The sequence below is a fragment of the Geobacillus zalihae NBRC 101842 genome, from assembly GCF_001544135.1.
Classification (GTDB): Bacteria; Bacillota; Bacilli; order Bacillales; family Anoxybacillaceae; genus Geobacillus; species Geobacillus zalihae.
Map to the genome: position 1 here is coordinate 1 of NZ_BCPV01000007.1, position 42,910 is coordinate 42,910.

30 protein-coding genes and 5 pseudogenes are annotated in these 42,910 nt (G+C 52.0%); 10 read left to right on the top strand and 25 right to left on the bottom strand.

What is annotated here, in order from left to right; genetic code table 11:
* Positions 1 to 292: 5-bromo-4-chloroindolyl phosphate hydrolysis family protein (locus GZ1_RS04150; RefSeq protein WP_174520668.1), on the bottom strand; the 292-nt coding region annotated here is incomplete at its 3' end.
* Positions 293 to 452: 160 nt separating this feature from the next.
* Between GZ1_RS04150 and GZ1_RS19530 the strand changes: the two genes are divergently transcribed.
* Together GZ1_RS19530 and GZ1_RS04155 are read left to right on the top strand one after the other, a co-directional pair.
* Entirely contained in the window at positions 453 to 581 is a 129-nt protein-coding gene (locus GZ1_RS19530) for a hypothetical protein (RefSeq protein ID WP_013145587.1), read from the top strand.
* Between the two features lie 20 nt (positions 582 to 601).
* The gene (locus tag GZ1_RS04155; protein ID WP_015374632.1) at positions 602 to 1,264 is read left to right on the top strand and encodes an SIMPL domain-containing protein; all 663 of its coding nucleotides are present in this window, start codon (positions 602 to 604) and stop codon (positions 1,262 to 1,264) included.
* Here GZ1_RS04155 and GZ1_RS04160 read toward each other — a convergent pair.
* The 9 genes and pseudogenes from GZ1_RS04160 to GZ1_RS04195 all read right to left on the bottom strand — a co-directional run bounded on the left by GZ1_RS04160 (position 1,254) and on the right by GZ1_RS04195 (position 8,843).
* The gene (locus tag GZ1_RS04160) at positions 1,254 to 2,003 is read right to left on the bottom strand and encodes a zinc ribbon domain-containing protein (RefSeq protein WP_020755553.1); all 750 of its coding nucleotides are present in this window, start codon (positions 2,001 to 2,003) and stop codon (positions 1,254 to 1,256) included. The genes GZ1_RS04155 and GZ1_RS04160 overlap by 11 nt on opposite strands.
* Before the next feature lie 134 nt (positions 2,004 to 2,137).
* Positions 2,138 to 2,692 (bottom strand): annotated as a pseudogene (locus GZ1_RS04165) (MFS transporter); the annotation flags it as partial.
* A gap of 159 nt (positions 2,693 to 2,851) precedes the next feature.
* Positions 2,852 to 3,907 (bottom strand): RNA-guided endonuclease TnpB family protein, encoded by a 1,056-nt coding sequence (locus tag GZ1_RS04170; RefSeq protein ID WP_033005928.1) that lies wholly within the window; start codon positions 3,905 to 3,907, stop codon positions 2,852 to 2,854.
* A gap of 4 nt (positions 3,908 to 3,911) precedes the next feature.
* Positions 3,912 to 4,318, bottom strand: a pseudogene (gene tnpA / locus GZ1_RS18030) (IS200/IS605 family transposase).
* Between the two features lie 144 nt (positions 4,319 to 4,462).
* Positions 4,463 to 4,786: pseudogene (locus GZ1_RS04175) on the bottom strand (MFS transporter); the annotation flags it as partial.
* A gap of 210 nt (positions 4,787 to 4,996) precedes the next feature.
* Positions 4,997 to 5,731 (bottom strand): CAP domain-containing protein, encoded by a 735-nt coding sequence (locus GZ1_RS04180; RefSeq protein ID WP_015374629.1) that lies wholly within the window; start codon positions 5,729 to 5,731, stop codon positions 4,997 to 4,999.
* 459 nt (positions 5,732 to 6,190) lie between these two features.
* Complete coding sequence (locus GZ1_RS04185; RefSeq protein ID WP_060787949.1) at positions 6,191 to 6,427, bottom strand: hypothetical protein; 237 nt, start codon at positions 6,425 to 6,427, stop codon at positions 6,191 to 6,193.
* Positions 6,428 to 6,506: 79 nt separating this feature from the next.
* Positions 6,507 to 7,260, bottom strand: a pseudogene (locus tag GZ1_RS04190) (SIS domain-containing protein).
* Between the two features lie 146 nt (positions 7,261 to 7,406).
* Positions 7,407 to 8,843, bottom strand: a complete 1,437-nt coding sequence (locus tag GZ1_RS04195; RefSeq protein ID WP_060787950.1) for an NAD-dependent malic enzyme — start codon at positions 8,841 to 8,843, stop codon at positions 7,407 to 7,409.
* Here GZ1_RS04195 and GZ1_RS19190 point away from each other — a divergent pair.
* Positions 8,812 to 9,234 (top strand): hypothetical protein, encoded by a 423-nt coding sequence (locus GZ1_RS19190; RefSeq protein WP_164834591.1) that lies wholly within the window; start codon positions 8,812 to 8,814, stop codon positions 9,232 to 9,234. The two genes, GZ1_RS04195 and GZ1_RS19190, sit on opposite strands and share 32 nt — an antisense overlap.
* Here the strand turns inward: GZ1_RS19190 and GZ1_RS04200 are convergent.
* Positions 9,203 to 9,754, bottom strand: coding sequence for a DJ-1/PfpI family protein (locus tag GZ1_RS04200; protein ID WP_015374626.1), 552 nt, complete (start codon positions 9,752 to 9,754; stop codon positions 9,203 to 9,205). The two genes, GZ1_RS19190 and GZ1_RS04200, sit on opposite strands and share 32 nt — an antisense overlap.
* Before the next feature lie 145 nt (positions 9,755 to 9,899).
* Here GZ1_RS04200 and GZ1_RS04205 point away from each other — a divergent pair, with 145 nt between their 5' ends.
* Complete coding sequence (locus GZ1_RS04205; RefSeq protein ID WP_060787951.1) at positions 9,900 to 10,628, top strand: NAD-dependent deacylase; 729 nt, start codon at positions 9,900 to 9,902, stop codon at positions 10,626 to 10,628.
* Positions 10,625 to 11,497 carry a fructosamine kinase family protein gene (locus GZ1_RS04210; RefSeq protein WP_020755542.1) on the top strand — a complete coding sequence of 291 codons (873 nt, stop codon included), beginning with the start codon at positions 10,625 to 10,627 and terminating at the stop codon, positions 11,495 to 11,497. Before GZ1_RS04205 ends, GZ1_RS04210 begins: the two co-directional genes overlap by 4 nt.
* Positions 11,498 to 11,521: 24 nt before the next feature.
* On the opposite strand, the gene GZ1_RS04215 is transcribed toward GZ1_RS04210, so the two are convergent.
* From GZ1_RS04215 to gltB, 5 genes are all read right to left on the bottom strand, one after another.
* Complete coding sequence (locus GZ1_RS04215) at positions 11,522 to 13,615, bottom strand: GDYXXLXY domain-containing protein (RefSeq protein ID WP_060787952.1); 2,094 nt, start codon at positions 13,613 to 13,615, stop codon at positions 11,522 to 11,524.
* A 147-nt stretch (positions 13,616 to 13,762) separates the two neighbouring features.
* On the bottom strand, positions 13,763 to 14,635 hold the full coding sequence (locus GZ1_RS04220) for a coiled-coil domain-containing protein (protein ID WP_060787953.1): 873 nt from the start codon (positions 14,633 to 14,635) through the stop codon (positions 13,763 to 13,765).
* 176 nt (positions 14,636 to 14,811) lie between these two features.
* A complete protein-coding gene (locus tag GZ1_RS04225) occupies positions 14,812 to 15,408 on the bottom strand; it encodes a phosphatase PAP2 family protein (protein ID WP_060787954.1) in 597 nt (198 codons plus the stop codon).
* Positions 15,409 to 15,487: 79 nt separating this feature from the next.
* Positions 15,488 to 16,972: a glutamate synthase subunit beta gene (locus GZ1_RS04230; RefSeq protein WP_060787955.1), complete on the bottom strand. Its 1,485-nt coding sequence runs from the start codon at positions 16,970 to 16,972 to the stop codon at positions 15,488 to 15,490.
* Positions 16,973 to 17,115: 143 nt separating this feature from the next.
* Positions 17,116 to 21,675, bottom strand: a complete 4,560-nt coding sequence (gene gltB / locus GZ1_RS04235; RefSeq protein ID WP_060787956.1) for a glutamate synthase large subunit — start codon at positions 21,673 to 21,675, stop codon at positions 17,116 to 17,118.
* Positions 21,676 to 21,800: 125 nt separating this feature from the next.
* Between gltB and gltC the strand changes: the two genes are divergently transcribed.
* Positions 21,801 to 22,712 carry a glutamate biosynthesis transcriptional regulator GltC gene (gene gltC, locus GZ1_RS04240; RefSeq protein ID WP_020755536.1) on the top strand — a complete coding sequence of 304 codons (912 nt, stop codon included), beginning with the start codon at positions 21,801 to 21,803 and terminating at the stop codon, positions 22,710 to 22,712.
* Between the two features lie 199 nt (positions 22,713 to 22,911).
* On the opposite strand, the gene GZ1_RS04245 is transcribed toward gltC, so the two are convergent.
* A complete protein-coding gene (locus tag GZ1_RS04245) occupies positions 22,912 to 23,898 on the bottom strand; it encodes an NADPH:quinone oxidoreductase family protein (RefSeq protein ID WP_060787957.1) in 987 nt (328 codons plus the stop codon).
* 191 nt (positions 23,899 to 24,089) lie between these two features.
* Here GZ1_RS04245 and GZ1_RS04250 point away from each other — a divergent pair, with 191 nt between their 5' ends.
* The gene (locus GZ1_RS04250; protein ID WP_060787958.1) at positions 24,090 to 24,677 is read left to right on the top strand and encodes a Uma2 family endonuclease; all 588 of its coding nucleotides are present in this window, start codon (positions 24,090 to 24,092) and stop codon (positions 24,675 to 24,677) included.
* Between the two features lie 228 nt (positions 24,678 to 24,905).
* Here GZ1_RS04250 and GZ1_RS04255 read toward each other — a convergent pair whose 3' ends face one another.
* The gene (locus tag GZ1_RS04255; RefSeq protein WP_060787959.1) at positions 24,906 to 26,258 is read right to left on the bottom strand and encodes an aspartate aminotransferase family protein; all 1,353 of its coding nucleotides are present in this window, start codon (positions 26,256 to 26,258) and stop codon (positions 24,906 to 24,908) included.
* Positions 26,259 to 26,462: 204 nt separating this feature from the next.
* Positions 26,463 to 28,085, bottom strand: a complete 1,623-nt coding sequence (locus tag GZ1_RS04260; protein WP_060787960.1) for a PucR family transcriptional regulator — start codon at positions 28,083 to 28,085, stop codon at positions 26,463 to 26,465.
* Positions 28,086 to 28,313: 228 nt separating this feature from the next.
* Between GZ1_RS04260 and gabP the strand changes: the two genes are divergently transcribed.
* Both gabP and GZ1_RS04270 read left to right on the top strand, forming a co-directional pair.
* On the top strand, positions 28,314 to 29,705 hold the full coding sequence (gene gabP / locus GZ1_RS04265) for a GABA permease (protein WP_033005920.1): 1,392 nt from the start codon (positions 28,314 to 28,316) through the stop codon (positions 29,703 to 29,705).
* Between the two features lie 183 nt (positions 29,706 to 29,888).
* Positions 29,889 to 30,200: a hypothetical protein gene (locus GZ1_RS04270; protein ID WP_020755528.1), complete on the top strand. Its 312-nt coding sequence runs from the start codon at positions 29,889 to 29,891 to the stop codon at positions 30,198 to 30,200.
* A gap of 101 nt (positions 30,201 to 30,301) precedes the next feature.
* Here GZ1_RS04270 and GZ1_RS04275 read toward each other — a convergent pair whose 3' ends face one another.
* From GZ1_RS04275 to GZ1_RS04300, 6 genes are all read right to left on the bottom strand, one after another.
* The gene (locus tag GZ1_RS04275) at positions 30,302 to 31,738 is read right to left on the bottom strand and encodes a site-specific DNA-methyltransferase (protein WP_060787961.1); all 1,437 of its coding nucleotides are present in this window, start codon (positions 31,736 to 31,738) and stop codon (positions 30,302 to 30,304) included.
* A gap of 226 nt (positions 31,739 to 31,964) precedes the next feature.
* The gene (locus GZ1_RS04280) at positions 31,965 to 34,589 is read right to left on the bottom strand and encodes a DEAD/DEAH box helicase (RefSeq protein ID WP_060787962.1); all 2,625 of its coding nucleotides are present in this window, start codon (positions 34,587 to 34,589) and stop codon (positions 31,965 to 31,967) included.
* The gene (locus tag GZ1_RS04285; protein WP_020755523.1) at positions 34,534 to 35,814 is read right to left on the bottom strand and encodes a hypothetical protein; all 1,281 of its coding nucleotides are present in this window, start codon (positions 35,812 to 35,814) and stop codon (positions 34,534 to 34,536) included. Before GZ1_RS04285 ends, GZ1_RS04280 begins: the two co-directional genes overlap by 56 nt.
* Positions 35,811 to 36,482, bottom strand: coding sequence for an OmpA/MotB family protein (locus tag GZ1_RS04290; RefSeq protein WP_033005917.1), 672 nt, complete (start codon positions 36,480 to 36,482; stop codon positions 35,811 to 35,813). The genes GZ1_RS04285 and GZ1_RS04290 overlap by 4 nt, the downstream gene beginning before the upstream one ends.
* Entirely contained in the window at positions 36,479 to 38,425 is a 1,947-nt protein-coding gene (locus tag GZ1_RS04295) for a MotA/TolQ/ExbB proton channel family protein (protein WP_020755521.1), read from the bottom strand. The genes GZ1_RS04290 and GZ1_RS04295 overlap by 4 nt, the downstream gene beginning before the upstream one ends.
* A gap of 407 nt (positions 38,426 to 38,832) precedes the next feature.
* Complete coding sequence (locus GZ1_RS04300) at positions 38,833 to 42,594, bottom strand: bifunctional RecB family nuclease/DEAD/DEAH box helicase (RefSeq protein WP_060787963.1); 3,762 nt, start codon at positions 42,592 to 42,594, stop codon at positions 38,833 to 38,835.
* Between the two features lie 171 nt (positions 42,595 to 42,765).
* Between GZ1_RS04300 and GZ1_RS19535 the strand changes: the two are divergent.
* Positions 42,766 to 42,910 (top strand): annotated as a pseudogene (locus GZ1_RS19535) (coiled-coil domain-containing protein); the annotation flags it as partial.

Sequence of the window (42,910 nt, forward strand, 5' to 3'; positions counted from 1 at the left end):
GCCACATCACCACAGAACGAAGCCGATAGCGAGCGCGACGCAGCCGCTTCCATAACGCGCGCGCTTCGCCAAGCTGGCTGCGAACGTAGACAAGCTCCTCAGCGGACACATCAGCCGGCAGGCGATGATGCCGCCTTTTCATGATGGCGGACACCCCCCACATCGCCCCCATTCCGGATAAAATCGAAGGCCAAAAGCGAAAATCAGCAGCGATGAATACGATCACCGCGACGATGACCCCTGCGTTCCATGAGACAAACCAACGCCATATCGTACGAAGCAGCTGCTTCATGGTCCCTCTCCTTCTTTAATCTTTTCTTTCATTATAGCATGTCCATTCCATGATACGTACAAGCGCCCAAAGAAGTTTCATCGCCAACTGGACGGCGCGCATAGGACAATGGCCGCTTCGAATAGGCTATAGTAACAGGGCCATCGAAAGGGGAATCGGGATGAAAGCGATCAATTGGCAGCTTGTCTCCTTTGTCGCGATCTCGCTGTTGAAAGAATATTGGTGCTATGCCGGACTGCCGCGCGTCTACTATTGGCAGGCGGCGGATGATGACAAAAAAACTGCCTAACAGCAGAAGGAGGGAACACGATGCAGCCTTGGCACCGCCCCACACCGCCAACCGCCTCCCGCGCCGCACTGACCGTCACCGGCCAAGGGACAGTCAGCGCCAAGCCAGACACCGTCCTCATTGCGATCGGGGTGCGCACCGAACACGTCCATATTCAAGAAGCGCTTGCTGACAACGCGAAACGCACCGACGCAGTCATTGGAGCACTCAAAGCGCTTGGCGTGCAAACAGAAGATTTGGAGACGACGGCGTTTTCCATCTATCCCCAATACGAACATCACAATGGAGCCGACGTATTATCCAGCTATAGAGTCGAACATTGGCTTGAAATCACCGTCCGCGACCCTAAAAAAGCCGGCGCCATTTACGAGGCGGCCGTTGCCCATGGAGCAAACCTCGCCCGCGGCTTGGAATTCCGTCTAGCAAACGAACAAGCCCATTACCAGCAGGCATTGGCGTTGGCCGTGAAAAACGCCAAAGAAAAAGCGCTGGCCATCGCCCGCGCTCTCAGCTTGCCTCTTTATGACACGCCGATTGAACTGAAAGAACAGTCATCGATCCGGCCGTCGCCATACGGTCCGGCTGTTCTCAGCGTTTCCTCATCAGCGCCGCCTGTGCAGACGCAAGATGTTGTCATTACCGCCGTCGTGGAAGCGGTATTTGCTTATTCGTTCATTTCGTGATATCGACTTCATGGACGCGGGCGCCGCCAAACAGCTCGACGCGGACGGTTTTCTTTTTCCCATTCGAATGGACGACGGTTACAGCGTACGCGCCCGGCAAATACGGGCCGATTTTTTTGACAAATGGGTCTTTCGTCGCCTCCTCTTCCGTTTTCACCCCATTGACGACAAGCAACGCCTCCGGATCATCGACGCGCACATGGAGAAAATAGAGGGCTGGCTCAAACACATACCGGTCCTCAAACACATGAATCGTAAACACCGGCGGGTAAGATGTCAATCCTTTAATATACACGTGGCCGCTCTTGCGCTGGCGGGCAAACTCCCGATCTAGCTGTTTATACGCTTCTGGGTGCCGTTCCACATACGCGAACAACGGCGCCAACGTTTTCTCGTTGATCGGCACGCTTTCCTCCGTCACCCGCAGCATCGCCTGCAAAGCGGCCACATCGCGGTCTTCGATCGCATCTTTTAAACGCATAATGGCCATTTCTCGGCTCGCGGCCGTCTTCAACGCCCCATACCCGCTCCAAAGAAGCGTGCTCGCCCCCCACAGAACGACGATGGCGACAAGCAGCCAGCCGATGAGACGGTATTGCTTTTTTCTCCTCTTTTCCCGAGACAAAACGCGCGCCTGCTGCCTCTTTTCGCTGCGCGCCAACGCCGCGGCGCCGTTCTGACCGCCGCGGCTTCCCGTTTCCCCCTCAATGGCATCCGGTTCGAACACGCGCGGTTTCATGAGCGCTTCCCCTCTCCTTCTCGCTGCCTAGTTCCACTTTATGTCAGAGACAGGGAATATATGTTACACGAACAACGGTGCGCTTTTTATTATACCCGCCTGAGCGAAAAACGGATAGCCGTTTGCACCGCCCATTATCGCGAAAACGAAGCGTTCGGTTGCTCCATTCGCCGCCCGACTTGTTGAAACATCCAGGCGTATAAGGCCGCGCTTCCTAGCGCCAGCATCCCAAGGACAACAAACGTCCATGCATAGCCGATCCATTCCGCCGCGGCGAGCGACAGCGGCGCCAACATCCGCCCAATCGTAAAACGGAGACTGGCGGCGGCAAAATATTGGCCGCGCATCGCCTCCGGAGCCAAGCGGGAAATGAACGACTGCTGCAAGCCAGCTGTCATCAACTCAGCCAGCGTAAACAGCGCCATGACCGCGATCAATCCGAGCAGCGAAGACGTTTGACTAAACAGCCACATCGAGATGCCGTATAAGACGGATGAACCGACAAACGCCTGCCGCTCCGAGTAGCGAGACATCCAACGCGTCACAGCCACCGTGCATAGTGCGACCAACAGACCGTTTTCGGCAATGAGCCAACTAAAGGCGCTCGCGCCGTCAATCGTCCATCCTGCCAATGTTTCGGCTTCGACCGTTTCTTTTGTATATACCGGGATCAGCAAGTCAAGCTGTTTGACACTCCGCACGGCTAAAGCCGTGGGATTCTTGGGTCATTCGCGTCCTCATCCATTTCTGGTTCGGACCACGCCCAAGATCAGGGGTGTGTCATCACCCCGTCCCATCGGGTTAGAATGTACCCCGATGGGCGGCGCACCTGTGACCAGTGCGCTAGGTTAGGCGGCGAAGCCCGAAATTGCTTTGGCGATGTTGATGGCGCCATTTAAGTCGGCGTGGAGGGTGTATCCGCATTTTTTACACTGAAAGTGGATGCCATTGCGATTTCCCTTTTCCCGATGTCCACATTTACACGTTTGGCTCGTGTAGGTCGGCTTCACCCACTCGACCCGAATGCCTGCCATTTCCGCCTTATAGGCAATCATCGTTTGCAGTTGATGAAACGCCCAAGCATGAAGGCTTCGTCCTGCTTCTTTGGCCGATGTTGCCCGTTTCCGAATGCCCGTCAACTCTTCCATTCGAATCACGCCAACACCGTTGGCGAGCGCAAAATTCACGATTTGACGGCTGATTTTGTGATTTTGATCCTTCATCCAGCGGGACTCTTTACGGCCGATTTTGCGAATCATATGGAGCTTCTTGGCTTTTCCTAATCTCCTTCGCAAAGCCGCATATCGTCGGCGTACAAAGGCGCATTGGTTCCCTTTGAAAAACCACGATTTCGTTCCCACGCTGGCAACAGCGAGATAGCGAAGTCCAAGGTCAACCCCCATCACCTTTGTTTCGTGTCGCGGCTTGACTTCAAAGGTGATCGCGATCGCCAAGCACCATTTCTTTCTCTTTTTGTAGAGCTTGGCCGCCCCTTGTTTGGCGGTTCCGTTCAACAATCGATTCAGCCATGCTTCTTGATAGGGACGCGTGACCACCGGCACACCGACTCGCTTCTCTAATGTTGGGAATGAAACGGTGTAGAACTCTCCTTTCTTTTCCACCTTCACGTTTTGATTGTTAAAGCAACACCATAATGTTCGAAACCTCTTTGTTTTCTGGTTTTTCTTTTGGGACTTCACTTCTCGAATCGTTTGATTCACGACGGCGGAAGGAAATCGTTGTGACGAAAACGCTTTAAAAATTTTACTCGTCGCTTGATTCAGTTCTGGATGATCCAACAGCCAATTCGCAAACTCTGTGTTCACTTCTGTCATCCGTTCATACATTTCCTGTTTGACTTTCGTTGGGTTGTGCAGTTCCAGCCTTAGCGTGATCGTCGGCATGGATTCACCCCCTTTTCTTTTGAGATTCCACATAGCGTTTGATGATTTCACTTGATCCATTCCCTGCTGTACTCACGAAGAAAGAGCGTGTCCAAAGACTTGGCAGATGAGACAAGTGTTGAAATTCTTCCCTTCATCGTCGGGAAGTCACTCCTTTCACTTTTGTCATCATATCTGATGGAGAATCAGAAGGGAGGCCATTCAAGAACAAATGACAATGATCAGGCATCACTTCCATAGCAAGAAAGCAAGAATAATCCAATCATTCTCTTGGCAAATTTCTTCTACTAACTGCCTGAATCGCTCTTCCACTTTGTTCACTAACACTTTTCTTCGATAACGCGGGCAAAAAACAAAATGGTAGTTAATTAAAGATACAGTTGTTTTCGTTCTTCGATATTTTTGTTCCATATTATTAATTGTATCAGTTTAATGGTCATACTCAAACAATTAAAGATAAAAAATGGTTGCTCTAAGCAATCCCATGAAGAGATTACCGAGCAACGCCGTCTTTCATCCCACGATTCAAACCGTGGGCTTTCAGACGGCATTTTCTGTAAAACTAAGAAATCCAACAAACGGCGACGACCACCACGGGGAGCTGGCCAAGGCGAAAACGAAAAACGCCGCCCCCTGTCCGTAGGCGGATAACACCATCATCCGCTTGCGTCCGAATACATCAGCACAATAGCCGCCCATTAAATTGGTGATGACCGAGAACAACTGCGAAACAATCAACAACAACCCCGCTGTCTCTTTGCCAAAGGCATCGGCAAAATAAATCGATATAAACGGAAAAAACATCCAAAAGGTCGTATTCATGAGCGCCTCGCCAAACAGGCGCACTTTTAGGTTGCGGTCCCAATCGCGTATTCGCATCCGCTGTCCCCCTAATCTTTCGTCTTTCGAATTTCTTTGGAAATTATATCATATTTTTATAGGGGATCGGAGAAATATTTTTCAAATAAAAAAGGGCTGACCCAAAAGGGTGTTTTTCCTTAAACGAAACACAACATATTGTTTCATGACTATATAAAAAAGGTGTCCCGATCCTGTTGGGACACCCTCGACTTGCATTTCGTTTGTCTCTTACTTGCGGATGAATTGCTGTGTCCAAATATATCCATTTTCTTCAAAACCAACGCCGATATGCGTAAAGTTTTTGTTCAAAATGTTTGCCCGATGGCCTTCACTGTTCATCCACGCATTGACCACTTCTTGCGGGGTGCGTTGGCCTTTGGCAATGTTTTCCCCGGCAGCCGTGTACGAGATGCCGAATTTTTTCATCATCTCAAATGGAGAACCGTACGTCGGGCTGTTGTGCGAGAAGTAGTGGTTCACCGCCATATCGCGCGATTTTTCGCGGGCGACTTTGCTGAGGGCCAAGTCAACTTGAAGCGGCGGCAAGCCGTATTTTGCCCGCTCTTTATTCGTCAGTTCAACGACTTGTTGCTCATAGGCGTTTAAGCCAGTTGCTTTTTGCGGCGCTGCTGTTGGGGCCGTCGCTGGCGTTTTTGCCGATGCTTGCGTATTCGCAGCCGGTTTCGTCGCTGGCTGTTTGACCGTTGCCGGCGCCTGCGGTTTTGTCGTTGGCTGTTTTGCCGCCGGTTGTTGGGTTGCCGGTTTTACCGGTTGGAACGACACGAACGGGAAGTATTGTTGCAGCCATTTCTCAAAATCTTGAACGTTTGTGCTGACATATTTTACTTGATACGCATTCGCTGTCGGACACGTCGTCCCAGCTGCTTCCGTTTTCGTTGCCGCGAACGAAGCGCCGGCGAGCGCGACCGAAGCGGCGATGGTTGCTAACGTTTTTTTCTTCATCGGAATTCCTCCTTGTATCCTCTATTTGAAAGTTTCAGAGATCTTGCGTCCGTCAGTCATGCCTACACGATGAGATTTGAAGAGGAACGGTTTCGTTGTTCCCTTGCCTTCGCCCTCATTATAACACGGGTTTTTTGTAATATTTTTGGGCTAAAATGGAAAAACACGCAGGCTGGCAACACCTGAAAAACAAAGCGCTAGTTTTCATTGCCAGTTCGCTTCCCATCACGGCGGCCGCAACGATTGGAAGCGGCATCCTTTCACTAATTGCCGTTCCTTTTTCCCCTCTATTATTCTAGCCGCCCACATTTTTCTAGGAAAAAGGGAGTTGACAGCCTCTTTTTTGAACCATTTCATTTAACAATTGTTACAGCTGTGTTACAAAACAGATGATCATGTTTCTCCTGTTGTGTCAAACAGAAAAAGCCGGGGTTGCAAGCCCCAGCTTTGATGACCATTTTATTCTTTATCAACGACAAGCACGGTTTGCACTTCGTTCGGCTTCACCTCGACCACAAACGTTCCGCATTCGTCCGCCGCGAGCGAGTCAAGCAGCTCCTCGTTGAGATTCGTGCGAAAAACGCCCGAAAACGGCTTGTTCCATTGGAACGCCGCCGTCGTTGTCGTTATCGTTGGCGTTGAATTGTAAAAGAGGAGCTTATCGGCATACAGCCACACCCGTTCGTCAAAGCGCATCGATCTCCATCCCCCACCGTCTCATCGTTTGCTACTATTTTAACAAGAACGGATGGCGATTGGCTATAGAGCGCCTCTTCTATTGCGATAGTTGATGCCCCTCAACCAACACCGGAATGCGCGCTTTATACTTCTCCACCCATCGGCGGTTATGTTCATCCGCCCCCTCAATGTTGCCGCTTAAAAAGACGGGCGGCTCAAATCCATTTTCCACCATGAGGACAATCGCCTCGGCGAAAACGGCGTTTAAAATCGCGCTGCCGATCACGGTCGAAGTAGGGGCAAATGACGGAAACATTCGGATGAGCTAAAATCGCGTCTCCTCTCACACAATGATTGTCAATCACCAAGTCCACCACTTCATACAATAACCGACCGCTCTTATGCCGCGACGGTTGACTCTTCGAATATTCCAAAGATGTAATCGCGATCGTATACGCTCCTTTCTCTTTTGCCGCCAACGCCACATCAATCGGAACCGGATTGCGCCCCGATGTGGACAACACAAAAAACACATCTTCAGGACGGATATCCTCATGATTGATAAAATGTTGTGCGAAATCATTCATTCTCTCCAACATGGACGACCGCACCGCCCCTTCGTGAAGCATCAGCGGCTCGACAAAGATCGGTTTCACCGGAACAAGCCCTCCCGCCCGGTAAAACACTTCCTCTGCTAAAATATGAGAATGGCCGCATCCGAATAACTGAACGATTCCGCCGTTTTGAATCGCTTCGCTTACCATATGGGCGGCCTTTTTTAGATTGTCCTTTTCATGGCTTAAAACGAGTTCCAGACGTTCATTGATTTTTTGGAAATATTGATCGATCATCGGCCATTCGCCCCTTAAGCGCTTGGTTTCCTATCCCTAAACTAGATTTAGCCCGCCGCAGCCACGGTTAGACCCGCTCCTGCAGCCAAAAAAACGGCTTCCCCTATATAAGGAAGCCGTCCGTCGGTTCCATCGCATTCCTTGCTTTACTGCCCTGTATATCCGCCAACCGGGATATTGTCCTTCCGCGCCACCCCAGTGCGGTAAGCGGCTTCGATGACCGCTTGTCTGACGCGTTCAACGACTTTGCTGTTGAAGACGCTCGGGATGATGTATGTTTCGTTCAATTCATCCTCCGTCACGACAGAGGCAATCGCCTTCGCGGCAGCGAGCTTCATTTCCTCGTTAATTTCTCTCGCCCGGCAGTCGAGCGCCCCGCGGAAAATGCCCGGGAAGCAAAGGACGTTGTTGATTTGGTTCGGATAGTCGGAACGCCCGGTCGCCATGACGCGCACGTACGGTTCGGCCAGCTCCGGATCAATTTCCGGAATCGGGTTGGCCATCGCAAACACGATCGGATCGCGCGCCATTTTTTTCACATCTTCCACTTTTAAAATGCCGGGAGCTGAGACGCCAATAAACACATCTGCGCCGGCGATGACATCGGACAAGCTTCCTTTCAGATTATCCGGGTTCGTGATTTGCGCATATTCTTGCCAATACGGATTTTCATACGTTTCATCGCGATGGATGGCGCCATGGCGGTCGACCCCGATAATGTTGCGCACGCCGGCCGCAAGCAAAATTTTCGTGCAGGCGATGCCAGCGGCGCCAATGCCGGTGAGAACCACTTTAATGTCCTCGAGCTTTTTGTCGACGATTTTCAACGCATTAAGCAACCCGGCCAAGAGCACGACCGCCGTGCCGTGTTGGTCGTCATGGAACACCGGGATGTCAAGCTCTTCCTTCAACCGCTTTTCAATCTCAAAGCAGCGCGGAGCGGAAATGTCTTCGAGATTAATGCCGCCAAACGCCGGGGCGATCGCTTTCACAATTTGAATGATTTCTTCCGTGTCTTTCGTATCCAAACAAATCGGGAACGCGTCCACTCCGGCAAATTCCTTAAACAGCATCGCTTTCCCTTCCATGACCGGCATCGCCGCATACGGGCCGATGTCGCCAAGCCCGAGCACCGCCGTGCCATCCGAGACGACGGCGACCGTATTCCGTTTAATCGTCAGCGAATACGCCTTGCGCGGATCCTCAGCGATGGCCGTGCAGACGCGCGCCACGCCCGGCGTGTACACCCGCGACAAGTCATCACGCGTTTTCACTGGGATTTTTGAATTTGTTTCAATTTTCCCCCCGATGTGCATCAAAAACGTGCGGTCGGAAACGTTGATGATTTTGACGCCTTGAATTTTTTTCAGCGCCTCAATGATCAAATCGCACTGCTTCGTGTCGAGCGCGCTGACGGTGATGTCGCGCACCGTATGGACTTTGCTTGATGAAATGACGTCAATCCCGACAATGTCCCCGCCCGCTTTGCCAATCGCGGCGGCGATATCGCTGAACGAGACGATATCTTTTTCGAACTGGAGACGAATCGTAATGTTCATGGCTGCCCCGCCTGGTAATGCCATAGATAACCGCCTTCCTTTTCTCTATTTCATGGTAAGACACTCTATGGTACAAATGTTATCTCATGAATGGGAAAAAGACAACCCTTATCCTCCATCAACCTCTTTTCCGCGGCCGCTTCTTGCTTACCGCCGCATTGCGTTTAGGCTTGGGGCTATGCGGTCCATTTTCGAATTCGCCACCGGTGCGGCCATCCCATTCGGCATCTATTGGGCAATCAAAGCACGGAACAAAATGGAGGTCGCCAAGCAACCATCTGTCCTGCCGCCCCACACGGTTGGTCTGAACGGCAAACGGTCGGGAACACAACAAAACAACGGCCTCCCTTCCTTTCACCCAAAGGGAGGCCATTCTCTTCCACTTATTGAAGCAAGCGGAGAAATTCACGCATAAACGCCGGCAAATCCGGCCACGCATGAGCGGAGACAAGGTTGCCGTCAACATGGACCGTATTGTCAGACACATACGTTGCTCCGAGCGCTTCGACACCGGGTTTGCAGGCAATATACGCTGTCAAGCTCCGTCCTTTCAACAAATCCGGCATCGTTTCAAAAATGAGCGAGGCGTGGCAAATTGCGGCAATCGGCTTATTCGCTTCAAAGAAATGGCGAACGATTCGTTGCACGTTCTCATCAAGGCGAATGTATTCCGGAGCGCGCCCGCCCGGAATGACCAATCCGTCGTATTGCGCCGGGTCAACCTCGGGGAACGACGCATGAGCGTCGATCAAATAGCCTTGTTTTTCTACATACGTATCCCAATCGGCAAAATCATGAACGACCGTGTGCAGTTTCTTTTTCTTCGGCGCGGCAATCGTCGCTTCATAACCTTCTTCAAGCAAACGGTAATACGGATAGTATACTTCAAGCGCCTCAACAGCATCACCCGCGATGATCAGCACTTTTTTGCTCATGGATTCCCGCCTCCTTGTCCATTTTTTTCTTTCATTTCTATCATACTGGAAACGAGTGAAAAGGAAAAGTAAAATGATTGGTGGAAAGGGATGAAGCAGCAGAAACGAGAGTCGCTATGGTTGCGACAGTAAGGAGGGAAACGGAATGACCATCACCTCATGGCTGGCCGCCTCGCGCCGCACCGTTGTGCTGACCGGCGCCGGCATGTCAACCGAAAGCGGGCTGCCCGATTTCCGCTCGCCGCGCACCGGGCTGTGGGCGCGTTTTAACCCGAGCGAACTCGCTACCATCGATGCGCTGTACCATCGCCGTGAATCGTTCGTCGAGTTTTACCAATATCGCATTCGCACATTGCAACAGTGCCAACCGCATGACGGACACCGCTTGTTGGCCGATTGGGAGCGGCGCGGGATCGTGCAGACGATTGTGACGCAAAATGTCGATGGCTTTCACCAAGAAGCAGGAAGCCGACGCGTCATCGAACTTCACGGCTCGCTCCGCACCGTCCATTGTCAGCGGTGCGGGGAGTCAAAACCCAGCTTTGTCTATTTGCACGGTGTGTTGACGTGCGAATGCGGCGGAGTTTTGCGCCCGTCGGTCGTGTTGTTTGGCGAGCCGTTGCCGGAGAAAGCCATCACGGAAGCATGGAAGGTTGCCCAACAGGCTGATCTATTCCTCGTGCTCGGCTCCTCCCTGCAAGTGTCGCCGGCCAATCAACTGCCGCTTGTCGCCAAACGAAACGGTGCGAAGCTTGTCATCATCAATTGGGAGCCAACTGACTTGGACGATCTCGCCGACGCTGTCATTCACGGCCGGAAAATCGGCGAAGTGCTGAACGAGCTCAATGAGCAATTGGCGGAGGTGAATCCATGACTAAAGAAATCATGTTGCAAATGGCGCTCGAATCGATCGGCGACCACTCCCCCATCCGCCATTGGCGCCGCGTCTCGGGCGGCGACATCAATGACGTCTATCGCGTCCAAAGCGGCAAACAAACGTACTTTATCAAAATGCAACGTTTCCCGCCGAGTGGATTTTTCGCTGCCGAACAGATGGGCCTCGAGCTGATCAGGCAAGCACGCGCCATCAACGTTCCGCATACCTTCGGCTTCGGGGAAGCGGACGATTGGGGCTGGCTCGTCTTGGAGTGGATCGAAGGAGCAGAAACGGAACAGACGGCCGAACAGCTCGGCCGCGGCCTTGCCCGCCTCCATCAATGCCGCGGACCGGCGTTTGGCCTTGACCGCGATACCTATATCGGCATGCTGCCGCAGCGCAACGGCTGGTACGGCCGCTGGCCCGACTATTACCGCGACGCCCGCCTTAGACCACAAATGACGCGAGCGGCGGCAAGAGGCCTCCTGCCCGCCAAGCGGCGCAAACGTCTCGAATGGCTGCTCGAGCGGCTTGACCAATGGCTCCCAGATGACTGTTTTCCGTCGCTTTTGCATGGCGATTTATGGAGCGGCAACTGGATTCCAGGGCCAGACGGAGTGCCGTATTTGACCGATCCGTCTGTTTTATATGGCCATCATGAGTTTGAGATCGCGTTTACCGAGCTGTTTGGCGGCTTCCCATCCCGATTTTACGACAGCTATCGCGAGCTTATGCCGCTCTCGGCTGATTATCATGACCGAAAACCACTCTACCAGCTGTTTTACTTGCTCGTTCATCTCAATTTATTTGGCGAAACATACGGCAACGCTGTTGACCGCGTGCTGGATCGTTACGCGGGGGAGTAGTTTTTCCTGCTTCCCCCGCCATCCTTATTCAGCACGGATCGCTTCGAGCAGCGCATCACCGTTTTCGCTCACGCGCACATAGGCAAACCGAACATTCTCTTGCCGTTTCATCCCCGTTTTTTCCGGAATGAAATACGATTCAATGCCATACACGACTTGCGGGCCGTGAAACGTACCGGTGATGATCACGTCCCCCGGTTGCGGCGTGTATCCCGGCCTTTTTTCCCCATTGACCATATATACGCCAGCCAAACGGTGCACCCCGTCCTCTCCTTTTCGCAGCCCGACTTGCACCCGTCCGCTTCCGTCAAGCGACGGAATGGTGGAAATATCGTACCGAAGCTGAATATAATCCCCTTGCAGCATGGAACGTGGATCGATCGGCTCAAGCTCCAGCTTTACGACGTCACCATATCGCAGCAATCGCTCTTTTTGCCACACGGTATAGCCTAAAAATGAAAATTGAGCGATCACGACTATGAGCGTCAACAACGAAACGCGCCGCCCCCAGCGCACGCCCCGCCCCCATGTGAAGCCATTTCGTTTCTCAAGCCATACCGCCCATGCGAGCAACACCGCTCCCGCCGCCAGCAAACTGACCGATTTATGAAGCAAATTCCATGCGAGTTCATAATATTTCAGCACGAGATAAAGCGCTGTGTACACCCAAGCGGTCTTCCGCTCCAGTTGCCGACCGCGGAAAAGAAAGAAGGCAAGCGCCAAAATCATGGCGATATTCAACGTCACGTACAGTCCATCAGCCGCAAACACATCAACGCTTGTCGCGATCCCAAGCGCGCCGAACGCCAAGACAAGCGGAGTGAGAAACGGCGTTCCGCGAAAGCGGCCATACGCATACAACCCGCCGCTGACCAAAGCCAAGGTGAGCAACACCTTCCGGCCGTCATCCATCACCGAACTTAAGGCGATCCCGAAATAGACCGTCAGCGCCACCGTCGTCAACCGGCGCACTCCGCTGTCTGATGATCCGATGACGCCAATCGCGAGCCCAATGGCATAGAGGAACAGAGCCGACCGCGAGACCTCCCACGCCATCGCCACCCCGAGCCCATAGCCAACAGCCAGCAGTGTATAACGAACGACCGGATTCCAACGCCGACCAAATGAGGCAGGAACGACAAACCCAAAGATGGAAATGAAAAAGAGCACGTAAGGAGACCATGACTCTGTCCAAAGGAAATACAAGCCAAGCAGGCTTTGTATGGCCAACGCCGAAGCCGCGAGCGTGACAATCGCTTGAAACACCGCCAAAAACCGCCTTCCAGCTTTCGTCTCCGCTGAAAACAGCCCAGCCCGCCGCAATAGCACAACGCCGCCGTATAGCACTGCAGCGGCTGCCATAAGCCCAATAAGAAGCAACCACGTTTCAAAATGATCAGCGAGCAGGCGAATGTATTGAATGAACAAAAACAGTCCAGCAAACAAACTCGTCAACAACACGTACGGCCGCTGCTTGGCGATGACAAGAAAATAATAAAGCAACACGGCGAGCAACACGGTATACACGTATGGCCACCATGCGTCGCGCCCATAGGAAAAACCGGTTACATCAATCACAAGCAGCCAACCTTGCATGGCCATGTAAGCCAAGCAAGCCATGAGCGGTGTCCGAACGAAAATAAAAAGAACACCGTTTACGATCACGAATAACGATAGCACGCCAAACGAAGACCATTCCGTCCACTCAATCCGATAAGCGGACGGAAAATAATAAAACCAGCACGCAAGCTGCAGCAACCCAATCGCGATCACAGACAGCACCTGTTCTTTTGTCAGTGACGCCAGCACAGCAGTCGGCGCAAGCCAGGCAAGAAACAGCCAATAACTGTCAGCATGCGAATTGTAAATTTGTCCAAGCAACGCCAACGCAATGCCAAATGACAACACCCCGCCGATCAGCATCCAGCGCCCTAAGAAACGATGGCGGCCCCAAAGCGCCGCGCTTGCGATGTAAAATGCCGCCATCACGCCGATGCTGATCCCGACTTTCACCTCTCGCCCCATCTCCGGCCAGTTGGCGGCAAAAAAATACACAATGCCGGCAATGATGCACAAAAACGCCAACGCATACCCCGTTTTTACGATACGGGCCGCCATATCGCTTCCCCCTTGTGACTTGATCTTTTCTATAACATATGCTGAAAAAGCTGTCTAGAAGACCAGTGAAAACACGCCTTATTCCATCGCATTTTCCTAGTTACCACCGGCCTTTTAGACTTTTTTTCTTTGTTGCGGTGAAGAACATTATGGTTGGAGATAATTTTTTAAGTGGAAAATTTCCATATCATGCTCTGCGACTTTTTTCATCAAATAATCGATGGATGCCTGTTTAGAAGAGAACTCGCGCGAAGCCATATCAAGAGCGGCCTGATGCTTATGAAGCATGTTCTCGATGTGGCGAAAATGGCTCCGCATTTCTGTTGTGAGGTTGTCAACTTTTTCTTCGACCCGTTCAACTTTCGCTTCAAGCCGTTGTTGCCCTTCTTTGAGCGTTTGCACGTCGCCCTTGATCATGTCCATGTCCGCTTTCAACGTTTGCACGTCGCCTTTGACCGCGTCCATGTCCGCTTTCAACGTTTGCACGTCGCCTTTGACCGCGTCCATGTCCGCTTTCAACGTTTGCACGTCACCTTTGACCGCGTCCATGTCCGCTTTCAACGTTTGCACGTCGCCTTTGACCATGTCCATGTCCGCTTTTAATGTGCGCACATCCTCTTCCACCCGGTGAAGCCGCTGTTCCAAGCGGGCTTGTCCCTTCTGTAACAACTGCACTTCATCTTCCAGCCGCGCCTGTCCTTCCTTGAGCGCTTGCACCTCGCCTTCCAAGCGCGCCTGTCCTTCCTTGAGCACCTGCACTTCTCCTTCGAGGCGTGCTTGCCCTTCTTTGAGCGCCCGCACCTCGCCTTCGAGGCGCGCCTGCCCTTCTTTGAGCGCCTGCACCTCGCCTTCGAGGCGTGTCTGCCCTTCTTTGAGCGCCTGCACCTCGCCTTCGAGGCGCGCCTGTCCTTCTTGAAGCGCTCGGACATTTCCTTCGATCCGATCGAGCCGCACGTGGATGGGATTGAGCTTTTGGTCAAGCAGTTCGGCCATCATTTGCACGAGTTCGGCTTGCTCCATCGTTTCACCTCCTTTTCCCCATTGTATCATTGTCTCGGTCAACGCGATAGTATAGAAAAAGAGATTTTCTCCCTAATTTCGACAACGGCAAAGCTCAACACAAAGCCGCAAAATTTGCTTTTCACCGCGCGAAATCAAAACAAAAATCGTTTTTTGTCCATGTTCTAAAATCCGCTTCAGCGAGTGAACCTACGGTAAAGAGCCAGGCAGGCTGATACATAGGCAACCCCGAGCAAAAACCCACCAAGCACATCAGATGGATAATGCACTTGCAGACTTAACCTGCTTAAGCCAGTCAACAGGGCAAGCGCTCCAAAAACGCCGTAAATCGCGGCCCGTTCGCCGCGCTTCGGGCGTGTTTGCGCCAAAAAGTACGCCAAAAGCAACAAGTAAATCGTCCCGATCATCGCGTGACCGCTCGGAAAACTAAATCCCCCGATTTCAGCATGAGGAGGTCGAGGCCGTCCAATGATATGTTTTAGCCACTCATTGATGCCATATCCCCCGCCGACCGCGATTACAACCAACGCCATTCCGTAGACGTCGCGGCGAAAAAACCATAAACCAATGACAAGCATAATGCTGATGGTGCCAATCGTCTTTCCATTGCCAAGAAACGTAAACGGGTCAAGCCAATTCCAATAATCAAACAGACGCAGCCCCTCTTCATCCATTCTCTCCGTCCATCCAGCGGCCACGCCTGTCCAAACAAGCAAAAAAAGGCCAAGACTCATAGCCGCAGCGATCCATAATCGTCGATTCATGCTGAGCATCACTCTCCTCCTTATATCTTCTTTTCCAGAAAAACAAAAAATCCTCCTTAAAAAGCGGTGCTTTTTAAGGAGGGATCCATCACCACGGCAACTTTGTCTCTCCCATCAGGAACCGATCGACTTCACGAGCCGCCCCTCGGCCTTCATGGATGGCCCAGACGATCAAGCTTTGGCCGCGGCGGGCGTCGCCGGCGGCAAACACGCCCTCGATGTTTGTTGTATATTTGCCGTATGGGGCTTTCACTTTGTTGTTGGCCGTTTCAACGCCAAACTGCTTCAACAACGGCTGCTCTGGCCCTTCAAACCCGATGGCGATAAACACCAAATCGCACGGCCATACTTGTTCCGTCCCCGGAATTTCTTTAAAGATCGCTTTGCCGTTTTCATCGATGATTTTTTCCATTTGAATCGTATGCAGCTCTTTCACGCGGCCGTGCTCGTCGCCAACGATTTTCTTTGTTTGAATGCAATATTGACGCGGGTCGGCGCCGAATTTCGCTTTTGCTTCTTCATACGCGTAGTCAAGCGTAAAGACGAGCGGATATTGCGGCCACGGATTATCGTCCGGGCGCTTGTCCGGCAAGGCAGGGTGTTTGCCGAACTGGACGACGCTTTTGCAGCCTTGGCGCAGCGCGGTCGCCACGCAGTCGGCCCCCGTGTCGCCGCCGCCGATCACAATGACATGTTTGTCTTTGGCATCGATAAACTGGCCGTCGGCAAAATTCGAATCCAATAAACTTTTCGTCACGCCGGTCAAATAATCCATCGCAAAATGGACACCCTCAAGCTCCCGGCCTTCAATGGCCAAATCGCGCTGCTTTTGCGCACCGATGCACAAGACGACGGCGTCGTACTGAGCACGCAGTTCGTCAGCCGTAATATCTTTGCCGACTTCGGTGTTCGTAATAAACGTGATGCCTTCCTCTTCGAGCAGACGCACCCGCCGCTCGACCACTTCTTTTTCCAACTTCATATTCGGAATGCCGTACATCAACAATCCGCCGATGCGGTCAGCGCGCTCATACACCGTCACCGAATGGCCGGCTTGGTTGAGTTGGTCAGCGCAGGCCAACCCGGCCGGACCGGAGCCGACGATGGCCACCTTTTTCCCCGTGCGCGTCTTCGGGATGCGCGGTTTCACCCATCCCTCGGCAAACCCTTTATCAATAATGGCCCGTTCGATTCCTTTAATCGCAACCGCTGGGTCGGAAATGGCCACCGTGCACGATCCTTCGCACGGCGCCGGACAGACGCGACCAGTAAATTCTGGGAAGTTGTTGGTCTTTAAAAGTCGGTCAAGCGCTTCTTTCCAACGACCTCGGTACACCAAATCGTTCCATTCCGGGATCAAGTTGTGCACCGGACACCCCGAGGTAAGGCCGTTTAGCTCCAATCCCATATGACAAAACGGCGTGCCACAGTCCATACAGCGGGCGCCTTGGCGGGCCAGCACGTCTTCGGAAAACGGCTGCGTGTATTCTTTCCAATCATCGAGACGGGAAAGCGGATCGCGCTTTTTCTCTTCCTCGCGTGCATATTCCATAAATCCTGTTGCTTTTCCCACGATGGTTCCCCTCCTTCTTTCCGTACGTATCCTCTCTTCTCTCATGCGGCCTTCCCGCCTGTTGGCCGATCAAAAAGCGGGCCCCGCGAAGCCGCGGAGCCGAAGCGGCGTCGTCACTTCGCGGCCAATCGCAAGCCACAGCGTTACTTCGCCACCGCTTGCAGCTGATGGACGCCGCCGACAGCCGCTTTTTTCTGTTTTGCCACCGTTTCAAACGCCGCCATGACAGCTTCTTCGTGCGAAAGCCCGGACTGTTCGAGCGTTTCGATCGTCTCAATCATCAGTTTGTAATTGCGCGGAATAACTTTGACGAAGCGGCGGACATACGCATCCCACTCTTCGAGCACTAACGCCGCCCGCGGGCTTCCTGTATAGCGGTAATGGTTTTCGATCATCCGGCGCACGTCGCGAATTTCTTCCTCGTCTTCGAGCCGCTCAAATGAGACGAGCTCAAGGTTGGCGGTTTGCTGCCAGCTGTCTTCATCGGCAAGAACGTAAGCGATCCCACCGGACATGCCGGCGGCGAAGTTTTTGCCAACCGAACCGAGGATGACAACGCGGCCGCCGGTCATATATTCACAGCCGTGGTCGCCGACGCCTTCGACAACAGCATGGACGCCGCTGTTGCGGACGCAGAACCGCTCCCCAGCGCGGCCGCGAATGTACGCTTCGCCGCTTGTAGCCCCGTAAAACGCCACGTTGCCAATGATGACGTTGTCAGCCGCGGCAAACGGCGCCTCATGCGGCGGACGGACGATCACTTTGCCGCCGGAAAGCCCTTTGCCGACGTAATCATTCGCGTCGCCGACGAGCTCAAGCGTCATCCCTTTCGGCACAAACGCCGCAAAGCTTTGCCCGGCCGATCCGGTGAAATGGAGGCGGATCGTATCATCCGGCAGCCCTTCCTCGCCGTAGCGCTTCGAGATTTCGCTTCCTGTCATCGCCCCGACCGTGCGGTGGACGTTGCGGATGGCGAGGTGAAGTTCGACCGGCTCCTGCCGCTCAAGCGCTGGCTGCACCGCCGGTAAAATTTCCGTATAGTCGAGCGTCTCTTCCATTCGATGGTTTTGCCCTCTGCTGCCTGTGCGCGGGCCATCGACTTGATACAAGAGGCGGGACAAGTCAAGATGTTTCGCTTTCCAGTGCGCTTTTGCCCGCTCGCTCACTTTCAGAATATCGACGCGGCCGACCATTTCGTCGATCGTGCGGAATCCGAGTTCCGCCATCATTTCCCGCACTTCCTGAGCGACGAAATACATGAAATTGACGACATGATCCGGCTCGCCGGTAAATTTCTTGCGCAGCTCCGGATTTTGCGTCGCCACGCCGACCGGACACGTATCCAAATGACAGACGCGCATCATGACACAGCCTAAGACGACAAGCGGAGCCGTCGCAAACCCAAACTCTTCAGCGCCGAACAAAGCGGCCATGACAACATCGCGTCCTGTCATCAATTTTCCGTCCGTTTCCAAGACGACGCGGTCTCGCAAACCATTCAACATGAGCGTCTGATGCGTTTCCGCCAATCCGAGCTCCCACGGCAAGCCGGCATGCTTGATGCTCGTTTTCGGCGACGCACCCGTGCCCCCGTCATAGCCGCTGATGACAATGACATCGGCGTTCCCTTTCGCCACGCCAGCGGCGATCGTGCCAACGCCGGCTTTGGCGACGAGCTTCACGCTGATGCGCGCATCTTTGTTGGCGTTTTTCAAATCATAAATGAGTTGGGCCAAATCTTCAATCGAGTAAATGTCATGGTGCGGCGGCGGAGAAATAAGCTCCACCCCTGGCGTTGAGCCGCGCACTTTGCCGACCCACGGATACACTTTGTTGGCCGGAAGCTGCCCGCCTTCACCCGGTTTTGCTCCTTGGGCCATTTTGATTTGCAATTCATCGGCATTGACCAAATAATGGCTTTTTACGCCAAAACGTCCGGACGCCACTTGTTTGATCGCGCTGCGGCGCCAGTCGCCGTTTTCATCTTTCACATAGCGGGCCGGGTCTTCGCCGCCCTCGCCGCTGTTGCTTTTTCCGCCGATCCGGTTCATAGCGATCGCCAGCGCCTCATGGGCTTCCTGGCTGATCGAGCCGAACGACATCGCCCCGGTTTTAAAGCGGCGGACGATCGACTCGACCGGTTCGACTTCGTCAATCGGCACCGGTGTCCGGTCCGGATCGAAGTCGAACAAGTTGCGCAAGAACGTCAACTGTTCTTCATTCGCCAGTTTGGAATATTGTTTATACAAATTGTAGTCGTTTTTCCGGCACGCCCACTGCAGCAAATGGATCGTCTTCGGGTTGAATGCATGATGTTCGCCGTTGCGCCGCCATTGCAACTCGCTGCCCGTATCGAGCACATCGTCTTCATGCCGCGCTCCGAAAGCGGCTTCGTGGCGCATTTTCGCTTCTTTTGCAATTTCCGCAAGCCCGATGCCGCCGATTTGCGATGCCGTGCCGGTGAAGTATTCCTCAATGACATCGTCGCCGATGCCGACCGCTTCAAAAATTTGCGCGCCGCGGTAGCTTTGCACCGTCGAAATGCCCATTTTCGACATCACTTTGACGACGCCGTCAACAGCCGCCTTGATATATGTTTTCACCGCTTCACGGTAAGACAAGGCGATCGTGCCGTTTTCTGACGCCTGGCGGATGGTCTCGAGCGCCAAGTACGGGTTGATGGCGTCCGCCCCGTAGCCGATGAGCGCCGCAAAATGGTGCACTTCCCGCGCTTCGCCGCTTTCGACCAGCAGGCTGACGTTTGTGCGCGTCCCGTTGCGGACAAGGTGTTGATGAAGCCCGCTTACCGCCAGCAACACCGGAATCGCCACATGCGTGTCATCAACGCCGCGGTCGGACAGCACAAGAAGCGCCGCCCCGTTTTCGATCGCTTCATCCGCTTTGGCAAACAGCTCATCAAGCGCCTGTTTCAAATCATCAGTAAACAGCGTCGGCAGCACCGCGCACGCAAATTCCGGGTACGGATTGGCTTTTAACGCTGCCAGCTCTTCGTTCGTCAATAGCGGAGTTTCCAAGCGGATGCGCCGCGCCGCTTTGGCGTCCGGATGCAAAATGTTCCCTTCTTTGCCAAGCAGCGTCATCGTCGAGGTGACGACATATTCGCGGATCGCATCAATCGGCGGATTTGTCACTTGGGCGAACAGCTGCTTGAAGTAGTTGAACAAGCTTTGCGGCCGCTCGGACAGCACGGCAAGCGGCGCATCCATGCCCATCGCCCCCGTCGGATCTTTCCCTTCCGCCGCCATCGGCAAAATCGTTTTTTCCACATCTTCAAACGTGTAGCCGAACGCTTTTTGCAGCTTGACAAGCTGCTTCGGCGCTTCGACGTCCTCCGGAATTTCCAGATCGCCAAGCGTGATCATTTGCTCGTTGATCCATTGGCGATATGGCTTTTCATGAGCCATTTCTTCCTTGATTTCCTGGTCAGAGATGATGCGCCCTTGCTCGAGGTCAACCAACAGCATTTTCCCCGGGCTCAGCCGCTCTTTATATAAAATGTTGTTCGGGTCAACATCGATGACGCCGACTTCGGATGAGAAAATAATGTAGTCGTCTTTGGTGACATAATAGCGGGCCGGACGCAAGCCGTTCCGGTCCAAAATGGCGCCGATTTGCTTGCCGTCGGTGAACGAAATCGCCGTCGGTCCATCCCACGGCTCCATGAGACAGCTATGGTACTCGTAAAACGCCTTTTTCGCCCCGTCCATCTGCTCATCCCAAAACCACGGTTCCGGAATGAGCATCATCGCGACATGGGCCGGCTTCCGGCCAGCAAGAACGAAAAATTCGAACGCATTGTCCAAAATCGACGAATCGCTGCCGTTCGTATCCAAAATCGGCACGACTTTTTCCAAATCCGCGCCGAACGCTTCGGACACAAATTGCTTCTCGCGCGCCGTCATCCAGTTGACGTTGCCGCGCAGCGTGTTGATCTCGCCGTTATGGATCAAATAGCGGTTCGGATGGGCCCGCTCCCAGCTCGGGAACGTGTTCGTGCTGAAGCGCGAGTGCACGAGGGCAAACGCCGAACGGAACCGTTCATCTTGCAAATCCAAATAAAACGCATCGATTTGTTCCGGCGTAAGCAACCCTTTATAAACGATCGTCCGGCTCGAGAAGCTCGCTACATAGCACTCGTTGTTTTCCACACATTTTTCGAATTGTTTGCGGATCACATACAGCTTCCGTTCAAACGCCAACTCATCAGCCACGTCATCACTTGCCGCGACAAACACTTGGCGGATGAACGGCTGGCTTTGCCGCGCCAGTTTGCCAAGCTTTTCACGATCAACTGGAACTGTCCGCCATCCGAGCAGCCGTTGCCCTTCTTGAGCGACGATCTCATTGAACATCGATTCATAGTACGCCCGTTTCGCTTCCTCTTCCGGCAAAAAGAACATCCCGACCCCGTAGCGCCCTTTTTCCGGCAAGTTCATCCCGCCGCACACCGCTTGAAAATACTCATGCGGAATTTGCGTCATAATGCCCGCGCCATCGCCCGTTTCCGGATCGCTCCCTTGTCCGCCGCGGTGTTCAAGCTGGCGAAGCATATGAAGTGCCTTTTTGATAATGTCGTGCGACGGTTTTCCTTTCAAATGCGCATAAAACCCGATCCCGCATGCATCATGTTCAAATTCCGGGCGATACAGCCCTTGTGCTTCCGGTAATCCGTAGTGTTTCATGCTGCCTTCCCCTCCCGTTCCGAATTGTCTGTAATATTCATTGTAGTTTTCAAAATTAATATAAACAATATATAATTTAGATAAAATCCATCTCTTTTTGCGATCAATCAAAAGGAGGGAGAAAAATGGAGCTGCGGCAACTGCAATATTTCGTGGAAGTCGCCCGGCGCGAACACGTCTCCGAAGCCGCCGACGCCCTCCATGTCGCGCAGTCGGCGATCAGCCGGCAAATTGCCAACCTCGAAGCGGAGCTTGGCGTGCAGCTGTTTGAACGGGAAGGGCGAAACGTGAAGCTCACCCCGATCGGCCGCCATTTTTTGCCGCACGCCGAAGCGGTGTTAAAGGCGGTCGAGGATGCAAAGCAACAAATCGAAGAGTATTTGGACCCGGAACGCGGAACGATTAAAATCGGGTTTCCGACAAGCCTGGCAAGCCACATGATGCCGATGGTCATCTCCGCCTTTAAAGCGGAACACCCAAACGTCTCGTTCCATCTCCGCCAAGGGTCGTACTATTATTTAATCGAAGCGGTGAAAAAACGGGAGATCGACCTTGCCTTTCTCGGACCGATTCCGGTTCGTGAAATCGGCATTAAAGGAGAAATTTTGTTTTCCGAACCGTTTGCCGCCCTCCTGCCGAACAGCCATCCGCTCGCCCGCCGCGACCGGATCGTATTGAACGAACTGCGCCATGATCCATTTGTAACGTTTCCAAAAGGATACATTTTGCATCAAATCGTTATTGACGCTTGCCACCAAGCCGGATTTTCGCCCAACATTTCATCGGAAGGCGAAGATCTCGATGCCATTAAAGGGCTTGTCTCCGCTGGCATCGGCGTCACTCTCCTGCCGGAAAGCGCCCTGTCGGAAAGCCTCCTTCGCTACGCCGCCAAAGTGCCGATTGAGATGCCGCAAGTAAAGCGAAACGTCGGCATTATCATTTCCGACCACCACGAACTCGCTCCGTCGGTGAAAGTGTTTTACCAGTTTGTGAAAGACTTTTTCGCGGAGCTCGAGCGGTATCAATTGAGGGGGTGAACGCTCCCCCGCCTACGCTCACGTCGAAAAACGGATTCGAGATCACAAAAAAAAGACGCAGGTGCTTCACTCTGCGTCTTTCCTTTCTTCTTCTGCACACTTCCCCTTTCCGGCGCCTTCACTCATCAAGGATCATTCAAAAAGAAGATGTGGAGAGCACCAAATTCGGACGCTGCTTCAGTTAGATTGCGTCCGAACGTCATCCTAACCGCACGACCGTCCGGCCGCGCAGCTCGCCGCGCAAAATGCGCTCAAGCGCTTGCGGCAATTCAGCGAGCGAAATTTCTTGAACAATCCGCTCCAAATCCGGCTTTAAGTCGCCAGCGAGCCGCTCCCAAATGCGGAGGCGCAGCTCCATCGGGCAATAGACGGAGTCGATGCCAAGCAAACTGATGCCGCGCAAAATGAACGGATGGACGGTTGTCGGCACCTCGACGCCGCCTGTCAACCCGCTCACTGCCACCGCTCCGCCGTAGCGGATGCGGCTTAACACCGTGGCCAGCGTCCGACCGCCGACCGGGTCGACCGCCGCCGCCCAGCGCTGCTGATCAAGCGGACGAATGCGTTCAGCCGTGACGTCTTCGCGCGTCAACACTTCCTTGGCGCCGAGAGCACGCAAATAATCGTGCTCCGCCGCTTTTCCTGTGCTTGCTTCCACCGTATAGCCGCGCTTCGCAAGCATCGACACGGCCAAGCTGCCGACGCCGCCCGTCGCCCCCGTGACGAGCACCGGTCCGCGTTCCGGCGTCAGCCCCTGCTCCTCAAGACGGTGAATGGACAGCGCCGCTGTAAACCCAGCCGTCCCAATCGCCATCGCTTCTTTCAACGTCAACCCTTTCGGCAGCGGCACGAGCCAATCGCCATGCAGCCGGGCGTACTCGCTGTAGCCTCCGAAATGCGTCACGCCGATTTCATAGCCAGTCGCAATCACCTCATCCCCTTCGCGGAAACGCGGATGGTGCGACGAAACAACCACCCCGGCCAAATCAATTCCCGGCACAAATGGATACGTTTTCACAATTTTGCCGTCCGGAATGGACGCCAATCCATCTTTGTAGTTGACGCTTGAATAATGGACGCGGACAACGACGTCTCCTTCCGGCAAATCATCCATGGATATCGTCTGCACGCCGGCAGTAAATTCTGTTTCGGTTTTGTTGACAACGAACGCTTGAAATACGGACATCATTCTCTCCCTTTCCCATACATTTTTCACTCATGTCATTCGACAACCAAACGCCAGATTCCTTTCTGAACCAAGAAAACCCTCGCTTCCGGTTGTCAGCGTAGGCGGGTGATGAATAAATGTCTCATGAAAGTCCTTCCTACACTTCCTTGACTTCTTTATGTTAAACTGTAAACAAACATATCTTTAAGATGAAAGAAGGTGAAACAGTGGGCAATACCCCTGACTTGAACAAAATTTACACGTACGCTGACTGGAAAACATGGGAAGGCCGCTGGGAACTGATAAATGGAAAAGCCTATAATATGACACCTGCTCCATCTTCGGAACATCAATTTGCCGTCGGAGAATTGTATTTTGCTTTGCGCCATTTTTTCCAAAACCAACATTGTTACGTCTTTATGGCGCCGTTTGATGTATTCCTTAGCAAAAATGAAACGTATGAAACCCCTGATGACATTGTCCAACCCGATATTGCCGTGATTTGCAATAAAAAACAGATTGTCCAAAAAGGATGTTACGGGGCGCCTGCGCTAGTTGTTGAAGTTTTGTCACCTTCAACCGCTTTAAAAGATTACAACGAAAAATTTTACACGTACCAACACTATGGCATTGCAGAATATTGGATCGTCGATACGGCTAACAAAATGATTCATGTATACCATTTGCACGAAGGAGCCTATCAACGGCATGCCACATACGGGCAACAGGACACATTGCATTCCGCACAATTTAAAGACTTAGCGATTCCATTAGCGCATGTATTGGAATGGGGTTAAAACAGCCCTTGTTCAGCATGACATACTCATCATCAGTCTTGTGTCAAACACACAGAAATCGATGATCGGGCAGGTGCTCCTAAGAATCTCCCATCCCGAAGCACCATCGCATAAGCAAAAGAACGTTCAGCCCTCGCAATAACCGCCTGCTTCTATGTGTTTCCGAATGGCCGTGCAAAAGCAAACAAAACGCCAGCCTGTCGATCCGGCTGACGTTTGTCGTTCTTCTTATTGAATGGCCGCTAGCGCCCCGGTCAAGACACGCACCACAAACGAAAGTTCATCATCCGTGATGCAAAGCGGCGGCGACAGCGTGAGTACGTTGTTGTATCCGGCGACTGTCGTTCCGTTTTTGCCGATGATGAGGCCGTTTTCTTTGCATCGATGGATCACTTGATTGACAAGCGACACATCAAGAGGCTCTTTCGTCGCTCGGTCGGCGACCAATTCAATGCCGACAAGCAGCCCTTTGCCGCGCACATCCCCGACGTACGGATGGTCGGCCAGTTTCGTTTTCAGTGCCGAAAGCAGCCATTCGCCCGCTTCACGCGAACGGTCAAACAGACGCTCCTCCTCCATAATCTTGATGTTTTTCAGCGCCACCGCACAAGCAGCCGGATGGCCCCCAAACGTATTGACATGGCGGAAATAGTCGTATTCGCCTGTTCCTTTGAACGCCTCGTAAATCTCTTTCCGAACCGCCGTTGCCGCCAGCGGCAAATACGCGCTCGTAATGCCTTTCGCCATCGTGATAATGTCCGGCTTGACGCCGTAGTGTTGAAATCCGAACGCTTTTCCCGTCCGGCCGAAGCCGCAGATGACTTCATCGACAATAAGCAAAGCCCCGTGTTTTTCACACACTTCTTTGACCGCTTTCATATACCCGTCCGGAGGAATGAGCACACCGCCCCCGGTGATGATCGGCTCCATAATGACGGCCGCAATCGTTTCGCTCAACTCCCACGTCATGACATCATCAATGGCCTTTACCGCCCGCAGTCGACGCGGATCGTCCGCCGCATCCGGGTCGCGGTAGACATCCGGCGGCGGCACGTGGATGAAACCTGGGGCGAGCGGCTCGTATTTGTATTTCCGCTGCGCCTGCCCGGTGGCTGAGAGCGCCCCCATCGAGTTGCCGTGGTACGCCCGGTAGCGGGAAATGATTTTGTACCGATGATGCTCCCCGCGTTGCTGATGGTATTGGCGGGCGATTTTAAACGCCGTTTCGTTCGCTTCCGACCCGCTGTTGGAAAAGAAAATCACATACTCATCGCCTAACAGTTCGTTGAGCTTTTCCCCGAGCTGAATCGCCGACAAGTGGCTTTGCGTCAACGGGAAATACGCCAGCGTCTTCAGCTGCTCATACGCCGCTTCGGCGAGTTCCTCGCGCCCGTAGCCGACGTTGACGCACCAGAGCCCGGCCATCGCATCCAAATACTGATGGCCAGCTGCATCCGTCACCCAGCAGCCTTTCGCTTCGGCCGCAATCAGCGTTGCTTGTGGGTTATACGGCTTCATCGAATGCCAGATATATCGGTCGTCTTTTTCGAGCCACAGTTGGTGGGGTTGTTCCGTTTTCATCGCCGCTTGACTCCCCTCTATTTAGAATCGTTTCATGTTATAGCCATTATCGCTCAATTCACCATGCTGTTCATTAGACAGAGTGTAAAAACGGTGAACACATTTGCTCCACAGTTTGACCACTGCGTTCACTCCCAACCGCGACCGTAGGATATTTTTAAGCGAAAAGCTTTTTCACGAATCCGTCGTCTTGTCCGATCCTCCTCAATCAGCCCAACGCTGCACATTCCGATGTCTGTACGAAATCTCGTCCGCATCCATCAAACAGTCGTACGCTTTGATCATCAGCTCAATGGCCAGCCGTTTATCAGGCGCCATGAAATCGGGGCCAAGGAAACTTTCCAGCTTCTCTATACGGTGATACAACGTTTGCCGGACAATAAACAGCCGCTTCGCTGTCTCTTGTTTCGAGCCGTTGCACTGCAAGTACACCTTGAGCGTTTCTAGCAGCTTCCCATTGTACTTCCTGTCGTACTCGATAATCGGCCCTAAATATTGACAGGCCGTTTCGCGCAGATTGCTATATTTATCTAGAACCATGATCATCCGATACAAATGCAAATCCTCGTAAAATGGACTGACCGTTTGATCCTTCAACCGGTTTCGAATTTTCAGCGCCTCCAGCGCGGCTCGATAGCTTTGATTCATGGCAGAAAGAGAGTTGACAAACGTTCCAACGCCTATGGATAAGGAGGGAAGACGCGTCCGTACAAAATCTGACGCCTTAATGGATTCAATTCCATCTTCGACCCGCTTTTTCCACGTGGACTCACCCCGCCAATCAAGGGCGATAAACGCCAGCTGCCGGCCTATCTCCACAGAAAACACGAAAAATCCTCGCTGCTCAAATAGCGAACGACATAAAAGCTTGAAATATGTCAAATCAAAATTTCCTTTTTGATGAGCCCTTTCCACCTTGCAAACCCACACAACTCCCCGACGGCTGTCAAAAGAGGGATGATGATCCAATAAAAAGGAAGAAATCTCTTGGTCTGAGTATTCCCCTTCAAGCCATCCTTTCAGCCACTCGTTTTCCTCCGTGCGCCGTTTCTCCTCAGCATAAAGGTTCCGCAATAAGTGTTGCGCCAAAGCAGTCGCAGTGCGATCCAAAATGAGAAGGTCAAACTCATTGACATCGCGGCCGTCAGGGAGAAGGGCCAGCTCCGCATACTCGGCGCCGAACAAAGAAATCGGCTTGACGACCGCATCTACGGGCCATCCGCTGTTCCCCGAACAGATGCTGGCCTCGCGTTTCTGCCTCGGCCGACATGGAATGTACTCCACATCCCCGCCCTGCATTTTAAAAGCCACGTGATGGCCTAAACAATCATGCAAACACGTTAAAATCTCCCGATGGTCATGAACGGTCAACAGCTTTTTGTTTAACTCTTGGGAATACGATTCAAGCTGGGAAATCATTTGATACTGTTGGTTGATCAAATGCGTATGGATGTCATGGGTGATTTCAACGAACGGGACTTCTTCAAGGAAAAAGACGATCGGGAAATCGTGCTGATCCGCCAGTTTTAACGCTTCATCAGGGATGGAAGAAGCATATGTTCCTAGTTCGATGCACAACCCGGAGGCATCGCATTCGATCAGTTGCCGAAGCAGCGATAAAAACAACGAAGCATCTTCCCGCCATCCGACTCCAGTGGATAAAATCAACTCTTTGCCCCGTAACAAATTGCTGATTTTCGTCACCTCGACGACATGCACCCACTTGACGATTCTGGACAACCCGCCTTTTCCAGCGGCAACAACGGCTCTTTCAAAATATTTTCTCCTTAAAACGTCAGCGACCGTAAGAGGAAAGCTGCATTCCATTCTTGCCTCTCCCCCTTTTGCTTTGTCTTTATTATCACAAATATTCGAAACTTTATAACTAAACTCCTTCTATAGCCGAGACGCCTATTGACAAATCGTCCAATGAAACTCCATTTTTAGTTGGCATTTTGTCTAATGTGTAGAGTGAATTTTTCCATATACACTAAAAACAATCGCGTAGTGAGATTATTTGAAAAATTTAAACTCTTTTTGAGAGGGGGAATAGGGATGAATGATTCCGGTCTGCAAAAAGGATTGAAAGAGCGCCATATGGCTATGATTGCCATCGCTGGGGTCATCGGCGCCGGATTGTTTGTCGGAAGTGGAGCTGTTATCCATTCGACAGGACCGGGAGCTGTGTTTTCCTATGCCTTAGCGGGTGCTTTAGTCGTTCTCGTGATGCGGATGCTCGGGGAGATGGCCGCGGCTCGTCCGACAAGTGGTTCATTTGCTGCTTACGCCCATGAAGCAATCGGTCCTTGGGCAGGATTTACGGTCGGATGGCTTTACTGGTTTTTCTGGGTGATCGTCATCGCCATTGAAGCGAACGCAGGAGCCGCCATCATCCAATATTGGTTTCCTTCCATTCCGTTATGGCTCCTAAGCCTTATCCTGACTATATTGATGACACTCACCAATATTTGGTCGGTTAAATCGTACGGGGAGTTTGAATACTGGTTCGCGTTCATCAAAGTAGCAAGCATTGTCCTTTTTCTTATTCTTGGTTTGGCCTTCATTTTCGGCCTTGCACCGGGCAGCGATCCGGTCGGCTTAAAAAATTTGACTGGTCACGGCGGATTGATGCCGCATGGCATCGGTTCCATCCTTGTTGGCATTGTCATCGTTATTTTCTCCTTCTTCGGAACGGAAATCGTCACGATCGCCGCCGGAGAATCAGCCGAACCGCAAGAAGCAGTATCCAAGGCAACTAAGTCGGTCACATGGCGGATTTTAGTGTTTTACATCGGCTCCATCGCCGTTGTCGTCACATTGCTCCCTTGGAACTCAGCGAGCGTGTTGAAGAGTCCGTTTGTCGCCGTGCTCGAACACGTCGGCGTCCCTGCGGCCGCCCAAATCATGAACTTTATCGTATTGACCGCCGTGTTGTCCTGCCTCAATTCCGGACTGTACACAACGTCGCGCATGCTTTACTCTCTCGCAGAGAAAGGAGAAGCGCCAAAGTCATTTTTGCGGCTGAGCAAAAACGGTGTTCCAGTGCGGGCGGTCATCGCTAGCACGTTGTTTGCGTACATCGCCGTCATCATGAACTACATCTCGCCGGACAAAGTGTTTCTGTTTCTCGTCAACTCTTCCGGCGCGATCGCGCTGCTCGTCTATTTAGCCATCGCCGTCTCGCAGCTCCGCCTGCGGAAAAAACTCGAACGCGAAAACAGCGATTCGTTAAAAATTAAAATGTGGCTGTTTCCCCACTTGACCTATTTTACGATTCTCATATTGCTCGTGATCCTCGCCTCAATGCTGTTTATCGATTCGATGGTGTCTCAGTTGCTGCTGACGTTGCTCATCACCGCCGTCGTCATCGTTTGCTACTTCGCCTTTGCAAGGCGCCGTCTCGACCCAACCTATGAGCCGGCGGCATCCACAATAGCGAAAGATTGATTTTCACCACATGAACAGGCGTCCATCGGCACGGGCGTCTGTTTTGTCTGTTCCGCCCCGCCCAAACGGCGGCGGAACAGAAAAATGACAACTTTCCAAACTTCCGTCGCCGCCTATTACCTTTGCCGTCATTTCGTTGTATACTGACATTGAGAATAATTTCACAAATCAGGAGGCCTAAACATGATCGTCCACGAACTGACGGACATCGAACATCTATTCACTGAACAATTGCGGGAAGGCTACTACGTGATTCGTGAAACATACCAAAACGTACTCGTTGAGCCGGAAGACGGCGACACCGTCCGGCAAGTGGACGCCGGAACGGAAGAAGTCGTCACCATCGTATTTGATCCCGGCGACGAATACTCCCTCATTTGCCTTGACACCTACACGTTCGCCGACGGCATCCCGTCTTTAGCGGAGCTCAAAGAAACGATTGCCGCGGAGTACGACGTCTTTGTCGACCACCGCTGGGCCGCGCCGTCATTGTAAAAAGCGCCTGAAACGACGGACATCAGGGACTCGGACATAGACGCAACGCCTGTTTTACCAAAGCGCTTTTCATCAGCCGAATCGAAAAGCAGCCCGTCCACCTAGCGAGCGGGCTGCTTCGATTTCTTCTCGAACCGAAACACGCGGAAGCCAATATCAAGCTCCGTCTTCCCCGTTTCATAAACGATTTTCTCCCCCGCGCGGCGAATGCGCTCGCGGCCGATGTCGCAAATCGTCCGAAACCCCACCCGATACGCCTCGGACGTTTCCGCAAGCCGTTCGGGAAGCTGCACCATTATAAACGACCGCCGGCCGCCGTCTTCTGCGTTTTGCTGCATGACGGCATGGGCCGTTGTCGCCGAGCCGGAAAAAAAGTCGAGGATGATGTCATTGTCCTTCGTTGTCAACGCCACCATGCGCTGAATGAGCTTCACCGGCTTCGGGTAATCCATCACCGCCAGCCCGTCGAACAGCTCCTTCAGCTCCTTTTTCGCCTCCTGCGAATGGGACACCTCGTCATGCGTCCAAATCGTAAGCGGCGTCACCGTCGACTTCACTTCGCTTAAAAACCGCTTCAGGCGCGGCACCCCGTTTCCGTCTTTGCCAAACCAAATGCGGTTGTCTTCCACCAGTTCGGTGAAGCGCTCCTTCGTCACCCGCCAGCAATACCCGTTCGGCGGGGAGACGACCCGGCCGCTTGGCGTCACAATCTCATAAATCTTTTCCGGAATCGGCGGACCGACCGACAAATCACCTGACGTCCACGGCCCCCGCGGGTCATTGTCTGGGTTGGCATACCGCCCGTCCGCTTCCGGATGGCGCGGCAAGCCGTACCAAGCTAAACGGTCGATATTTTTCGCGTAACAGAGGATGAAGTCATGGTTGCGCGAGGCAAACTTGTTCATATTCACAGGCGAAAACGCCCGCTGCCAAATGAACGTGGCGACAAAATTCCGCTCGCCAAACAGTTCATCGCACATCTTTTTCAAATTCGCCTGTTCTGTATCATCAATGGAAATAAACATCGCCCCTGTCTCCGCCAACAGCTCTCGCGCCACCCAAAGGCGCGGGTACATCATGTTAAGCCAGCCGACATGGCCGCGCGCTTCTTCCTGGATTCCGCTAGGAACAACGGCTTTCCCCTTGCGCCAATTGTCTTTGTACGTGAGCACTTTTCCGGTATTGTACGGCGGGTCGATGTAAATCATTTGAATGGTTCCTGCATGCGTTGCTCGCAACAGCTTTAACGCCTCTAAGTTATCCCCTTCAATATACCAATTGTTCGTCGTCTCCCACTGTTTGCTCGCTGCCTGATCCGGCCGCAATACTCCGGACGCAGGCAGCTCAGCGAGCCGCCTCGCCTCCGCCTTCCCTGGCCATGTGAACTCATACGATTCTTCCCGGCCCCCACAGCCGAGTTCCTTCCGCAACCGATCCCAATCGATGTCCCCGTCCACCACCGCTTCCGGAAAGAGCTTCTTTACCGCTTCAAGCCTTGCATCCGCTACCTGTTTCCTTCTCCCACCGACGTTTGCCATGGCACGCCCTCCCTCCCCCTCCGCCATCTTGTCCGCAACGTTTTTTGTCCACGAAAAAGAGATCGTATTTCCAATATTTCGCCATGGCAAACCGTTTTCCTGCCACAACTCTTAGCTAAAAAATATCCCCGCCTCCTGCAAACGGAAGCGGAGCGTAGAACGTTTCATACGGAGCGATTCCCTTGTCAGACAAGAGAATCCGCCGATCGGACACGAAAACGGCTCTTTACACAAGCTGTCTTCGCCCCACCGCCTTCTCAGCGACCGCTTGCTGGATCTCGCTCATATTAAACGGAATAATGACATTTTCGGCTAAATGGCGCTTGCTTTCAAGCAATTCATGCATCAATTCCTCTACTGTCCCCTGCGGAAAGTGGGAACTGTCCCTCGTAATAATATGGTAGACATACACGTCCTTTTGCTGGCCGATGCGATATGCACGGTCAGTTGCTTGATTTTCGACCGCTGGATTCCACCATCGTGTGTAATGAATCACATGGTTGGCACTTGTGATCGTCAAGCCGACGCCGGCCGCTTTTGGGGATAAAATCATAATGCCAAAGCCTTGCATTTCGTTAAAGCGCCGGACAATCAATTGCCGATTTTTCGCATCGCCATCAATCACTGGAACAGAAATGCCGTATGTCTCCATAAAGATTCGTTTTAAAAGAGAGTGCAGTTTGCGAAATTCAGTAAAGATGAGCACTTTCTCTCCCTTTTGCCGAATCGTTTCAATGATATGCATCGTTTCTTTCAGCTTCGGCACTTCTTGATAAGAGAGCTGTTCATATTTCGGAATGACCGCACCGGGATGGCCGTACAGTTGACGAAGTCTCGTAATCATATTCAAAATGGCGACCTGACCCATCTCTTTTGTGGCCAACATTGACCGGGCAATTTCCTTCTGTATGGGTGAAGCTTCAACATAAATCGGCGGAACAAGGTGTTTTTTAGGCAAACGGCCATCGAGAATTTGTTGCTTCGTGCGGCGCAAATAGTACGGTTGTAGGGCCACAAGCAACGCATCATAGTCCGACGTTTCTGCATAGCGGAAGCGAAATTCTTTTAGAGAGCCTAAAGCACCAGGCTGGACAAAGTCCATAATCGCCCAAAGTTCGTCTAAACTATTTTCGACCGGCGTGCCGGTCATCGCTAAACGGAAACGTCCTTGCATGGCGCGAATGGCGCGTGAGCGCTGGCTAGTATGAGATTTAATGTTTTGCGCCTCATCACAAATAATCGCTTGAAATTCAATTTTCCCCAACAGAAGCTGGTCCATTTTGAGCGTGTCATAGCTTGTCAAAACGATATCAAACTGTGAAATGAGCTGCGACGAAGCCAGCCGTCCTCTTCCTTTATGAATATATAAACCGTCCAACAAGCTTGGGGCAAACTTTTCGATTTCCGCCACCCAGTTCTCAATCAGGGCTATCGGCAGGACGATCAACGTCGGCTTCAACCGCCCATTTGCTTTTTGATGCAACAAAAACGCAATGACCTGAATTGTTTTTCCAAGCCCCATATCATCGGCAAGCAGGCCGCCCCTTTCTTGCTCTGCCAAGTGACAGAGCCACTCAAAGCCTTCGATTTGATGCGGAAAAAGCTCCGCTTGCAGCCCGGATGGAACCGGATAGCGCCGGCATGGTGCCCCTTGGGCGCTGTCCATCTTGTATTCAAGTTGTTCTTCGTTATCTTTAATATCAAGAATATACCGGCGCTTCAACGCTTCATCGGCGTCTTTCGGCAGCTGCAGCAGCTTCCGGCGCAATAAAGGATCTAGGTAAATCCATTTGCCGTTGTATTCGACATATTGCTGATCCGGATATTTTTCCATCAGTTCGCGCAATAACGTCTCATCGTACGGAACAGTATGCCCGCTCTCCTCATCAAACCATTGCATTCCGGTCCGCTCATGAAAAAAAGGGCGAACCCGTTCAATCGGGATAAGGCCGCGGACACGTTCTGAAAACTGGTCCAAATCAAATAAATAATCATGCTCAGGCAAGACGGCCGCCGGATTTTCCAAAAACAGCGGCACTTCTTCTCCCGTAATATGCCGTTTTTGCTGCAAATGCATCATATCAGCATGAACCTGCTCCGTGCTGACGAAACGGCTGCGCCCATGGCCTTTTTTTATGCTGCTGACCCGTTGCAGTCGTTGAAGATGGCGGGTTTCCTCCTCATTTCGTCCTTTAACGACAAGCTCGATATGGTCATGGCGGTGCACAGCAACGTCTATATCGTACGCATCAACGACGTGATACGTTTCGTTTTGTAAAAAGTGTTCAAGTTCAATTCCTGCTTCGTTGGCCAGCTGTTGGCAAATGCCGATTTTTTCATATCCTGATTCGTACGATCCCAAAAGCGCTTGTTTCAGCCGATATACGCGTTCCGGGAGCAGCATGAGACGGTCTGGCAGCACATAAATCGCCCCGGCCTGCTTCCCAACCCGATCTAAGTTGCGCCCGCCTGCATCAAACAGTTGCAAAACTAAGTCCGCTTCATGCGGCAACGAACGAAGTGAGAGCTTTCCGCCCACTTGCTCCTCAACAACGGGAAGCCCTAAATGTTGGAGCACTTCTTTGGCGCTTTCGTCTTTCAGCAATTCATAATACTCGCTATACGGCAAAGTCGAATCGACAAGAACGCCCGAGTCGTAAAGCTCCTCCCAAGCGACATACTGCTGAAATCCTTGCACTTTGTAATATTTTTCGATGTCTTCTTTGGCCATAGGCAGCTTCAGTTCGGCGACGGTTTTGCCGTCATGCAACTGAAACGAAAAATGAATCCCATCCTCATTCGGCGTCAAAACTGCCTTCATCATTTTCCGTTTCTTTTTGAAGAAGAACATCCCTTCTTACCTCCCAGCCGAGTTCGCGGCGAAGCCATTCATCAAATTTCCATTGCCACCCACCGTTATGGCGCAGCCAGCCGCCTGGAATTGTCAAATCTCTATCCATCAGCTCGGTTCGTTTCACTTCCCGCACTTTTCGCCACGCCTTGTTGGCAAACTGCTCGCGTTCGGCGAGCATCCGGTCGATTTTGGGCTGAAAATGGCGCCGGAATACGTCGGCGCGGTAAATATAAACCGCCCCAGTTCCGAGCACTTCCATAATGACAACGTCATGAAAATACATAATCAACGTCGTGCGTTCATCCGTCACAACGACATCCTCTAGCTTTGGAATAAACTTTTCCCAATATTGAAACCGTTCATGGTTTTTATTCACGCCGCCAAAAAAGTCTTTCAATTCCAACCTCATAATCCACTGAGCAAACCGCTGCTTTTCCTCTTCCCCGACATATCTCCATAGCATTGGTTTTCTGTGATACGTTTGCAACTTTTCAAATATCAATCTTCCGAGCGGCTTGACGTGATTCAGTTTGCACTTTTTGATCAATGCGTTCGCCATTTTTTGTTGCTGCTCATTTGTCGAAGAAACAAACATATCCCGGTACAACTCTTGTTCTTTGAGAAAAAACGATTCATCGGCCAGCTGGAAAATTTCCATCAGCACGAGTTTAAACAACGGGAAATTTTTCGTTAAATAAAACGTCTCCAATTCCTCTAAAATGCCTTTCTCGCTTTCATACGCCGTCGTCGCCAAATATACAATCGGGTCTTTGCTTGACAAATAACGCCGCCATTTTTCGCTCTTTTCTTTTTCCATTCTTTTTTCAATTTTTTCGATATGAGAGGCATAAGCATAGCGTAAAAGCTTCCAAATTTCATCCAAATCACATGTTTCATACACCACATCGACCAACACACGAAAAAGGCGGCGCTCATGACGAACGTGTTGCTGGATCACATCAATCATCGCTTTTTTCATCTCTTCCGGAAGCTCTTTTTTATATAAGTTTGGCAAAAGAAGCTTTTCCCGCCTCGACAACTGTTTGACCCATTGTTCGAATGCCGAAGACGGTGCATCGACTAGCCCCGCAAACTGGTCGGACAGCCGTTCGAGCAGCCCCCGATATTTCTCATTGCTGTTTTCCATTGTTTTCTCCAAAAGAGGCGGACGCACTTCGCGTAGCCATCGTTTCAGCAATACCGGTTCATACTCATACTTCATTCGTTCACCAACTTTTCAATGGCTTTAATTGCTTCATCGTCCTTAAGACGGAATAAAAATTCAACCCGGCGTGATCGGTCAGGATCATACTTGCCGTTTTCATCCGTCAGCGGATTGCTGAAGCTCCGGCCATTTGCAGTAATGTACTTTTTCGACAGCTCCCGCTCTTTAAAATTAGGAAACTCTTTACTATAAATATACTCTAAAACGGCGTATGCCCGTCGCTGTGACAAAGACATGTTGTACATGTACGTCCCATTTCGGTCGGTATGTCCTTCGATAATGATACTTGAAATTTCATCTTTAAACCGATCCTGCAATAAAATCCCCATATACTTAGGAATAAATTGTTGCAAAAACGCCTTCCCCTCCGGAGAAATTTCCGCCGAGTTCGATTCAAACAAAATGCTGCCGGGAAAGCGGATGGCTCCTGTTTGCTGATCGACCTCAATGGCCATATTCGACTTTTTAAACGCTTCTGTTAAAGCCCGAATGATCTCCGTTTTGACGCTGACAACCTCTTCAATTTGTTTTTCTTTCTCTTCTAACAATTCACGGTAGTCAAGGATGACAAACATCAACAACAAGGCAAACACCATCAACATGGCGCTCATTAAATCCGCATAGGACATCCAATAATTAACTTCCGTCCGTCTCCGATATTTCATGTTGAAGCCCCTGCTTTCCATTTATCCAGATGATCGACTAAGTCTTCCATATTCTCAATGAAATCGTTCTGAACCTCACTGAACTGATAAACGAGCCCGCTCACTTCCTGAACGGCTTTTGTCAACGTCTCATCAAAGTGTTGATACGTTTTGCTTAGACCGCTGTCAATGTTCTCCGCAAAATCTTTCATTGAAAGATGAAGGGCTTCTGTAATCTTCGCCAACTGTTCTTTCGTCATCGCCCAGTTTTGCTGCAGCGTCGCGATTTGCTCTGTCATCTCATGCATGTACACTTTCGTTGTTTGTAATGCTTCCTCCACCGTTTCATTTGTTTGCGTGCGCAGCTGCACAAGCTCTGGAAGAAGCTGTTTTTGCGCTTCCTGCATTTTAAGCAGCTGCTCCTTCAGCTCGCGAACGCGATTGAACGTTTCGCGCAATTCGGAAACGAGCGGGGACAGCGCAGCCACAGCCGACTGGACATCGCCGAGCAGCTGCTGCGAATCATGCAGCGATTCTTTTTGAATGCGGAGAGACTCCTCAAACTTGTTCGCCATCGTTTGAAACGAGCCGGAAAGTGAGGACGATGCATGGACAAGCCGCTCAAGCAGCTGGCTGTACTGTGTTTCCACTTCCGCATTAAATCGGGTGAACTGTTCTGCCAAATGATCATACTTCTGAGCCAACAGCTGGTTGCTCCGCATCACTTCTTGCTGAACTGGAAGCTGGTCTTTTGTCAGCTGCTGCAACTGGTAAAATGTTTCTCCTAATCCGTTCATCATCCCCGCCGTTTTTTGATAACTTTCCTTCATTAATTCAAGTTCTGCAGCCATTTTCTCAAATTGCGCAAACATTTTTTCCGTCCGCTCAAGCGTCATCGCCTGTCGCTCTTCCGTATAAGCAAAACGGCTTGTGAATGACTCAATCGTTTTCATCATTTCTGAGTGAAGCACTTGCGATTGTTGGACAAACTCGCTAAACTTTCCAATTGACTGTTGTGTCCCGCCTGTAATCTCATCAACAAGCCGACTCGTCACATCGGCGCTTGTACTTTTTGTCAACTCAATTTGCGACTCAAGCAGCTTCGCCTGCGTCTCCATCCCTTCATGCAGCTGGGCGAACTGGTCATGAAGCTGACCGAACGCTTGCTGCAGGCTGCCGTGCGACTGCTGAAGCGATAGAGCGATCGGCTGCATCGCCCTTTCAAGCGCATCAGTCAGCAGCGTCTTCAGATGGTCAGCCTGATGACGTGATAACTTTTCTAAACGGTTAAGAAACAGCTCCTCATCATCGGTGCTAAGCAAAAAGTCAAGCCGCTCGGAATGCCAGTCGATATTGCGCTCAAGCACGCCACTGATCCATCGGTCGAACATCGTCCATATTAAAGAAAGCAACACGCCCCATACAGAAGTGTAAAAGGCGACTTTCATCCCATTTATTAAACTATCAATTCCAGACCGCAACATTTCTGTATCACTGACATGCAATTGAGCCAATCCTACCGAGAGACCAACGAAAGTGCCAAGAACACCGAGACTGACGTGAATGCCCGCCCCCATGTCCATCAATGTTCGGTAGCCCATATGATGGTACATCACATCAAATCCAAAAAACGGCTCTACATTAATACGCTCATCCTCATTTTTCTGCGACACGCGATTATAATACCGCTCCCAAAGTTCTTTATATTTCGACTTTTTCACTTGGGCAAAAAGATTGTGAATGGCCTGATCAATCTCGTAGACGCTTCCATCTAAAGGACGGTTTAATTCCAAAAGCTTTGGCTTCAACTGGTTCATCACCGCAATCTCCCTATGAATGCGGACAAACTGCCAAACAGCCATCACCAAAAACAAACTAAACTGAAAATAAAGAAACAAATCAGTAAAACCTTCATTTCCGATTTTGTTAATCAAGGAAAACAACGTCTCAAAAACGGTATACAACGTCCCTCACCCGCGCTTTCTATTGTGTAAAGTCATCTGTTGCTAAGAAAAATCCAATCCGTTCCATTCGTCCCCTTCGCTGTTCATCTGATTATTCACTGGAATGGCAAAAAGCGTTCTTCTCTCCGATTCTTACAAAATCATTTTACAGGCGTTACGACCTATCGGCAATATGTAACAAAATAACAATTATATAGATGACTTGGCCGTCCAAAAAAATCGCCATGCCCTCCCTCCTCCGGCACAGAAAACAAAACGAGCCAACAAACGGAGAAGGCGGCATGGCGGATGGTGACTGCTTATGCGGTTTTTGAGTAAGAAAATGGGGGATTCTCGGATGCATCAAAGAATTTCTCAAGTTGAACAGCGCCTTGATTCATCCTTTTTTCCTGTCAAACTCAGCAGCTTCATAGAGTGTCCATGTTTTCCATCTTCGGACGACTGACTCGGTACATTTGCAGCGCAACACCGTCGACCATAAACGTTTGCGCTTCCCCATGACGTAAAGCGTACTGCTCAAGCCCAACCATAAAGTTGACTCCTTCACGGTATTCCTCGTTGCCGATCACCTGAAGCGGCGGCGACATCAGTTGGCGCGAGAGGAAGAGGATCGCCTTTTTCCGCGCCCGCGTGAGCGACACGTTGAGGCGGTTCAAACTGTAGATGAACTCCCCTTCCATCACAGCCAGTTCCGGATCGGCGACGCCGTAGCTGATGATCGCCGTATCCGCTTCTTGCCCTTGCATTTTATCAACCGTATCGACGAAAAACGGCGGACGCAGTCCTTGGTGTTCAAGCTCACGGCGAATGGCGCGGATTTGCGCCCGATGCGGCGAGATGATAAACAGCCCGCGGCGCCAAAACGCTTGGTCGCCTTCTGATGAGTCATCGTACCGTTTTTCCTCGCTGTCGAGAAGCCGTTCCCGCAACACCTTCGCGATGCTCGCCACCCAGCGCGCTTCCGCCTCGTTTTCTTGGGCACCGTACACGCCGTCATACGTGCAGACGACAAGCGGATAGTCAGGGTCGATCGCTGCTTCCACCCATTCATCGGCAGTTGGGGCATCGGCGAGCGCCAACGTTTGTTCGGCAATCTGGCGGGTGAACGCGGTATACTGGGAGCTGTAAATCCGCTCGGCCGGGTAGCGGCAAAGCGCCTCGTTCATGCGGAAATTGTCCGTCAGTTGGCGGGTATACCGCTTCTCCACATCCGCGTCAAACAGCAGGCGGAAAATCGAGTCGAACAGGTGCGGTTCCCCTTCCGCGGCCGCATACGTCCCTTGAATGATTGGCGGCAGCTGGAAATGGTCGCCGACGATAAGCAGCCTGCCTGCTTTTTTGACATGGCGCAGCGCCAACAGTGAATCGGCCACGCGGATTTGCGACGCCTCATCCAGAATGACGACGTCAAACTCTTCTAGACAGCCTTTTTCATACGCTCTTTGAATGCCGTACAGCGTGGCGCCAAGCACCCGATGGCCGCCGCTGCCAAACCATCCGAGAAGGTCACGGTCTGCCACCTCGGCGATTCCTTTGGCGTTTTCCGTCTGAATCTCGCCAAGTTTCGCGATATGGACGCTGCGCCGCGGCGCAAGCTCCTGAATTTTGCGCAGAACGTTTTCGATCGCCGCATGGGTGAAGCCCGAAACAAGAATGGCAAGCCTTCGCCCCCGTTTTTCATACATTTCCATCAGCAACCGAAGAGCGACGGCAATAAAATGCGTTTTCCCGGTGCCAGGCGGCCCCCAGACGAGCGTCAACGTATGGCGGAGAAAGTGGAGAAACGCCTGGCGCTGGCTTTTTGTCAACCCGCTTCGGCGGAGAAGCGCCTTGACTTCCTCTGCATCCCAGTTGGGACGAAACGTTTTCCGATAGCGAATCGGATCGCGAACTAAGTCCAAGATGCGATGATTGTCCTTATCCAACTGTTGCAACGCCTGCAAGACGCGCGGGGTGGTAAAATCCGCATGCCGAAGCGACAGCCAATACTCCTCTCCTTCCACAAGCGGGAACCGGTCGAGCCATTTGGGCAACTCGAGCTCGAGTTCAGCTGTCTTGCCATTATCTTCGATGGCGCGAATGCGGGTAAAGTACAAATTGACCCGTTGGGGCGTCTTCCATTCACTGGCGTACTTATGATCAGGAAACGTCTGTTGCGCCTTTTCCCCTTCCTCATTGCACTCCGTCAAAAGCCAGCTCGCCTTCTGGTCGATCGCTTCAAGCGCCTGGCGGTTGTTCAATCGGAACCGATCGCCGCCAAGGTACGTGACATGAAGCGTCACTCCGTTCTCAAGCCGCTCCGAAAGCGGAAGCAGGCGCTTTTGGCGAATATCCAAGTAGTTTAATAGCGCCTCATAGCGCGCCATAAACGCCAGCTTGGACACAAGCGGATCACGGTAATCAGCCGAATGAGGAAACGCAAATTTTTCCGGCCAGACCATAAGCGGCGAAGGATGGACGCTCTCGGCCCACGCACGGATTCCTTGAATGATGCTGTGAGCGGCCCAAAGGCGGCGGCTCAGCTCCTTCTCAACCGCTTTTCGTTTTTCCTCGTCCCCCGTTTGCCAGGCGTCGTGCAGCACATCCAGTTTCATGGCGTTTGTCAAACGAAATGAAAAACGCTCACTCGCCGAGTACAGAAACGGCGAATCATGGTAGGCCGCAATATATCGCGACAAGTCTTCAAGACGGTACGCGACATGCGCCGGCAAGGCGAACAGCTGGCTCACAGCCGTTGTCAGCACAACGACAGGAAGCGGAACCATTTCGCTTGGGTGGTCGCTGGCACTTGCTAGTGAGCTGCTATGAAAATACGACAGCAGCCGAACAGCTTTTTCGTTATAGTCTGGATCCAACAAAAGCGCTTGAAGCAGCTGCTGCACATTGTCCCATTCATAGTTGTCGGCGACATACGCCTGCACGGACTTTTGCGCCCGCCACTCTCGCGCTCGGTTGTAATCGTGCACCGTCTGAAGCAGGCGATCCAGCGCATCGGCAAACTTTCGGCCGACCGCGTCGCATTCCTCAAACGAACCGGCGATAACATGATGCATTTCCGACCCTGTTCCAAACACATCTGTTCCACCAACACGGTACAGCGATGCCGCCGCGATCTTGCCCGTCAACGGATCGCGTTGCGCGGTGAGAATCAGACGGATGTCTTCCCATATCGGCATATGCGTCACCGCCCGGTCATACGGAACGACTTTTTCCTCCGCAATCGCCTCAAGCTGCGCTTCAAGCCGCCGAAGTTGGCGCGCCAATCCAGCGTTTTGTTTCAGAACGTGTCTCGTTTCTTTACACCCAAGAAGTTGGCGAAACTCGTCGATCGTCTCAGACAGCTGCCGCTCGCGAATAAAGCGGGACGCATGGCTCGATAAGTACGGAACGAGGGAAATATGCGACTGTTCCCGCGCTTTGTCTAAACAATAATCGTAAAACGGGCACCATTCACAGCGGTAATCCAAGTGCCAAAACAGCTCATCAAGTTGCTTTTCGGCCAGCGCCGGCAGTTCGTCGGTCAAAAAGGGTTCAAGAAACGGAAGCAACTGACTGATATCGGCTGCTTGCGGCTGCTCGGTTTTGTACGTCCATATCCCCGCCTCGCGCAAATCGACGCTGCCCTTAACGCCGTGCTCCTCTAACACCGAGGATAACATCAACGCGTACAGCGCCGTTTGCACGCGGTGGGAAAGCTTCAACACGTCCGATGATTTGATGTCGATGATGCGGAACACAAAGCCGTTTTGGCCCGGAATGCACTCAATCAAATCCGGACGGCACGCCGCAAACCGGATCGCCTCTGGATCCAACCCGTACTGTTTGTAAAAGCGCGGCGGCGCGATCAATGTCGGCTGGTACAAATAGCGCTTGCTCGGCTGCTTCAGCTCGCGGATCGTCTCCTCTCCATCCAAATAGCAGTGGGAAATCGGTGCGCCAGGCTCTCGCTTCCCCATCTGCACTTGGCCGGCCAAATAGGTCGTAATCACTTCCTCTTCCCACTCAACCCCTCGGCGCAGCACGCTCTCATGAACCGCAGGCTGCTCAAACAGCTCTTCCGGCACATCGAGCTCGCTGCGCCGTTCTTTCGCCAACGACTGAAAATAAAAATTCCGCTCGCACTCGTGATAAAAATAGCTTGCGATTTTGGCAGGAGAAACGTAAAGCATACATCGATCCCTTTCTAAAAACATACTAGCCGACATCCGCACTGGGACTTGTCAGTTTGTTTATTCATTGTATCATATGTTTGTACGCTTTCCTATATACACCATTCGTGCTTGTCCGACAAGAACATATGTGCTATAATGAAGGAAATTAGAATGAAAGAGGGGCCAACCATGAGCGAAGAGATCCTCTTGCAGTTGTTCAACCGCCTTGGTCATATCGAGAACACGCTGCACCTCCTCGTCGAAAGCCACAAACGGCTGGAAGCAGAACAACAAGAAATCCGAAAAGAACAACAGGAAATCCGAAGAGAACAAC

What these genes read in the sequence shown, in the direction of transcription:
- GZ1_RS04195 (WP_060787950.1), bottom strand. Translation starts at nt 8,843, where the DNA reads ATGGCATTACCAGGCGGGGCAGCCATGAACATTACGATTCGTCTCCAG.
- GZ1_RS04300 (WP_060787963.1), bottom strand. Translation starts at nt 42,594, where the DNA reads ATGCTTTACGTTTCTCCTGCCAAAATCGCAAGCTATTTTTATCACGAG.
- GZ1_RS04220 (WP_060787953.1), bottom strand. Translation starts at nt 14,635, where the DNA reads ATGGAGCAAGCCGAACTCGTGCAAATGATGGCCGAACTGCTTGACCAA.
- GZ1_RS04170 (WP_033005928.1), bottom strand. Translation starts at nt 3,907, where the DNA reads ATGCCGACGATCACGCTAAGGCTGGAACTGCACAACCCAACGAAAGTC.
- GZ1_RS04160 (WP_020755553.1), bottom strand. Translation starts at nt 2,003, where the DNA reads ATGAAACCGCGCGTGTTCGAACCGGATGCCATTGAGGGGGAAACGGGA.
- GZ1_RS04210 (WP_020755542.1), top strand. Translation starts at nt 10,625, where the DNA reads ATGACTAAAGAAATCATGTTGCAAATGGCGCTCGAATCGATCGGCGAC.
- GZ1_RS04260 (WP_060787960.1), bottom strand. Translation starts at nt 28,085, where the DNA reads ATGGAATGCAGCTTTCCTCTTACGGTCGCTGACGTTTTAAGGAGAAAA.
- GZ1_RS04270 (WP_020755528.1), top strand. Translation starts at nt 29,889, where the DNA reads ATGATCGTCCACGAACTGACGGACATCGAACATCTATTCACTGAACAA.
- GZ1_RS04155 (WP_015374632.1), top strand. Translation starts at nt 602, where the DNA reads ATGCAGCCTTGGCACCGCCCCACACCGCCAACCGCCTCCCGCGCCGCA.
- GZ1_RS04290 (WP_033005917.1), bottom strand. Translation starts at nt 36,482, where the DNA reads ATGAAATATCGGAGACGGACGGAAGTTAATTATTGGATGTCCTATGCG.
- gabP (WP_033005920.1), top strand. Translation starts at nt 28,314, where the DNA reads ATGAATGATTCCGGTCTGCAAAAAGGATTGAAAGAGCGCCATATGGCT.
- GZ1_RS04250 (WP_060787958.1), top strand. Translation starts at nt 24,090, where the DNA reads ATGAAAGAAGGTGAAACAGTGGGCAATACCCCTGACTTGAACAAAATT.
- GZ1_RS04275 (WP_060787961.1), bottom strand. Translation starts at nt 31,738, where the DNA reads ATGGCAAACGTCGGTGGGAGAAGGAAACAGGTAGCGGATGCAAGGCTT.
- GZ1_RS04280 (WP_060787962.1), bottom strand. Translation starts at nt 34,589, where the DNA reads ATGTTCTTCTTCAAAAAGAAACGGAAAATGATGAAGGCAGTTTTGACG.
- GZ1_RS04185 (WP_060787949.1), bottom strand. Translation starts at nt 6,427, where the DNA reads ATGCGCTTTGACGAACGGGTGTGGCTGTATGCCGATAAGCTCCTCTTT.
- GZ1_RS04255 (WP_060787959.1), bottom strand. Translation starts at nt 26,258, where the DNA reads ATGAAAACGGAACAACCCCACCAACTGTGGCTCGAAAAAGACGACCGA.
- gltC (WP_020755536.1), top strand. Translation starts at nt 21,801, where the DNA reads ATGGAGCTGCGGCAACTGCAATATTTCGTGGAAGTCGCCCGGCGCGAA.
- GZ1_RS19530 (WP_013145587.1), top strand. Translation starts at nt 453, where the DNA reads ATGAAAGCGATCAATTGGCAGCTTGTCTCCTTTGTCGCGATCTCGCTG.
- GZ1_RS04200 (WP_015374626.1), bottom strand. Translation starts at nt 9,754, where the DNA reads ATGAGCAAAAAAGTGCTGATCATCGCGGGTGATGCTGTTGAGGCGCTT.
- GZ1_RS04205 (WP_060787951.1), top strand. Translation starts at nt 9,900, where the DNA reads ATGACCATCACCTCATGGCTGGCCGCCTCGCGCCGCACCGTTGTGCTG.
- GZ1_RS04215 (WP_060787952.1), bottom strand. Translation starts at nt 13,615, where the DNA reads ATGGCGGCCCGTATCGTAAAAACGGGGTATGCGTTGGCGTTTTTGTGC.
- gltB (WP_060787956.1), bottom strand. Translation starts at nt 21,675, where the DNA reads ATGAAACACTACGGATTACCGGAAGCACAAGGGCTGTATCGCCCGGAA.
- GZ1_RS04225 (WP_060787954.1), bottom strand. Translation starts at nt 15,408, where the DNA reads ATGCTCAGCATGAATCGACGATTATGGATCGCTGCGGCTATGAGTCTT.
- GZ1_RS19190 (WP_164834591.1), top strand. Translation starts at nt 8,812, where the DNA reads ATGTTCATGGCTGCCCCGCCTGGTAATGCCATAGATAACCGCCTTCCT.
- GZ1_RS04180 (WP_015374629.1), bottom strand. Translation starts at nt 5,731, where the DNA reads ATGAAGAAAAAAACGTTAGCAACCATCGCCGCTTCGGTCGCGCTCGCC.
- GZ1_RS04285 (WP_020755523.1), bottom strand. Translation starts at nt 35,814, where the DNA reads ATGAAGTATGAGTATGAACCGGTATTGCTGAAACGATGGCTACGCGAA.
- GZ1_RS04245 (WP_060787957.1), bottom strand. Translation starts at nt 23,898, where the DNA reads ATGTCCGTATTTCAAGCGTTCGTTGTCAACAAAACCGAAACAGAATTT.